The 54,657-nt window shown below is 42.0% G+C and carries 53 protein-coding genes (2 of these 53 only partly in view); 11 read left to right on the forward strand and 42 right to left on the reverse strand.

The annotated features are described in order from the left end of the window. The 16 genes from CI959_RS02810 to CI959_RS02885 form a co-directional block, all read right to left on the reverse strand. On the reverse strand, positions 1 to 717 hold the 5' portion of the coding sequence (locus tag CI959_RS02810) for a glycosyltransferase family 4 protein (protein WP_011965866.1). Its footprint begins 381 nt before the window's first position; the window shows 717 of its 1,098 coding nt (coding positions 1-717); the start codon lies at positions 715 to 717; the stop codon falls past the left edge of the window. After that, positions 693 to 1,529, reverse strand: coding sequence for a polysaccharide deacetylase family protein (locus CI959_RS02815; protein ID WP_005855159.1), 837 nt, complete (start codon positions 1,527 to 1,529; stop codon positions 693 to 695). Before CI959_RS02815 ends, CI959_RS02810 begins: the two co-directional genes overlap by 25 nt. Before the next feature lie 11 nt (positions 1,530 to 1,540). Next, positions 1,541 to 2,509 (reverse strand): GNAT family N-acetyltransferase, encoded by a 969-nt coding sequence (locus CI959_RS02820; RefSeq protein ID WP_005855157.1) that lies wholly within the window; start codon positions 2,507 to 2,509, stop codon positions 1,541 to 1,543. 5 nt (positions 2,510 to 2,514) lie between these two features. Continuing rightward, entirely contained in the window at positions 2,515 to 3,147 is a 633-nt protein-coding gene (locus CI959_RS02825) for a hypothetical protein (protein WP_057316669.1), read from the reverse strand. 10 nt (positions 3,148 to 3,157) lie between these two features. Continuing rightward, complete coding sequence (locus CI959_RS02830) at positions 3,158 to 4,102, reverse strand: hypothetical protein (protein ID WP_227742525.1); 945 nt, start codon at positions 4,100 to 4,102, stop codon at positions 3,158 to 3,160. A 329-nt stretch (positions 4,103 to 4,431) separates the two neighbouring features. After that, positions 4,432 to 5,592, reverse strand: a complete 1,161-nt coding sequence (locus tag CI959_RS02835; RefSeq protein WP_005855151.1) for a glycosyltransferase — start codon at positions 5,590 to 5,592, stop codon at positions 4,432 to 4,434. Then, positions 5,589 to 6,683 (reverse strand): glycosyltransferase family 4 protein, encoded by a 1,095-nt coding sequence (locus tag CI959_RS02840; protein ID WP_005855148.1) that lies wholly within the window; start codon positions 6,681 to 6,683, stop codon positions 5,589 to 5,591. Before CI959_RS02840 ends, CI959_RS02835 begins: the two co-directional genes overlap by 4 nt. After that, complete coding sequence (locus CI959_RS22010; protein ID WP_005855146.1) at positions 6,680 to 7,399, reverse strand: acyltransferase; 720 nt, start codon at positions 7,397 to 7,399, stop codon at positions 6,680 to 6,682. The genes CI959_RS02840 and CI959_RS22010 overlap by 4 nt, the downstream gene beginning before the upstream one ends. A gap of 1 nt (position 7,400) precedes the next feature. Further along, complete coding sequence (locus tag CI959_RS02850; protein WP_011965864.1) at positions 7,401 to 8,831, reverse strand: lipopolysaccharide biosynthesis protein; 1,431 nt, start codon at positions 8,829 to 8,831, stop codon at positions 7,401 to 7,403. After that, complete coding sequence (locus CI959_RS02855) at positions 8,824 to 9,423, reverse strand: acyltransferase (protein ID WP_005855142.1); 600 nt, start codon at positions 9,421 to 9,423, stop codon at positions 8,824 to 8,826. Before CI959_RS02855 ends, CI959_RS02850 begins: the two co-directional genes overlap by 8 nt. Positions 9,424 to 9,588: 165 nt before the next feature. Then, on the reverse strand, positions 9,589 to 10,707 hold the full coding sequence (locus tag CI959_RS02860; protein WP_005855140.1) for a hypothetical protein: 1,119 nt from the start codon (positions 10,705 to 10,707) through the stop codon (positions 9,589 to 9,591). A gap of 31 nt (positions 10,708 to 10,738) precedes the next feature. Beyond that, positions 10,739 to 11,653, reverse strand: coding sequence for a hypothetical protein (locus tag CI959_RS02865; RefSeq protein WP_005855138.1), 915 nt, complete (start codon positions 11,651 to 11,653; stop codon positions 10,739 to 10,741). Positions 11,654 to 11,671: 18 nt separating this feature from the next. After that, complete coding sequence (locus CI959_RS02870; RefSeq protein WP_008780975.1) at positions 11,672 to 12,940, reverse strand: nucleotide sugar dehydrogenase; 1,269 nt, start codon at positions 12,938 to 12,940, stop codon at positions 11,672 to 11,674. 2 nt (positions 12,941 to 12,942) lie between these two features. Further along, on the reverse strand, positions 12,943 to 13,917 hold the full coding sequence (locus tag CI959_RS02875) for an SDR family oxidoreductase (protein ID WP_005855134.1): 975 nt from the start codon (positions 13,915 to 13,917) through the stop codon (positions 12,943 to 12,945). Between the two features lie 16 nt (positions 13,918 to 13,933). Continuing rightward, complete coding sequence (wecC, locus tag CI959_RS02880; RefSeq protein ID WP_011965862.1) at positions 13,934 to 15,139, reverse strand: UDP-N-acetyl-D-mannosamine dehydrogenase; 1,206 nt, start codon at positions 15,137 to 15,139, stop codon at positions 13,934 to 13,936. A gap of 27 nt (positions 15,140 to 15,166) precedes the next feature. Beyond that, on the reverse strand, positions 15,167 to 15,721 hold the full coding sequence (locus tag CI959_RS02885; RefSeq protein ID WP_011965861.1) for a hypothetical protein: 555 nt from the start codon (positions 15,719 to 15,721) through the stop codon (positions 15,167 to 15,169). Positions 15,722 to 15,830: 109 nt separating this feature from the next. Between CI959_RS02885 and CI959_RS02890 the strand changes: the two genes are divergently transcribed. The 4 genes from CI959_RS02890 to CI959_RS02900 all read left to right on the forward strand — a co-directional run bounded on the left by CI959_RS02890 (position 15,831) and on the right by CI959_RS02900 (position 17,471). Continuing rightward, the gene (locus tag CI959_RS02890) at positions 15,831 to 16,103 is read left to right on the forward strand and encodes a DUF4248 domain-containing protein (RefSeq protein ID WP_008780974.1); all 273 of its coding nucleotides are present in this window, start codon (positions 15,831 to 15,833) and stop codon (positions 16,101 to 16,103) included. A gap of 212 nt (positions 16,104 to 16,315) precedes the next feature. Then, positions 16,316 to 16,789 carry an HU family DNA-binding protein gene (locus CI959_RS02895; protein ID WP_005855124.1) on the forward strand — a complete coding sequence of 158 codons (474 nt, stop codon included), beginning with the start codon at positions 16,316 to 16,318 and terminating at the stop codon, positions 16,787 to 16,789. Between the two features lie 43 nt (positions 16,790 to 16,832). Next, positions 16,833 to 16,943 carry a smalltalk protein gene (locus tag CI959_RS21445; protein ID WP_151896172.1) on the forward strand — a complete coding sequence of 37 codons (111 nt, stop codon included), beginning with the start codon at positions 16,833 to 16,835 and terminating at the stop codon, positions 16,941 to 16,943. 12 nt (positions 16,944 to 16,955) lie between these two features. Beyond that, a complete protein-coding gene (locus CI959_RS02900) occupies positions 16,956 to 17,471 on the forward strand; it encodes an N-acetylmuramoyl-L-alanine amidase (protein ID WP_011965859.1) in 516 nt (171 codons plus the stop codon). Here the strand turns inward: CI959_RS02900 and CI959_RS02905 are convergent, their stop codons facing one another. The 8 genes from CI959_RS02905 to CI959_RS02945 form a co-directional block, all read right to left on the reverse strand. After that, the gene (locus tag CI959_RS02905; RefSeq protein WP_011965858.1) at positions 17,472 to 18,197 is read right to left on the reverse strand and encodes a tyrosine-protein phosphatase; all 726 of its coding nucleotides are present in this window, start codon (positions 18,195 to 18,197) and stop codon (positions 17,472 to 17,474) included. A 5-nt stretch (positions 18,198 to 18,202) separates the two neighbouring features. Next, positions 18,203 to 20,587 (reverse strand): tyrosine-protein kinase, encoded by a 2,385-nt coding sequence (locus CI959_RS02910; protein ID WP_095231399.1) that lies wholly within the window; start codon positions 20,585 to 20,587, stop codon positions 18,203 to 18,205. 33 nt (positions 20,588 to 20,620) lie between these two features. Further along, positions 20,621 to 21,439 (reverse strand): polysaccharide biosynthesis/export family protein, encoded by an 819-nt coding sequence (locus CI959_RS02915; protein WP_005855116.1) that lies wholly within the window; start codon positions 21,437 to 21,439, stop codon positions 20,621 to 20,623. Between the two features lie 24 nt (positions 21,440 to 21,463). Beyond that, positions 21,464 to 22,591, reverse strand: a complete 1,128-nt coding sequence (locus CI959_RS02920; RefSeq protein ID WP_005855113.1) for an MraY family glycosyltransferase — start codon at positions 22,589 to 22,591, stop codon at positions 21,464 to 21,466. Next, the gene (locus tag CI959_RS02925) at positions 22,588 to 23,127 is read right to left on the reverse strand and encodes a UpxY family transcription antiterminator (RefSeq protein ID WP_005855111.1); all 540 of its coding nucleotides are present in this window, start codon (positions 23,125 to 23,127) and stop codon (positions 22,588 to 22,590) included. The genes CI959_RS02920 and CI959_RS02925 overlap by 4 nt, the downstream gene beginning before the upstream one ends. A gap of 495 nt (positions 23,128 to 23,622) precedes the next feature. Further along, entirely contained in the window at positions 23,623 to 24,846 is a 1,224-nt protein-coding gene (locus CI959_RS02935) for a site-specific integrase (RefSeq protein WP_005855107.1), read from the reverse strand. Between the two features lie 203 nt (positions 24,847 to 25,049). Next, on the reverse strand, positions 25,050 to 25,559 hold the full coding sequence (locus CI959_RS02940; RefSeq protein WP_005855105.1) for an AraC family transcriptional regulator: 510 nt from the start codon (positions 25,557 to 25,559) through the stop codon (positions 25,050 to 25,052). Between the two features lie 76 nt (positions 25,560 to 25,635). Then, positions 25,636 to 25,992 (reverse strand): two-component regulator propeller domain-containing protein, encoded by a 357-nt coding sequence (locus tag CI959_RS02945; protein ID WP_226766808.1) that lies wholly within the window; start codon positions 25,990 to 25,992, stop codon positions 25,636 to 25,638. A 328-nt stretch (positions 25,993 to 26,320) separates the two neighbouring features. Between CI959_RS02945 and CI959_RS02950 the strand changes: the two genes are divergently transcribed. Both CI959_RS02950 and CI959_RS02955 read left to right on the forward strand, forming a co-directional pair. Continuing rightward, a complete protein-coding gene (locus tag CI959_RS02950) occupies positions 26,321 to 26,731 on the forward strand; it encodes a glycoside hydrolase family 20 zincin-like fold domain-containing protein (RefSeq protein ID WP_011965854.1) in 411 nt (136 codons plus the stop codon). A gap of 104 nt (positions 26,732 to 26,835) precedes the next feature. Continuing rightward, positions 26,836 to 27,072, forward strand: a complete 237-nt coding sequence (locus CI959_RS02955; RefSeq protein ID WP_022192094.1) for a hypothetical protein — start codon at positions 26,836 to 26,838, stop codon at positions 27,070 to 27,072. Positions 27,073 to 27,107: 35 nt separating this feature from the next. Here CI959_RS02955 and CI959_RS02960 read toward each other — a convergent pair whose 3' ends face one another. The 4 genes from CI959_RS02960 to folB form a co-directional block, all read right to left on the reverse strand. Next, the gene (locus CI959_RS02960; protein ID WP_005855096.1) at positions 27,108 to 27,752 is read right to left on the reverse strand and encodes a MarC family protein; all 645 of its coding nucleotides are present in this window, start codon (positions 27,750 to 27,752) and stop codon (positions 27,108 to 27,110) included. Positions 27,753 to 27,846: 94 nt separating this feature from the next. Next, entirely contained in the window at positions 27,847 to 29,094 is a 1,248-nt protein-coding gene (locus tag CI959_RS02965; protein ID WP_005855094.1) for a PNGase F N-terminal domain-containing protein, read from the reverse strand. Positions 29,095 to 29,099: 5 nt separating this feature from the next. Further along, complete coding sequence (locus tag CI959_RS02970) at positions 29,100 to 30,536, reverse strand: monomeric [FeFe] hydrogenase (protein WP_011965852.1); 1,437 nt, start codon at positions 30,534 to 30,536, stop codon at positions 29,100 to 29,102. Positions 30,537 to 30,613: 77 nt separating this feature from the next. Further along, positions 30,614 to 30,982 (reverse strand): dihydroneopterin aldolase, encoded by a 369-nt coding sequence (gene folB, locus CI959_RS02975; RefSeq protein WP_005855090.1) that lies wholly within the window; start codon positions 30,980 to 30,982, stop codon positions 30,614 to 30,616. A 91-nt stretch (positions 30,983 to 31,073) separates the two neighbouring features. Between folB and CI959_RS02980 the strand changes: the two genes are divergently transcribed. Next, positions 31,074 to 31,445 carry a polymer-forming cytoskeletal protein gene (locus tag CI959_RS02980; RefSeq protein ID WP_005855088.1) on the forward strand — a complete coding sequence of 124 codons (372 nt, stop codon included), beginning with the start codon at positions 31,074 to 31,076 and terminating at the stop codon, positions 31,443 to 31,445. A gap of 39 nt (positions 31,446 to 31,484) precedes the next feature. Here the strand turns inward: CI959_RS02980 and CI959_RS02985 are convergent, their stop codons facing one another. From CI959_RS02985 to CI959_RS03050, 14 genes are all read right to left on the reverse strand, one after another. Beyond that, positions 31,485 to 34,172 carry a 4-alpha-glucanotransferase gene (locus tag CI959_RS02985; protein WP_009276785.1) on the reverse strand — a complete coding sequence of 896 codons (2,688 nt, stop codon included), beginning with the start codon at positions 34,170 to 34,172 and terminating at the stop codon, positions 31,485 to 31,487. Positions 34,173 to 34,195: 23 nt separating this feature from the next. Continuing rightward, positions 34,196 to 36,736, reverse strand: a complete 2,541-nt coding sequence (locus tag CI959_RS02990; protein WP_005855085.1) for an adenosylcobalamin-dependent ribonucleoside-diphosphate reductase — start codon at positions 36,734 to 36,736, stop codon at positions 34,196 to 34,198. 257 nt (positions 36,737 to 36,993) lie between these two features. Next, the gene (gene dnaA / locus CI959_RS02995) at positions 36,994 to 38,391 is read right to left on the reverse strand and encodes a chromosomal replication initiator protein DnaA (protein WP_008774487.1); all 1,398 of its coding nucleotides are present in this window, start codon (positions 38,389 to 38,391) and stop codon (positions 36,994 to 36,996) included. A gap of 366 nt (positions 38,392 to 38,757) precedes the next feature. Then, the gene (locus tag CI959_RS03000) at positions 38,758 to 39,642 is read right to left on the reverse strand and encodes an MlaD family protein (RefSeq protein ID WP_005855082.1); all 885 of its coding nucleotides are present in this window, start codon (positions 39,640 to 39,642) and stop codon (positions 38,758 to 38,760) included. 37 nt (positions 39,643 to 39,679) lie between these two features. Then, entirely contained in the window at positions 39,680 to 40,843 is a 1,164-nt protein-coding gene (locus tag CI959_RS03005) for an N-acetylmuramoyl-L-alanine amidase (RefSeq protein ID WP_005855080.1), read from the reverse strand. Between the two features lie 135 nt (positions 40,844 to 40,978). Then, complete coding sequence (gene rplI / locus CI959_RS03010) at positions 40,979 to 41,425, reverse strand: 50S ribosomal protein L9 (RefSeq protein ID WP_005855078.1); 447 nt, start codon at positions 41,423 to 41,425, stop codon at positions 40,979 to 40,981. Positions 41,426 to 41,446: 21 nt separating this feature from the next. Next, on the reverse strand, positions 41,447 to 41,716 hold the full coding sequence (gene rpsR / locus CI959_RS03015) for a 30S ribosomal protein S18 (RefSeq protein WP_005637107.1): 270 nt from the start codon (positions 41,714 to 41,716) through the stop codon (positions 41,447 to 41,449). 2 nt (positions 41,717 to 41,718) lie between these two features. Then, complete coding sequence (gene rpsF, locus CI959_RS03020) at positions 41,719 to 42,075, reverse strand: 30S ribosomal protein S6 (RefSeq protein ID WP_005865478.1); 357 nt, start codon at positions 42,073 to 42,075, stop codon at positions 41,719 to 41,721. A gap of 101 nt (positions 42,076 to 42,176) precedes the next feature. Further along, the gene (locus CI959_RS03025; RefSeq protein ID WP_012056244.1) at positions 42,177 to 43,946 is read right to left on the reverse strand and encodes an arylsulfatase; all 1,770 of its coding nucleotides are present in this window, start codon (positions 43,944 to 43,946) and stop codon (positions 42,177 to 42,179) included. 33 nt (positions 43,947 to 43,979) lie between these two features. Beyond that, a complete protein-coding gene (locus tag CI959_RS03030; protein ID WP_012056243.1) occupies positions 43,980 to 45,524 on the reverse strand; it encodes an arylsulfatase in 1,545 nt (514 codons plus the stop codon). 17 nt (positions 45,525 to 45,541) lie between these two features. Next, positions 45,542 to 47,062 carry a RagB/SusD family nutrient uptake outer membrane protein gene (locus CI959_RS03035; protein ID WP_057316675.1) on the reverse strand — a complete coding sequence of 507 codons (1,521 nt, stop codon included), beginning with the start codon at positions 47,060 to 47,062 and terminating at the stop codon, positions 45,542 to 45,544. 12 nt (positions 47,063 to 47,074) lie between these two features. Further along, positions 47,075 to 50,392, reverse strand: a complete 3,318-nt coding sequence (locus tag CI959_RS03040) for a TonB-dependent receptor (RefSeq protein ID WP_057316677.1) — start codon at positions 50,390 to 50,392, stop codon at positions 47,075 to 47,077. Between the two features lie 132 nt (positions 50,393 to 50,524). Further along, a complete protein-coding gene (locus CI959_RS03045; protein ID WP_057316679.1) occupies positions 50,525 to 51,505 on the reverse strand; it encodes a FecR family protein in 981 nt (326 codons plus the stop codon). Positions 51,506 to 51,566: 61 nt separating this feature from the next. Further along, a complete protein-coding gene (locus CI959_RS03050; RefSeq protein ID WP_005865466.1) occupies positions 51,567 to 52,121 on the reverse strand; it encodes an RNA polymerase sigma-70 factor in 555 nt (184 codons plus the stop codon). Between the two features lie 381 nt (positions 52,122 to 52,502). Here CI959_RS03050 and cbiB point away from each other — a divergent pair, with 381 nt between their 5' ends. The 4 genes in view from cbiB to cobT are tightly spaced (at most 30 nt apart) and all read left to right on the forward strand, a layout consistent with a single transcriptional unit that may run on beyond the window. Then, entirely contained in the window at positions 52,503 to 53,462 is a 960-nt protein-coding gene (cbiB, locus tag CI959_RS03060; RefSeq protein WP_057316693.1) for an adenosylcobinamide-phosphate synthase CbiB, read from the forward strand. A gap of 10 nt (positions 53,463 to 53,472) precedes the next feature. Beyond that, on the forward strand, positions 53,473 to 54,042 hold the full coding sequence (locus CI959_RS03065; RefSeq protein WP_008780964.1) for a S4 domain-containing protein: 570 nt from the start codon (positions 53,473 to 53,475) through the stop codon (positions 54,040 to 54,042). Then, positions 54,035 to 54,550 (forward strand): bifunctional adenosylcobinamide kinase/adenosylcobinamide-phosphate guanylyltransferase, encoded by a 516-nt coding sequence (locus CI959_RS03070; protein ID WP_022192099.1) that lies wholly within the window; start codon positions 54,035 to 54,037, stop codon positions 54,548 to 54,550. Before CI959_RS03065 ends, CI959_RS03070 begins: the two co-directional genes overlap by 8 nt. 30 nt (positions 54,551 to 54,580) lie before the next feature. Continuing rightward, a protein-coding gene (gene cobT, locus CI959_RS03075; RefSeq protein ID WP_005865457.1) for a nicotinate-nucleotide--dimethylbenzimidazole phosphoribosyltransferase crosses the window boundary here: on the forward strand, positions 54,581 to 54,657 show its start. It continues 964 nt past the right edge of the window; the window shows 77 of its 1,041 coding nt (coding positions 1-77); its start codon is at positions 54,581 to 54,583; its stop codon lies off the right edge, out of view.

A 54,657-nucleotide genomic window follows, 5' to 3' on the forward strand; every position in this document is an offset into this window, starting at 1 on the left:
AAAGCGGACATCCTTTATTTTCTTATTCTCAACATATTGTTTCAACTTGGGAAGTTCTGAGCCATCACCAACAAAAGTCAATGTTAGATCTTTGTATTGTGACTTCAGTATTGAAAATGTATCGACTGTTTCATATACACCCTTGGCCTTTTCTATTCGCCCACTATACATAATATTTTTAGCCTTCCCTTGTCTCATCGAAAGATCAAAACCTGAAATAAAATAATCTGGTACTTTTGTTGAAGTTAGATGTATATCAGATTTTACCCCTCTTCGTATTAATTCATTCTTAAATTCTTGGGATAACACAAAAATACACAAGGCTTTATTCAAATTGGTACTTATCCATTTCCAGTCTGCATTTTTAGCATATTCGAAATTGAAACCATGAATAAATACAGATGTTTTCTTCCTAAAAAATCGACAAATATTTAAATATATAAAATCTCGCTTTAAGGCTTTATCTCCAAGCGATGGGTTAAGGAGTATAATATTCGGGCGAAAGGTTAGCAGACGAAATATAAATTTAAAAATATCCCAAGGCAACCAATACTTACCGCTTCCGCTTTTTCCTCCACGCCGACCGACAACATTGTATTTAACATTTTCGGTCCAAAATGTACGTAATCCGATATAATGATTAGCAACACCACCTCCCAAAAACTTGAGACTCGGAGTGTTTATCAATAGCTTCATTTTTTTAGAATATCTTGCCATATTCCCAATATTTTAGATAAATTTTCATAATACCCTCCATATGTATTCATTGCCATGCGAGGTATTCTGTAAAGGTTGGTATGATTTATTTGTATGGGGATATATTCTGTTGTAAAAGCCATTTTATACCCCGCTTTTTTTACCGCTTCGATTTCTCGATTGGAAAAGTTTCCATTCGGATAACTGAATGCTTCGATTTTATGATGGAGTAGATTTTCTAAATAAGCTTTGGAGCTGTTCAACTCATACGATAGTATCTCATCATCACAGTTAGTTAATATGGGATGTGACATTGTGTGAGACTGTATGGATACTAACGGATGAGATGCAATTTTAACCAATTCTTGCTCAGTTAGAACGGAACGCTCAAGTGAGTATTTCTTTTTTAAGGATTCCAATGATGAAACGAATTTTTTATAACTCATCAATTTCATTTTATTCCTTAACTCAATTCCATCTGCAAGCGCATATTCCCACCAAAAATTACCGGAAAGCAGAGGATCGATAGAAACGAATATCGTGATTGGTGCTTGATATTTGTCGATAATCGGAATAAGATTCAAATTCGATTGCCACCCATCGTCAAACGAAAGGTAAGCAACTTTCCCCTCTTGCCTAATTTTACCCGACAAAATAGCATAACACTCTTGGAGAGTTATAAAACGGTAACTTTTCTTTTTACACCACTCCAAGATGGATGTGAACGTTTTTGGAGCTGGGTCGTGAAAATATATCGATAAAAAATCGGGTTCTTTCCTGCCGAATTTACCTATTTGATAAAGCGCATATCCGACTATTTCTCGTTTGTTCATTTTTCTCTCTGTTAGTATTGATGAGCTTTTCGTATGAAGAAATTGTAAACACAAAATGCTAGGGAATAGATTCTTTTTTTACTCCAAATCCACTCTCCATTATATTGTACTGGGTATCCTCCTGCACTATTTTTAAAGACGTATACAGAATCTGTCTCATTGTTACTTGGCGGAATCCTTGAAAAATCAAAGACCTTGATTCCTTGTTCTTTTAGATGATCAAAAATCCGCTCCATCATAAAATGGGTTGCTGAATATTTTCTTGATTCGAAGGAATTGGCAGCAAACACATCGGCAGCCATTCCGTTTTTTATGTACACAATTCTGGCGCAAAGAGGAATATCATCTTTTAAAGTATAGAATAATTTGAAATTGTCGTCTTTTAGAATCTGCATCAGTTGATTGGGAACAAGATCATATCCCAGTCCTTTCATCTCTTTGAGTTCTCCAAACATGCGACTTATTTCCTGTGCATTTTCTAATGTCGGTTGGTCAATAGCCTTAAACACGAGATTTTCTGATAAACTTTTCTTCAAATTTCTGCGCCAGTTTCGATCTGTATCACGGTCTTCCTGAGTCTGAATGAATATAGTCAAAGGACATACACGATTTCCTAATGGGCGTATAAAACCCGCCCTGCGCATTGATATTTCATAATTACACGAATATTCGCTTACACTATTGTAAGTAATCATATTGCATGATGCTTCCTCTATCACATTTTTCCAAAAATGTTGAATCTGCTTATTCGTAATCGCTGTTTGCTTTATTTCACCTTGAATATCCAATATTTTTCCAACCAATGGTTTCTTTATAATTCTCCCCCAGCAACATATATTTGGAGCTGATTTATCATCCACAAAATGAATGAAGTGAGAGCCACTTTCATCTTTATAATTCTCCCATGCCAAAGTTTGTTCAAAAGGAATATATTCAAACTTCTCAACGATTTGAAAAAAAGTATCTTTGTCTATTATCATTGTTATTATTTATTGGAATATTTACTGAGATATATTTTGGAGCCTATTTTAAACACATAAAATATTTGATCTATATCAAAACGGCATTTTCTTTGATTAACCATAGAGGGCTTATTGTAAGAAAAGACTATTGTATAAGCTTTTTCTATCTTGTTGTGTTTTAATTCATTTAGACGCCATTTGATCATATAATTATGATAACCGTTCCCTCTAAAATACGAATGTGTGTAAGCATCAAATAATAATGCGGCCTTGTCGTTTTTAAACAATATGGTATCTTCATTATATGCAATAATTCCGAATGAAATCCATGCACTACAGGCTAAAACCCCATTAACAAACACCCCGTATCCTTTCGTGTTTTTTGTCTTGAATCTTTTTTGTAACGTATCTTTTTTTTCTTCTGTTAGATAAGTGATCCATAGCTCGCTATCATAATCTTCCATTTTAAGTTCACGAACCTCTATACCTTTCTCTGAAAGTGAATAGTCAATCTTTTCAACTGTTCGAGACATCAAGTAACATTTTTCCCATTTGATCTTAAAAACGGCATATATGATGCTTTTAAAGACACGCTGCATCATACCCCAAAACCCATATAACCGTATTTTCTCTTTTATAGAAGATGTTATATTCATAAGTATATTGCTATTTTAGGTATGCCCAAAGATGTTCTTTTATATGCTCGTATTCTTTTGTATTGATGATGGGTAATATGACTATCAATAATGATGTCAATTTTAGATGAGTAACATAATCAGCAGAATAGGCGAAATGGGTAAATAAGAACGAAAATAGAATCATATATCTTAAAGTGATGGAAAATGGGTCTTGTTCTGTTTTGTCATGATACAGAATGACTTTTATAAGCCATAAAGACATAAGCACAGCAAATATCATCCCCCCAGAGAAAACATCACGTGTAAAACCGACGATACCATATATTACATTTCTTTCTTTTGTAGCCTCCTCGTCTTTATAGGAACCAAATCCGGAACCAACAAAAAAATATTTGGCATCGTTTAATGCTGATTTTACTATATTTTTAGTCGTCCCTGACCGACCGGTAGAACTTCCATTGTGTTCACTATTCTCGTAAAACATAGCATACTCTATCATACCTGACAGAATTTCCATTCTATCACCACTTGTTTTTATCCGATCATTTAATTTAAACTGTGTTGAAGTTGCCCCTATTATGTATATAGGAAATAATATGACAGTTCCAATGACTATATATCTTACCTTTTTTCGAAGTTCCATCAAGCGATCGCGACGAATATAGATACGCGTAAAAAAAACAGACAGTACAAGTGTAACAGGAGCAATGAAATAGATTGTGCGCTTACCGCTTGAATATCCCACCAATATTGCAGAGGCTATACACAGCAATATCTCATAAATATATTTTCTTGAAAGTTTATTGTTTGAATACAGCAGAATCACCATACATATTGACAGTACAAGCACCAAGAATGTTGTGGCTGTTGATCCACCTAAACTGGACATATAACCGACGTATCCCTCAATTCGTTCTCCTATGATAAATATCTGAATAATAGAAGCAACTCCTTGCAAGATAACAAGTCCCATTAGAAATTTCAATAAGCGGAGGTACTGATAAATTTCAAAATGAGTACTTCTGTAAATATCATACAAGAAGAAAAAATACAAGACAAACCTGATGCTCTTAAAATAAGCAATTGATGAAGCGGTATATATTGAACATATAAACCCTACTGACAACACAAATAGCAATTTATAACAAAGAGGGTTTAAGATATTTTTATAAGACAATAGTGTTATTCCTATAATGAGTATCTCCAATATAGGTTGAGCAGGAATTGGGGTATATCGTTCCCAAAATCCTTGCGTAAAAACAAGAAAGAGTATTGCATACAAAAAATAAAGCTTTACTCGATTTACTGGCATAGTTTATTGCAAAATTTATAAAGATGGTGTACTTGTGCTTTCCATGTAAATTTTTCTTTTACATAATCGATACACACTTGATTTTTGATGAAAGCATTTGTATTGTCGCGTTGCTCTATGATATGGATAATAGCATTAGCAATCTCCTCAACAACGTGCTCATTATTCATATCATAATAGTATACCATATCGCTGTTTTTATCCAGAATATCTGTAAAACATTCCATGTCAGGTGCAAGCACCGGTTTCCCCATTGCCAGATACTCCATAAGTTTTATAGGACTTGACACCCTCCATGCCATAAAATTGGGAAAGGGAAGAACTGGTAAATCACAACGTGCCACCATTGCTGGCATATCAGATAAAGGTTTGGCATCACATAACTTACACCAATGTCCGATTCCTTTTTTCGAAATATAGGTTTTCAAATCTTTGTCCACTATTTTCCCTATTTGGACCAACTCAATTGAATAGCCCTTTTGAGCTATGATTTCGCACGCTTTGATCAAATCCATATTCCCTCGGGAGTGAGATATGCCGCCATGATAAAAGATTCTGAAAGCTTTGGTATCTCTTGTATAATCATATCTATCAGCATCAAATAAATCTATATTGACACCCGAACTCCAATTAACTGTAGGAATCTCACCATTATTACCCGATAAAGACACTTTTTCAAGGAATGGAGTTATAAAACTTAATCCGTCAAAGGATTTACATGCGTGTTTTATCTGACGTTGATATTGAACCATATCCTTTTCAAAAGTTTCAGGTACAGTGGGTAGTGTCCGTACATCCAATACAAACTTATTATTTTTCCCTAATAACTTATTTAGAAAAATTGCTGGTTTCAGGTATTTTACCAAGTCCTGATTACACATCAAGACATTTGAGTCTGAACCCACAACAAGTTGAAGGGTCTTGAATATTATCAATAGACGAAATTCGAGAAATTTGAGGAATTTATTTTTTATTCGGCCTAAGTAAACAATATTCTTGTCAAAGCTATAATACTCTTTTTTCTCCGAAAAAGAACAATAGTAATATAATTCGCCATCAAAATCTAATACATTTTTTATACATTCTGTTCTTGAAGAATAATTAGTAACTCTGTCAAGTTGCTTTGCTTCAAACCAATGGATTGCATTCATAACACTTCAATTATTTTTTTCATGTTTTTGTTTAAATCATGATTTTCCAACGCATATTGGTAAGATTTTTCACCCAATTCCGATATTATTTCAGGGTGTTCAATCAACTTATGAATGGTTGCTACCAAATTTGTCATGTTGGGAGTTAGGAAACCAATTCCTTGACTAGTGAGAATATCGCTGGGATTAGAATTCATACTGACAACGACAACTTTACGCATCCATGCTTGAACAAATGTATTTGAGAAGCCCTCATATTCACTTGTGTTCACTAAAATATGTGCTTCATTCATCAAATCAAAAACCTGTTCTTGATCAAGACTTCCCAGATAATTTAAATAATCTATATGATTCAGATCCTGTAAAAGATTATTGTATTTAGAAGTGGATCTTCCACACATATACATTTCGATTCTATCCGAATGACCTTTTAAATCCTTTGCTAATTGAACAAACAATTCCGGATGTTTCAACTCTTTAAAATTTGCAACCCAGATAATCTTTATCTTATTGTATTTTTTTTGCAAACATGATTCATCAACAGATGGTGTCATTTGGTTTACTAAAATTGATTCTTTCCCATAACGCTTACTTAACATTTGTTGTTGAAAAACGTTCTGAGCGATAATCACATCTGCACCTACCAAACCTTTATTTATGTAATAGGTTTCGATTTGACTGAATAATGGATATAATGGCTTTCCCAATAATTTTCGTGTTACCGAGCTATCAGATGCTAAAGCGTGAGCATGCTTAACTTTATGGTTTTTTGCATACGAGGTAGCTATACCTATCCATGAGGAACCGATTCTCGTATATATCGTATCCGGTTTGATCGCATTTAATTCTCTTAGTATCTGTTTTTCATATAGGAACCACCCTTTTCCACAGAATTTATAATTCTTCATCTTGCATAAGGGATGCAGCACGATGTTCTCCTTATTTTTTATATCTGTTCCCTTATCTTCAAAGATATAATGAATCTCCCAGTTCTGCTGCTTGCAAGCATTAATCAAATAGAGTATCTGTATTTCTGCCCCTCCGCTTGATTGCTCATAATGAGCAGGATATAATATAGCTATTTTTTTCATTCTATCCCGGCAGCCTTTAAGAATTCTTCAAAACCATCATAAATTCTCTTATGATGTTCAACCCAATAATCAAAGCTATCTCTTAACTGACGTTTATAAGGTAAATGGGGGTACAAATGCATATTCTCTTTATCTACGAACAATGGAAATTCTTCCCAAAATTCATCCAATCGCGGTTTCCGATGAAATCTTTCCTCTATACTTTTTGCATAAGCCAATGCTTCACTTATACATTTCGTACTTCTTTTTTTGTAATAATCCTCCACAGTTCCAACTACACGTGCTGGTACACCAACAGCAACACTATTAGCCGGAATATCATGAGTCACAACAGAGCCAAAACCAATAATACAGTTATCACCGATTGTTACCCCTTTGAAAACAGTACAATTTCTCGCAAAATATACATTATTTCCAATCTTTACTTTTCCTGATTGGGGAATGAATTCATGCCATTTGTTGAGTAAAACATAAAATCCCGCATCATGAGTAAGCAAGGTAAAATTCCTATCAATACGGACATAATCTCCGATTTCAACAAGAGATGGTCTTGTAATGTCTATATTTACAGTTTTAATACAAGGGGTCATCCAAATGTTTTCTCCAATCTTAACACCCTGTTTCCTTAGATAATTTATATATCTTTTCTTAGAAGTTTTTGACAGGTGCAATTCCCAATTCCTTATTCGAGATCGTATAACTCTTTTTATATTCATCTTATTTGCACAGCTTTTTCAAATATGTTATATAAATTGTTTTCAGGTTGATATATGTATGGTCTTTTGTTAGTTCGCATAGCGAACATAAAACCACTAAGAAAAACACAGCACTGAACATATCGCCCCAGTAACCCATTTTGAAGAATGACAAAATCACCTTGCTAACAAAAAATGCCGCTAATGGCTTCCACACAATCGAATACCATATTCGATACTGTTTCTTTGTAGAAAAACCTATCCTCTTTCCACAACACGCAGTGTAAGTGTAGGCTGAAATGAAAGCAGCTACCACTTGCCCAACTACAATCATTTCCAAAGAGTAGGTCATGGTTACAAGCAGTGCTATTATTCTTAATACCGTGTCAAGCAAGGACAAATTCCTATATAACGCCGAATCTCCTTGAATTTTAATGATATTCGCATTAACTACTTTTTGAGGGAACGTTAGTGTGATTAGTATAAAAATTGAGAACAGAGGTGCTGCAGGTATCCATTTTTCTCCCAATAATGCATAAAAGGCAAAATCAGATACAGCCATTAGTAAAAACACCATTGCCGATACGATAAAGGTAAACTTACTGAATACCGATAAGTATAAATCATATCTTTTATTCGGATTCTTTTCGTTTGCGATTATCGGATAACTTGCAGTCATTATTATACTTCGAATAGCTTCGCTTGGAACTGTTTGCATTTTATGTGCCTGATTATAAAACCCCAACGAAGACGAGGAAAATGATTTACCAATAATGACGCTATAAATATTTTCTCCTATTCGATTTATAATATACGACAAAAGAAGATTGGAACTATAAGCAAACATTTCTTTGAATCGTTTTTTGTAAAAACAGAAATAAGGTTTCCATTTTCCAATGATAAGCAACAATATAATATTGAATATTGCAATAACAACAGGTTGCAATGCCAAAGCCCAATATCCAAATCCTATAATCGCTAACGTATAAACCACTACGAATGACAATAGCGAACAAATGATATTGATTTGCGACAATTGTTTGAATTTTAATTGCTTTACAAGTTGAACAAATCCAGTTAATGTAATGGCTTTTAATATAAATCCTATGGCAAGAACCCTAGCTATGTTTGTCAATTCATTGCGTCCGAAAAAAATAGCAATATATGGTGCGGCAATGTTCATTACTGCAAACATAAATAAGGCAACTGCAAGATTATACGATGCAATTGTTCCAAAATCTTTTTTATCGCAATCTGATTTGCGAATAAGTCCGTCATTGAATCCTGCATCACTAAGGCTCATGACGATTGTTGTGAATATGGCAAGCATAGCCACCAAACCATAGTCATCGGGAGACAATATCCTTGCAATAAGGATATTGCTGACAAAACTTATAATTTGCGTACCGAATTTATCAACCGCAGACCAAATGTAATGCTTTGTATTACCCATTCCTTTGCTTGACAACTTTTGCCGGTACACCCGCCATTACTGAATAAGGTGGAACATCTTTATTTACAACTGCACCTGCTGCAATAACAGAACCTTTCCCAATTGTAATACCATCAAGAATGGAAACATTTGTTGCTATCCACACATCATCTTCAATGATAATCCCTTTGGATGTGCTACCTTGAGATTTAATTGTATCATCAAGATTCGAAAATACATGATTCATTCCTACTATTACAACATTCGGAGCTATGGACACATTTGAACCTATTGTTACTTGTGCCAATATGTTAGTATTTCGATTTACAGTCGTATTATTTCCGATTGATATAGAACACTCCATGGATCTAATTAATACATTTTCATGAATAAAAACATTGTTCCCGATATTTACATTTCCTCGTATATCAGAATTATCCATTATATGGCAAGCTTTCCCTATTGACAGTGTTTTAAACCCATAAATGTGAACGTTTTTTCCTTTGTAAATATATTTGCTTGAGCCAAAAACAAAAAGAGAATATAATTGGCTTCTCCAATTCCTACAAAGTTGATTTACTTTATTGAAAACTCTTAGTGAATTGTAATTCATTGTATTAATTTTTGCAAACTATATTATAATCAAATAAGAATTAAAGCCATCGGAAATTTCCCCTGGCATCTGAATCAGTCTTTGACAATATAAATCTATCTTAAATTAACGTGTTATTTTTATTATAATGCGATGGTTGACATCAGATAGTGCTTAGCTACCTATTTAATGAAAAAATTGCTTGAAAACAACCATCCAAAATGGTTTTTGGTCGTGCTTGCTAAACACCATAAACCGATCTGTTTTCTTAACATCTTTAAGCCAATTACTCAGGCTGATCTGTCTATGTTTGACATTTTTAAAATCTTGAAATTCCGGCATCACAAGTACCTCTCTCATTGAATCATAACATAATTCACTTTCTATGTTTTCACCGCAATTATAAAGATACCATATATATGGAAGATTCATACCGGAAGCTGTAACACATATCGAGTTCCCATCATTGCGGAAATTTATTTCCATAAAGTAATCAGTACCATTCTTATCCCGAATAAATTCAACACTAAAAAGTCCTGAATAACCTGTGCTTCGTATAAACTCAAAACAAGAAGATTTATCGTAGGTAAACTCTTTAATTGGGAAATATCGCAAAAATCCCGTGTTGCCGTTCATAGGTTGACGAAGTATTATTGATACTCCCGGAATAATTATTTTATCCCCTTCCTTAATAGAACAGCCAATAAGCTGAAATTCAATATCTTTTGAGATATACTCCTGAATTATTATTTTATCGCATCTGCAATGATTTAAATATTTTCTTAACGCACTTTCGTCCTCACAAATAACAATATCCGATTTTGAGCCGTTTTTGCTTACAAGAGGTTTACTGATACATGGGTAAGTAATCGATTCAAATTCAGGATTTGCCGTCGAAATGATAATTGATTTTGGAATATTTAGTCCGCTTTTTACAGCAAGTTGTGCCATTGCACCTTTGTCCATGAAGTGAGTTATCATTCCTTCATCCTTTGAGCCCGGGAGTACAAAATCTTTGGAAAGATTATTGTGGTTCATATCGAGATAACTGGAAATGCAATCATTACAGGCTATAACAATAGCTTTTTCTGCTGTCGTGTGAAGAGAATACATAGCCGATGAAATTTCATTTATATTTGTCACTACTATCTTCTTCTGAATATATTTACTATAACCTACAAATGGTTTAGGATCGTATGGAGATAAAACAATTAACAACGACTTTATACCTTTTTCACCTAAGCTTCTAAGTATTGATAAAGTATTGTGATGATTGCCACCTATAACTACTACTTCTCTATTCATATTATATCGTTTAAATCTGTAGTTGTTTGAACTATTTATGAGATGTAATCTTCATCAGTCTACAAATTAAAGCATAAAGCGAAGAAAACAGTGGAGTTATCGCATATTCTCTTGATTTTTTATCAAAAGCTATTATATTTTGACCTTTATATTCGATATGCGAAAAGTGATGTCCTCCGTGTTTGAATTTATATTTAGGAAAGAAATTAGTCGCAACAAGCGTTTCTTCATATTTATCAATAGATAAATGTGTTACATTAAATATCGACAAATTATTCCCGTAGGATACCGAGCAATCTTGAGCAGGACGGAACAGATTGTTATTATGCGAAAAAACGGAGCCTCCGTTACGAGCAAATTTAGGATTATTCGAGATTGGAGATTGCGGATGTTTTATCCACTTATCGCTTAATAAATCATTGCAGTAATATAATTCATGATAAAAAGAGTTTTCAGTTTTATGTGTAGTAAACAAATAGTAGATGTCGCCCTTGCAAATAATAGATGAGTCTACATATTTTCCATTATCAAAGATAATTTTGTTTAATTTCCATTTATATGGGAAGTCAACACACTCATATAACCTCAACTCATTTGATTCATTACTTTCCGGAAGCATATAAATTTTATCATTTATCTTAAATACATAAGGGAATGACAAATGAAATGGTTCCTTCAATACTACAACCGGTTGAGACCAGTTTTTTAAATCCGATGTCCAAGTACAGACAATATAACCTTTCCCGTTTTTATACTTTTCTTCGTAGAAGAGATATATAGCGTTGTTATACTCAAATAAAAAAGGGTCTGCTTTTATCTGAGTACTTGATCTATAGGAAAAAGCCGGACATTTAAAACTGCCTATAATTTTTGTTTTGTTCCAATCAACAAACTCTTTACTTTCAGTTATTGCAACATAGCTATTCCACAAAGTAAATCTCTTCATTAATGCATTTAATTTAAATTACAATCGACCATTCACTATTTGTTTGTCAAGGAATCCTTTGACATCATAAATTATATGATTGTCGTTAAGCATTGACAATATATCTAACTCCGTAAATTCCTTGTGAGCAACGGCAAGAATTGCAGTGTCATACTTTTTCATTGGAAGTTGATTCGTTACTTTTATTCCATATTCGTGTTCTACGATTGCCGGATTTGCCCATGGATCATAAATTGTTATATTAACATTATACTCTCGTAGAGCATTATAAATATCAATAACCTTTGTGTTGCGCACATCAGGACAGTTTTCCTTGAATGTAAAACCTAATATCAAGATGTTTGCCCCCAACACCTGAATACCTTTTTTCAACATAAGTTTCACTACTTCGTTGGCTACATATTCTCCCATGCCATCATTCATACGTCGACCGGCAAGAATGATTTCAGGGTTGTATCCGTGACGCTGCGCACACTGAGCGAGATAATAAGGATCGACACCTATGCAATGTCCGCCTACAAGTCCCGGCTTGAATGGAAGAAAATTCCACTTTGTGGAAGCTGCCTCAAGCACATCCTGCGTGTCAATTCCCATCTTAGTGAAAATTTTGGAAAGTTCGTTGACAAAAGCGATGTTTATATCACGCTGCGAGTTTTCGATAACTTTAGCGGCTTCTGCCACCTTGATAGTTGAAGCAAGGTGGGTACCAGCTGTAATGACGGACGCATAAACTTCATTCACTTTCTTACCGATTTCAACTGTGGAACCAGAAGTAACTTTCTTGATTTTTTCAACTGTATGAAGTTTATCTCCCGGATTTATACGTTCAGGGCTATAGCCTGCAAAGAAATCTTCATTATACTTCAATCCGGACACTTTTTCCACAACTGGAATACACTCATCTTCTGTAACACCGGGATAAACAGTAGACTCATAGACTACAATATCTCCTTTGGAAATCACCTTTCCAACAGTGGTACTTGCACCATAAAGTGGAGTTAAATCCGGATTGTTGTTCTCATCCACAGGAGTTGGAACTGCTACGATGTAGAAATTACAGTCGCGAATTTGTTCAATATCTGTTGTACATTTAAACCCATGATTGTTAATGGCATCCTGAAGTAGGTCATCAGCAACTTCAAGTGTTGCATCATGCCCCTTCATCAAAGCATTCACACGAGCTTGATTCATATCAAATCCCACAGTAGGATATTTAGTTGAAAAAAGTCGGGCAAGCGGTAAGCCTACATATCCTAATCCGACTACACAAATCTTAATACTTTTCATTTTTATATCAAATTATTCCAATACCATTTCACAGCTTCTTTCAACCCCTCGCGCATACTGTATTGCGGATTATAGCCCAATAACGATTTGGCTTTGTCAATACAAGCCAGAGAATGGGGTATATCTCCTAAACGGTTAGGACCATGAATCACTTCCACTTGAATAATCTCAGAATCAAACTCGCTCAAAAATTCTTTCAGATAGCCTACAAGTTGGTTCAATGTGGTGCGTTCACCGTAGGCTGTGTTATATATCTGATTTACAGCATTCTTATTATTGGTGGTCATAGCCAGCATATTCATCTGAACCACATTGTCTATATAAGTGAAATCGCGGCTGTATTCACCATCACCATTAATAACCGGACTTTCATGAGCCATCAGTTTCTTCACAAACAATGGAATCACAGCGGCGTATGCGCCAAACGGATCCTGACGACGCCCGAACACATTGAAATAGCGCAGTCCGATGCATTCCATACCGTATGTTTTGGCAAACACATCGGCATAGAGTTCGTTCACATACTTGGTAATGGCATAAGGAGATAGTGGCTTTCCTATCACATCCTCGACCTTCGGTAGTGACTTGCTGTCGCCATAAGTAGACGAACTTGCAGCATATATAAATCGTTTCACACCTGCATCTCGGGCGGTTACCAGCATATTCAAGAATCCGGATATATTGGTGTCGTTCGTAGTAATCGGATCTTTGATAGAACGAGGTACGCTTCCCAATGCGGCTTCGTGCATAACGTAATCCACACCCTCCACTGCTTTGCGACAATCTGCCAAAACCCGGATATCACCGACTATCAATTTAAACTTTTCAGAATAGCGTTCTAAAAGCGGGAACACATTCTCTGGCTTACCGGTGGCAAAATTGTCTAAACATACCACTTCATAGTTGTGAGCCAACAAATGCTCACAAAGATTAGAACCAATAAACCCGGCTCCTCCAGTAACCAAAATCTTATTCATATTTTAATTCTCCATCTTATTTCTTAAACACTCCACAAAAATCCAATGTCACCTTATCGCCCCTCCATTCCAGTTCTCTAAATGGAATGTGTGCCGTCAAAAACACCACGATATCTGCTTTGTCATAAGCCTCTTTATAATCAGTCAATTTAAAGACATTGTGTTTTTTTATATTCGGTTCCACAACCAAAATATCGGCATTATTGCAACTCTGCATCACTTTCGTAGTGATGTATTTTGCCGGGCTTTCACGCAAATCGTCGATATTGGGTTTGAAAGCAAGTCCCATCATAGCGACACAAGGTTTGCGATGATGTTTCAATTCAAACTCCAACATGGCATTCTTCACTTTCTCGGCACACCAGAAACTCTTGTAGTTGTTAATTTCACGGGCATCACTAATCAACTTACTTTCCGCAGGGAAATCAGCAGTGATAAAGTATGGATCCACCGCAATGCAATGTCCCCCAACACCGCAACCGGGTTGCAGGATATTCACACGCGGATGCTTGTTGGCAAGATTGACAAGCTCCCAAACATTGATGCCCGCCTTGTCGCAGATAAGCGAAAGCTCATTGGCAAAAGCAATTTGTACATCGCGACTAGAGTTCTCCGTCAGTTTGCACATTTCTGCCGTGCGACAGTTCGTTTTGTGAAGCGTACCTTGTACAAATTGGGAATAGAACTCAAAGGCCTTATCGGTAGATTCAGGATTTAAACCGCCTATGACACGGTCATTATGTACCAATTCATAAATCACATTACCGGGTAATACGCGCTCCGGACAATAGGCAATATAAATCTTACCTTCCAGTTCCGGACGTTCATTAAAGATGATGCGTGCCATGGCCTCTGTGGTTCCTACGGGTGAAGTGGATTCTATTACATAAAGATCCCCTTCTTTCAGCAACGGCAATACCGCATGAGTAGCAGCTTCCACGTAACTCACATCAGGTTCATGGTTTCCCTTGAAAGGGGTAGGAACTACCATAAAATAAGCATCACTTACTTCTGGTGTAACCGAAGCCTTCAACATGCCAGTTTTCACTACTTCCTGTAACATTTTCTCCATACCAGGTTCAATGATGTGTAGATGTCCCGCATTAGTCATTTCCACTACATGGGGATTGATATCAACTCCCGTTATCTGAATGCCGTGCTTGGCAGCGATAATGGCTGTGGGCAAACCAATATAACCCAAGCCCATAAAACATGCTTTCATTCCCTATTGTTAAAAATTGTAATTATATTATATACGATCCTGTAAAGATCGGCCAGATACATTCACGCCGATTTCCCTACCGATGCTCTGGTTGACTTTCTTTCTATACTCTACTCCTACAAGGATAGGGCTCACGCTTATCACATTACCATTCTCGGGAGAGGAGCTTATGATCAGTTCGATGATGCAGGAGGCTTCCTCGCCAAGCTTTGGGGGCTCTATCTTGATTTGTTGAAGGATGCCGGCGAATGTTTGTCCGCACCGTTTCTCCCTTTTCAGTATCTCGTTCAATCGAGTGATACGCTCAAACAGCGTCGTGCCGGACGAGCCGCGTAAGTGCTTGATGAATGGGCGTAATCGGGTGTAGAAGTCTCTCTTCTCTGAATTTTCCTTGGTGACTTCCAGCTCATGCAGCAACATGGGGAGCACGACGTGATCCATCACATGATCCATATTCATGCAGTTTCTCATACGTCCGACATAATACTTTAATCTCTCCACATTGGGGATATATCGGTATAGAGACCATTCTTCATCGCTCAATTGTATATTGGTAAATGTCTTTTTTTCCTCAACTCTCATTTCTTTATTTATTTCCCGGATTTCCGAATAGGCACGGAATCATAACCGAATGCTTTTATTTATTCATGGTTTAATGTCTTCGCTCCGGTAGCTTCGCAATATCATTCGAATGAGAAAGCAATCTAAAGTATTCATTAAAAAAACTTTTTATTATATGAACGAACCGAATTTCCGCATCCGCCCCTACTCCAAAAGGGAGTTGGCGAAGCTCTATTTTCCTGATACAAATAACGAGGAATCTGCCATCGCAAACCTCCGTAACCTGATGAAGCATAACCCCGACCTGATCACCGAGTTGAAAAAAGCGTACTATAAGCCTCACAACAAAACGTTTACGCCTAAACAGACAGGCATCATCGTACAGTATCTCGGTGAACCGTAAGCGGGAACTGAAGCCGTTAGTTATTCACTAGGTATAGCCGCTAGTTATTCACTTGACAAGCCATTAGTTATTCACTTCGGAAACGCCTTAAACGAAACAACCGGAATGAAACCGAAAGCATCGGAAAGTGAGGTTTTCGACTTCCTTACTTTTGTATCAGTCAATGACATTGATAAAAATAACAGAGTATTCACTATTAAAATTTTAACATTATGGCACAGCCTTTTTATGCTAGAAAAATCGATTTGAACATTGGCCCTCGTAAGGGAGAAACTGTTTACAGTGCTCAAGCTTATTATTATGGTACAATCACTACCAAGCAGGTGGCTACCCAGATCGCACAAGAGTCGGCCTTGACACCGGCCGACGTGATCGGGGTCATCGAACGTCTCGCTTATTTCTGCCAAACCCACATGGCGCTTGGTTACAAGATCAAGCTGGACGGATTGGGCATCTTCTACAACGAGTTGCTCACCGAGAAAAGCGTAAGCACACCCAAGGAGGTGACAGCCAAGCTGGTGAAAAGTATCCGACCAGCGTTTAACGCCGAGTATACGATCCTTAACGGGACGTTCCGTTATGCGCTCCTGCCCGAGAAAACCAATTTGGTGAGAATCGACTTTAAGGGTGGGGTACCTATCGTAACTCCCGAGGAAGGGGACTCCGAAAGTCCCGACGAGATCTGATCTCCAAGAACTATACATTATTCACCCTCAAATTTGAACAGACATGAGCAATTCAAGTAAAATCGATTGGAAGAAAATAGTCCAAGCTATCGTACAGGCTATTATCGCAGCCTTAACGGCATTAGGTGTATCTTCCTGTGTTTCTCACTTCTAAATTCTAGTGACAATGACGCAAGAAACATTTCCCATGATTGTCGGCGGAGAAGAGACGCTCAACGAGCGTACCCTGCTGACGCAAGTGGAAAGCGGATTGATGATGAATGGGGCGGACTCTGTCCGCTTCATCGTCATACATTGCTCCGCTACCCAAAGTGACCGTGACTATACGGTGGAACAGCTTCACCGTGACCATAAGGTACGGGGATTCCGTACCATCGGCTATCATTTCTATATCCGCAGGAGTGGAATCGTGACACAGCATCGCCGACTGCTGGAAGTAGGTGCCCATGTCCGTGGACTCAATCGTTGCAGCATAGGTATTTGTTATGAAGGCGGATTGGATGAAAGCGGCAAAACCGCCGATACCCGTACCCCGGAACAGAAGGAGCGATTGAGGGAACTCCTGTGGAAACTCCACACGCTCTTTCCTCATGCGTTTATCGTGGGGCATCGTGACTTGCCCGGCGTAAAGAAAGCTTGTCCCTGCTTCTCGTGCGATGAATATCGTTACTTGTTCCATTAACTATCCCGGGAAATGTGTCGCTATGATGCCTTGCAACATTCGAGAGACATTTCCCGATATTCTTTTCTTCATAACACTTTCTTTCCAAAGCGTAAGGCTATGAATATCAGTTCCACAGAGTTGATAATAGCCGTTTTTCAGTAGCCACTCCGCCTTACCTCGAACCTCCGGACCATATGCACCGATCAAGGAAAGGAGATTCAATTGGAACCTCACGTTCATACCTTTCAATCGCCAATAATCTTTCTCATTCATATAGGTATATCGTTCGGGATGCGCCAGTACAGGTATATAGCCTTTTGCCTTGATCCGAAGCAGAATATTATTTAATCCCATCGGAGGATTAAAATAGGAAGTCTCCACTAGCAAATGTTTTTGAGCCTTGCCAATCGGCAACAAGTCTTCCGAGGCCAGTCGCTCCTCAAATAAGTTATCCAACATGTATTCCGCGGCTAAATGGAGAGCTATACCTCCGGAATAATATTGAAGAAGAAGCTGGAAACGTTCTCTCAATTTCTCGCTCGTGTTGGGAATGTCTTCCATGACATGGGGAGTAAGCCAAATAGATTTAACTCCTAGTTTCTCCAAACAATCCAACGTATCCAAAGATTCACCCAACGTCCGTATACCATCATCCACCCCGGGTAATATATGTGAATGGTAATCAGTAAATCCCTCCAAAATACCGCTTCCCACAAGACTGGTCTGCTTTTTGAAAAACCACATCCTATTTATTCCTCTTTCGTATATCCGGCGTAGCCGTAATGGTAGCCATATTTGTAGCCATAACGGTTACCTCCTCCGTCTGTTCCATTTAAGATCAAAGACATGTTGCCGTATTTACGTTCCGTATGGAACTTCTCGACATCCACTAACAGGTTTCGGTCAAGTAATCCCGCACGGATGATAAACAAGGTCAAGTCTGAGTACTTATTGATAATGGAAGCATCGGCCACGATCTCGACCGGCGGACAATCGATAAAGATATAATCATACTCCATACGGAGCTGTTCCAGCAATGTGGCAAAACGTTCCGAGAATAAAAGTTCCGTAGGGTTTGGGGGGATCGTACCTACGGGAATCACATCCAAACCGGCGATAGTTTCTCCCTTTACGATAATAGAGCTATAATCCGGAACCTGTCCGCTTAGGTAATCGGATATGCCACACTTTGGAGAATGGATATAATCGCTAAGGGATGCTCGACGAAGGTCCATATCTATCGCCAGAACTTTTTTACTTTTTACGGCGAGACTCGTGGAGAGATTCATCGTTATAAAGGTCTTACCGCTACCGGGATTCAAGGAAGATACCATGATAACCTTTGAGTGAGCGTCTTTTCCCATCATGAACTCTAAATTGGTACGTACTACCCGGAATGCCTCATTGATTACGTTACGGCTTTTTTCCTTGACTACGATTATGGCCTTTTCCTCTTTCTTACGCCGGAAAAAGCCTTTTTTCGCCCGATATGACAAAGGTATCTCTCCAACGAATGGAATGGTCAATCGCTCTATATCTTTTCGCCCGCGAATAGTCGTATTCATATTCTCCAACATAAACAGGATCACGACCGGTATTAACAAGCCGAGCGCAAAAGCTACCAATAAGATATTCTTCTTAACCGGGGCTATAGGAAGCATATTTCCCGTCGGCGGGGTGATCAACCGTGTATTATATGCCGTAAAAGCTTGGGACAACTCATTCTCCTCACGTTTCTGCAACAGGAATAAATACAATGACTCTTTTACCTTTTGCTGACGTTCCACTGATAACAGGTATTTCGCTTGCGAGGGATTAGCGGCGATACGGGCCGTGGTTTGCTTCTCGCTTTGTCGCAAAGTACTAATTTGCGTATTAAGCGTGACTACCAGATTATCAATGGACGAGATGATAGCCGTACGCATGGCCTGCAAGGAATGATCCAGATCCATCACCAACGGATTTCGCTCGCTACTGTTCGCCACTAAATTGTTACGTTGCAACTGCGTCGTATTGTATTCTGATATCTGATGTTCTATATTGGTGCTTTCCAAACCGGAGTTAGCCGGTAGCAACTGGTTCTTGCTGGAAGCGTTCGTCAAGTAGTTCCGGATATAACGGGCCATGGATAACTGAGTGTTCAAAGTAAGGATGCGGGAATTGGTCTCGCTGGATTGCGCCAGATACAAACTGGAGGCCGCTTGCACATCCGGCAGCAGATTCTCGCTTTTATAAGTAGAGATATTCTCATCCACGCTCCCCAACTCCCCCTCAATCACACCCAAACGATCATTGATAAACATGGAGGTACTGATGGCGATCTGGTTCTTGTCTATTACCCAATTCTCATTATAGACGGATATCAAGGTATTCAATATGTCTTCCGCACGCCGCACACTGACATCCTTAATCGAGAGGTTGATCACCGTTGATTTCTCGTCGCTTAACGCTACGCTCAAATTACCGGAATAGGCGGATAACGTGCCATACAGACCGGATCGCGAGACATAAATCGGCTGAGCGAACGCTCCTTGAAAATAAGGGGTCGGATCTATCGTCAGTTTACCCACCGGAGTCGTAACCAACTCCCGTAACTTACAGGTCATGACCGAGGTCTCTTCAAGCTCCTCACCCTCCCGAATGAAATCGGATAGTTCCACGTTCTCCTCATCCAGCAAACGTAAGGTAAAAGACACGGATTCATTATCTTGCAAATCCGCAAATGAAACAGAGACCGGAAGATCCTGTCCATAAAGGACTTTGCGATAAAAAGCCCCATCCGTATGATAGGCAACATCCAAACGCAATCGATTCACGACATCCAGCATAATCGCAGGAGATTGCAAGGATATCAACTCATTGTTCACATTGGTGTTCGCCTGAAAAAGCCCCAGATCGGAAAAAGAGCCTCCCACCTCGCCGGAAAGAGATTGCCCCTTCGACTCGTCCTTGATCAACAAAGCCGCCGACCGCATATAAACCGGAGGAGTAACCAATACATAAAGAATAGCGACACTTAGCGTTATCCCCAAAGAGATGACAAACCAATACCACTTGGAGAGACAGAGGTAAAACAAGTCCTGAATCCGCATGAAGTCCTCCGGTTGACCCGTTCTAACGTTATTTTGAGCCATAATTTTTTAATGAATGAATTGAATGATCAATTATTATTTGAATACAAGTACGCTAATCGTTGTCAACAAGGAAGCCAGCGATATCCAAAAGGAGGTGGAACGAACATTGTTTCCGTTGACAGTGGACTGACGTGCCCGCACGGTATTCGGCTCCACATAAATCACGTCATTCTGCTGGAGGTTATAGGCGGGAGACGCATACATCTGGCTGGCGGAGCAAAGGTCTATGCCGTAAACTCGTTGCGCTCCATTTTCCTCACGTAGTACCATTACCTTATCCCGTTTGCCATAAATCGTCAAATCGCCCGCCATACTGATAGCGTCTAACAAGGTCATTTGATCCCGGTCGATATTGAAACGCCCCGGGTTGTTCACCTCACCCAGAACCGATATTGTAAGGTTCATAAATTCAACGGTCACCACCGGATCTTTTACGTAATTCCCTGTAATCAACGCATCCTTGATAAAGGCCGCTATCTCAGACCGGCTTTTCCCCGCCACATGGATTTTTCCCAATACAGGAAAATCAATCTCACCCCGATCGTCTACCGTATAGCCGGACAAGCCACGACTTGATCCACTACCTTGCGATACCTGTCCGACCTGCTGCGACAGGATCGGCAAATTAAATAGGTTGGTCAGTTGGGGATCTCGGCTATTCACCAGAATAGAGATCTGATCGCCCGGTCGTATCTTGACCGTCAATGGAGACACGACCTTCTGCTCACTCTCTCCGGGGTGAAGATCTTGAAAATAATTCGTTTGGTGCGTAGTGGAACAGGCGCTTAAAAGAAATAACAACCCTACCAATTGTATGAAAAACACATGTGAATAACGAGAACTCTTATTCATGATATAAAATTAATTGATTTGATTTCATTGATGCCACTCTTTTTCCTGATAAAGGATGATGCACCGGTTGATGATAAGATGTATCAATGCCCACAACAACATATTTAGTACCAATAACCAAGTAAGATTTAAAACCGGGGACAGCAGGATATTCATCCCTATGAAAAAGAAGGAGATTAACAGGACCGTCACCAATACCGTACGGACACGCATACCAGTCCGCAACAACTTATGATGGATGTGATTCTTATCCGGTAAGAAGGGATTCCTGCCTTTACGTAATCGATGCAACACCACACGGAAGACATCAAGAAGAGGAACCAGGAGCGTCGAGAATGCTATAACCATATAAGGGTTTGTCCGGACCTCCCCATCTGAATGTACGACACTTAGTTGTATTACCAAGAAGCTGAGGATATAACCGATCGTCAAGCTTCCTGTATCCCCCATGAAAAGTTTGTGCCCACGCTGAGCGTTGCCAAAAACGTTATAGAACCAGAAAGGTATCAATATACCTAATGTAGCTAACGCCAACAATGCATAAAAATAAGATCCGTTAGATATACAGATAGCCGCCAATACGGTAAGCGCGATACAACTCAAGCCGGAAGCCAAGCCGTCTATACCGTCAATCAGGTTAATAGCGTTGGTTATATAAACGACTATCAAAACCGTCAAAGGAATACCCACCCACGAAGGAAGCATATAAATTCCGAACAAACCGCCTAACGAGTTAATCCATGCCCCCGGCAACACCAATAGGATCGCCGTAAAAACCTGAACAACAAATTTGTAACGATAACCGACACCCACCAGATCATCTGCCACACCAATGAGATAAAGTAGCATACAACCACTGACCCAAAACAGTAACTCCAACAAACTTCGATCGGTTAGCAAACGAGCTATCGGAATCCCAACGCAATGGAACAGACCGATTATCAAACAGAGCGACACGAGTATCGCCGGGAAGAAAGAGATACCTCCCAAGCGGGGAACAGGTATGGAATGCACCTTACGCTCGTCGGGCTGATCGAACAATCGTTTCTTATAGGAGATCAACAAGATATTGGGGATAAGTATCAATCCCTGTAAAATGGATATCAAAAAACCACCCGATAAAAAAAGACCGGTCTCTATTATCGTTCTCATATTTTTTGAATAAAGCTTTGTGGGATATAGGAGGTCGCTACGGCACAGACCCCCTGAATGGCGACAACCAAACGGCTGTTTTTCTTGATCCGGCAGATATATCCTTCCGCCCCCTTGAATTTCCCGTCAATCACTCTCACACGTTCTCCCCGACAAAACTTGGTACTGTCAGCCCCCAAATATTCCATTCCTTTCTCGCCGGATGACGTGACCAACATGAAAATATTCATCTCCCGGTCCGGAATGATAAGTGGCACCTTTTTCAATTCCTTATCTCTTGTATACAGTATCACCTTGTCCGTGAATTGTCGCTGTATCTCCATCGCACGCAACGTCGTAGAATGAAAGAACAGGATTGAACTGATAATTGGTTTACGTATGATCTTTCTTACTCCATTCCGCATGACCACCGCATCCTCACAAGGGAAATAGCAATCGATATCATCCTTCTTGAGGGATTCCTCGATCTCAAAAACTTTGTTATAAAATACTTTTAGCGCAAACCAATGGTTGCCGTCAAGTGTTATTGTTTTCAATGAATTATACCGTTTTTATTCATGTACAAAGAGGATATACCTTCCATTCCTGTATTTCCTTATTTTTTGATTAAAGGATATACAGCAATCAAGGTTAATCCGGCTATTTTTATATAAAATTCCGAAATGAGGACCATTCCTGACTACAGTGAATGGGAAACCCTAACCCTATATTTCTACCGTTTCTTGGTAAGAAACAGTACAAATAGTTATTTATCTTATTATCAAATACATAAAATATATAAAAACTACTTTTTTACTCGGTTTACTCAATTTGATACTCGAAAAAAGATAAGGTTGTTGTCGAAAAAAGTATACACTCTCATTTTCCAGACCAGACAAAGAATAATAGAGAAGAAAACAATTAACGTATTTATATATGCTATTTGTTAACGAGTTACATCAACAGAGGATACAATTTATATCCAAAAATCCCCCCTTTATTTTTTTGTTTTGCAGATTATAATTACATTTGCGACGTATTTCTAAGATTTCTTACCAAGAGACAGTAGAATTTAGGTCTTTTAAAATTCCATTATTCGCATTGTCTATCAACGAGTTATCCAAAGAGTCCAAATAAATAAGAGTTGTCTTCTCGGAGGTATGTCCCATTCCTGCGCTGATAACCGCAACAGGGATATTATGATTGCGTGCAGCGGTAGCCCAACTATGGCGGGGAGTGTATGAAGATAGAGGCAATGTCTCACCGATTAACTTCCCCAATCGCTTTAATTTCTGATTATGGTAATTCAATCCCGTTTGGTATTGCAAGTAAGCCCGATCCGGATTTTCATCGGTAATGATTGGAAATACATAGGGAGTTTTCGAAGAGTCCGATAGATATCGTCTCAAGATCGCCTCTATACAAGGTTCAATTCGCAACGTCAGGTTTTGACCGGTCTTATGGCGACAGTAAGTAATTACCCCTTTACCTATATTTTCTTTTTTCAAATAAGCCATATCCACAAACGCCATCCCTCGAGTACTATAGCTGAATACAAACAAATCCCGAGAGAGAGCCAAAGCCGATGAATAAGACAGGTCAAGTCTCTGCAACTTCAAAATGGTCTTTTCACTAACGGCACGTTTCGATGTCTTGGCGATCCCGGTATATACCTCATGAAAAGGAAAAGCTTGCTCCACAAGTTGCTCTTGTACAGCTTTATTATAAGCGGCACGCAAGATTCTCATATAAAATGAGCTACTATTCTTACTCACTCTCCTTCCCCATAGCCATTTCTCATATTTGCAAGCCGTATCGGAGTCTAATGCGGTGAGAGGTATATCACAATTCTCTAAAAAAGAGGAGAAGCTGTTCAATGTTCGTAAATAATTACGGGAAGTACTGAATTGACCGCTATCATGAAGGAGTCCAATCTCTTTTCTCAAATAGTCCAACATTCCGGTTTCAGTTTTTGGAGATCGAAATCTCCTGATCACATCGGATAAGGTGTATTCATCCCCTACAGCATCTAATTCCCGAATGATTTTCCGGATCGCAACTAAGTCCGCATTTATTCGTTTCTGATAAGAAAAAATAGTTTTTTCATTGTCAGGCGTAACAACCAACTCTCGTTTCTCCCCATTCCACCAATGAGGAAATATCCGCATATCGGTAGTTATTTGCCTATTCTCCTGTCTGTGACAAAGTTGGTAGCAGACAACACCCGCTTTGCCTCTCACCGTCGATGGACGAAACTTTACTTTTATTGTAGCCATACTTTTTTAAGCCAATTTTACACTAGCCAACCCGAAATGTCAATAGGTAGACAATAATAATTATCATAGAAAATCTATCATAATGTCCTCATTCAGGAGCTATTTAAAACATATGACTCACCCAAAAAGTTGTTTATAGGAGATATCTATCAGATTCTGCTAAAAAGATTGAATTTATGAAAAGAATAGTCTGCAACTAACACTTAATTATTTCGACGATATTCGGTTGGAGTGACCCCATAGCTTTGTTTAAAAGCCGTACTAAAATAACGAGCGCTGGAAAAACCGACACGGTCCGCTACTTCCTGAATACTCATATCCTTATGAGATGAAAGCAACCGAGAAGCCTCGACCATACGAAACCGAATCACATAATCACCAACCGAGACATCCGACAAATGACTGAACTTGCTATAAAGCGTCGTTCTACTCATCGCCATCGCAGAGGCGATAAAAGGCACATTCAAATCCGGATTACTCAAGTTCTCCCGAAGCAACGTATTCAATTTACACATGAATTGTTCGTCCGCATTGCTTGTCGCATCCTCTTTTGGAGAGAATAGACAACCGGACTCACGATAACGCACACGAAGTAGGTCTCGTTGTCTTAATATATTCCGCAGAATCACCAACAAGGAATCTATATCAAACGGCTTCGCCAAATAGATATCCGCCCCTGATTTATACCCCTCCCAAGGGAAACATAATCCCACGGAATGGAAATAGCCTGTTCCCCGGATATACCATCAGGATGAATCGGTAACCCATCTAAAGCCAAATTAATCATGCTCACAGAAAAATCCTCTTCCTCATGAATGTCATAGCCGGGCCGTATCCTAACCAGCCCTTCCACTCCAGAAATATAAATATTACCGGAAGAAGACTCAAAAGCAGGTTCCGGAAAGTACCACGATCGAAATATGCCAATCCGCAACAGGTTCCTACCCAAATATTTCCCTCCGCATCTTCCTCCAAAAAAACTATATCATTATAAGGAAGAGAATGCGGATTCTCCCTCTCCTCCTGATAAACGGTAATCTTTTCCCTATCGAAACGATTCAACCCAAATCGGGTACCAATCCACATAACCCCTCTTTCATCTACCAGCACACATTTTACGGAAGACTGCGATAATCCGTTTTCCAAAGAGATTTGTTTAAAATAATACCTAGGAGCTGCATAAAGAGACTCTGTTAAACACACTAAAAACAGCAATAGATATAATTGTAAAAACTTCCAAAATACTCGCATAGTTGTATATCACCCATTGTTCGGCAAAAACACTAAATCGTCCGAAATATAAGGCTTGCAGAGTATAAAAAAACGTTTTTTGAATTTTCACGGACGATTTTGGACTCAAGAAAATATCCTTAAAGCATAGATTTGCAGCAAGTGAAAAATTAAACAAAAAAGCATATCATTAAAAATTATTCTTATGTTACGTACAACGGGTATATATTTTATTATTTTGGTTATGATACTTGTAAAATGTTTCCTTCCGGACGAAAAACCGGAGATCATTCCTTTCCCCTTGCAAAGTGTATCAGACAAAGGTGATTTCACATTCAACAAGGCAACCCTCATCAGTGTAGAAAATGAAAAACAGGCTATGATCGCTCGGGAGTTGACCGATCTGTTCACGCTTTCCGCCGGATTCACCCCGGAAATAAAAATACAAGACAAACGAGCCAATATCATATTCCGCACAGACAAAGAACTAGCGGCCGAACATTATAAACTGAATATAGCCCCCTCTTGTATTCTAATAAAAGCATCCGGACAAAAAGGTTTCTTTTACGCAACGCAAACCTTACGTTTTCTGCTTCCTCCAGCAATAAACAGCCCAACTCAGGTAGAGATATTCAATGGAACGTACCGGGAATGACCATACTAGATGGCCCCCGATACAGCAATCGGACCGTGGCAATACACACACCTTTCACTCTCATCTCGAAGGATAATCTCAAAGAATTAATCGATCACCTAGCCATGTTAAAAATAAACAGACTTCATTTCACACAAGAAGTTCATGATACGACACCTGAAGGACAGCAAAAAATGAAGGATATGAACCTGTATGCTAAATCCAAGAAGATCACGATCTCAAACGGAACAACACACACCCATGATATCATATCGTATCTCCCGTTCCAAGCAGAGCTACTTATCTGGAAAGCAAATATCTCCGATTGCGATGAGGATAAAAAAGGTTATTCCAATATTTAGCGCCCATCGCAGAAAGAAGCTGGTCTGGTAATTTGTTAGCCCATCGCCTCACGCAAGATATCGATCAAGATAGGCTTCAATCCGCTTACGAAACATTCCACGGCGATCACCATCAGTATCAATCCCATCAAACGCATCATCACGTTATTTCCAGTCTCTCCCAATATCCGTACCAAACGGGTAGAAGCTTGTAAGATCAAGAACGTGATAAAATAAACCAATGCGATAATACCAATCAACGTACCCTTTAAGCTGAGTGTCGAGGCGTCATCCATAAGCATGATTGCGTTGGCGATCGCTCCCGGACCGCACAACATCGGGATTGCCAGAGGAGTAATGGATATATCATCCGCATAGGTTTTCACCTCTTCCTCTTTCAACTTCGCGTTCGAGTAGCGTGCTTGAAGCATATCAAACCCAATCTTGAAGATAATAAAGCCGCCAGCTATGCGAAAGCCGTTCGAGGAGATACCAAAGAACTTAAACAGGAACTGACCGGAGAAAGTAAAAACCATCAAGGTGATGAACGACACGATCGTGGCCCTTCGGACAATCGCTTTCCGCTCATGGTCATTCATACCATTGGTCATGGTCAAGAAAACCGGCATCGTACCGAGTGGATTGGTCAACGTAAAAAACGAAGTGAAACATAATAGGGCGAAAGGTAACAAGTCTTCCATATCAATAATTTTTTAATTGGCTAATGTGCCAATATGCCAATTAGTTGAAGAGAGCATGATTGGCACATTGGTACATAACATATTATCACATTATTTACTCATCCCAGACCAAATAGGCTGAGACCAACCAATGATTCAGCTTATTCCCATCCACTTCTGCCGCTTCCGGAATACTCACCGTCAGCGTATGATGGCCGGGTTGGATATCCTTCAGCTCCACCTCTTCCGGTATCACGTCCGATCCGGGACACCAATTAGAGCGGGAAAGATCCGAAGACGCCAAGGGTTCCTCTACTTCTTTCTCCGAATAACCCTTCTCGGTGATATAGGCAGCCAGACGCTTTCTCAACCAAACCCCGGTAGCCGGATTAAAACGACGGAAAGAAGCGCAGTCCGTACGCCAAGGAACAAAATCCAAGACAGGAACTCCATCAACAGATACAATATTCTGTTTCTCCACGAACTCATCACCACCGGAATGACCGCCATGTCCCGTAACGATATATTTCAGACGGACATCACGTGCGCCTTGAGGAATATCAAAATCCAATGACACGTCCTTCCGGGCGAATATATCCGGATATTCCTGCCCGATATAATAAACCGTATTCATCAACGGCTCTACATGTTTCTTCGGCAAAGCGTCGCAAGTCAGATCGGACTCGTCCACATCGATCGTCATGCTAGCGACGTATCCTTCCGGTGTCCATGTATCGATAAAGATCCCAACATAAGCGCCACCTTCCAGAAGAGGATACAAATCGGTTATGTCTTGCTCCCAGCTTACGCTATCCTCCCAATGGTCGACATACACAGGTTTACGATGTTTCGTCAAGCTATCCTCGGGACTACTGTAATGCCCTACTCCGAACGGAGTCATGAAACGCATCAATTCCACGGTAGGTTGATAATCCGTCCCGGGGATGATACCGATCATCTTCTCCAGTTTCACGCTATCCACCGCAGGAAACTCCTTCTCCCCTTTAGCGATATTCAACAAATTAATGCCCGAGGCATTTGGCAATACAAAACAAGAGCCGGATTTATCCCAGCGATCTCCATTCGAAGCTACCGTAACCCGGAGTTTGACGGAAACGTTTCGCTTATATTCCGGCAATGTTACCTTCTTCAAGATAATACGGCCATTCACCAAATGATAGATACTGTCCGGTCCCGGAGCGTTAAAAGCGGCGGGATATACATCCGGAGCGAAACGTACGTGGGTATCATTAAATACCTGTACGGAATAATCTCCCATTGACGGTAATTCTTTATGTCCGCAAGAAGCGGTACATAGAAAAACTCCCGTCAAGGAGACAAATAAAACCAATTTTTTAATCATTTTGTCTAGAATTTAGTAAGCTCCTTAATAAGCTGCTTTTGTCCGGCAGTCTTATCGGCGTGCGTACAAGGACCGGTCACACAACCGCCCTCGCAAGCCATCACTTCTATAAACTGCGCGGGAGCCTTTCCGGTTTTAGCATAAGCACGTAATAATGCCACATTTTTCTTTGTCAGGTTGGCTACCTGCACGGCATTTACGTTCTCGTCCTTCAAATAAACCTTAACGGCGTTGATCACACCACCACTTTGGGCGAAGCCATGCGCCTCACGGACAGCGTTAAATAATACAGAGAAAGGCTGGGCCTCCTCGATCTTGATACCCAATCCCTCCAATACGGAACCTACTTCCTCAAACGTAAGTGTAAAATCCACGCACGGATCTAGTTTCACCTCTTTTCGTTTCGCCACGCACGGGCCAACAAACACGATCTTCGCATCCGGATATTTTTCCTTCACGATACGGGCCGTATAATACATCGGAGATCCAGTAGAAGAGATGTATTTCTTTAAATCCGGGATATGTTTCTCGGCCAATTGCACGTAAGACGGACAGCAACTAGTGGTCATGAACGGTTGTCCTTCTTTCAATTTCTCGATCAATTCTTCCGCCTCATGACGGGTGGTTTCCATAGCGCCTTGCGCCACCTCAACCACTTCCTCGAATCCCAAGGACTTGATAGCGCCATACACTTTTTCCTTCGGAGCGCTAAACTGAGCTAAGATAGACGGAGCGACAATCGCTACCATCTGTTCCTTATTCCGCAAGCGTTGCAAGATATCGAATACTTGCGAGATCTCGAAGATAGCACCGAACGGACAAGCATTCACACATTTACCGCAATATATACATTTAGACTCGTCGATATGCTCCACCCCATACTTGTCCTTGCTGATCGCCTTAACCGGACAAACTTCCTCGCAAGGGATCGGGATATAAACGATGGCATGGTACGGACAGCTTTGGTGGCATTTACCACAGCTGATACAAGTTTCATGATCAATCTCGGCCTGACCGTTTTTCTTGAATCGGATAGCGTCCTTCGGGCAGTTCATATAACAACTACGAGCCACGCAACCCCGGCAAAGATTCGTGATCTCATAATTCACGGAGACACAAGAGGAACACGCCTCATCCACTACACACATGATATTTTCCTTCTTATTCTCCGAGCGGAACAAGGCACGCTTCGCATACTCTGAAAGCGGTGTCAACTCATCTTCCTCGTCCTGCATATCAAAACCAAGCAAAGGCAAGGTCTTGTATTTCCAGACGGCACGTTCCTTATGTACACAGCAACGGCCCCTCACTTTCGATTTTCGGGGACTCAACTCGATCGGTAAGCGATCTATTTCTTCTAGAAGACGGTTTTCTTTCCAGAGCTTTACTAACTTCGCCAGCAATCCGTGACGAACAATCATTACGTTGTTGGTAAATGCCATAATGTTATCGTATTTGTGCTTTTAGTATATCGTATATCGCATCACTTCTTTACAAACGCGAAGGTAAATAAAAGTTTCTAAACAGAAAGAAAGCTTTCTTTAAGAATTATCGAAGCACTATGAATATCTCCGCCAAACGGAGGATTTAATTTAGACAAGACAAGTTCCACCTCCGTGATCTGTGGAAATCTCTCTTTCAAAGCCTTCAAGATACGCCCCGCCGCGTGCTCAAGAAGTCTCGAGGGGATAGCCATTTCTGCTTTCACGGTTTCATATACTGTGGCGTAATTGATCGTATCGCTTAAATCGTCGCTCCATACCGCATTCTCCAACGGCGCTGTCAGTATCAAATCTACGATAAAAGTATTCCCAACCCGGGTCTCTTGGGGTGCCACGCCATGATAGGCATAGAATGTCATCCTTCGTAATTCAATCTTTGTTGTCATAATCTTTTAATTTATCTGTAAATGTATAGAAAGTAAACCTTCCTGCAAAAAAATAGTCTTATATTTGTCAACCAAGTAACAACACATTATGATGGGAATAAAACAAAAAGATGAAAATTCCGCAGGCGGATTACACAACGCCTTGGCTGCGGGGACAACGATAAAGGGTAATATTATCACAGAGACAGACTTTCGCTTGGATGGAAAAGTAGAAGGGGACATCAGTTGCAACGGCAAGATCGTTATCGGCCCCAAAGGTAGCGTAACAGGCAATATCGTATCCGAGAATGCTGAGATTCTCGGTGAGGTAGATGGCTCCGTAAAAGTAAGCGCAAAGCTTATTCTAAAATCAACAGCAATTATCAAGGGAGATATATATACCCAATCCCTAGAGATCGAACCAAACGCACGGTTCAACGGAGCCTGCTCGATGTGTTCCGAGAAAAAGAAAGCGGACAAATAGACTGAGGGCCGCACTTTTCGATACGGCCCTTAGTCTTTCTTATTTTCGTCCAGCCTCTTTTATCAACGAGACGATCTTATTATTCAGGTTATCAGCCTGCAAAAGCTGTTCCAACGTAATATGCATCCGGTAGCGCCAATAATGCGTTGAATTCGCAGGAACGTTAATACGCTCGGATTCTATATCCTTCCGCTTGATAGAATCATCCATAGCAAACCAATCCTGCAACGGAATAATCGTCAGCATGGAACGAGTCTTCAAATGATTAGAAATAATCTGGGCAACGATTTCAGCCGTACATTCATCCGGGGCCTCACCGATCCGTTGCAATACATGGTTGTAATAACGCTGTGTCTTCTCCGGATCTTCTTTCCACCAATTACGAAGAGGAGTCATATCATGTGTAGAAGTCGTACAAACCGAATGATAAGGCAGATTGAACATATCGGAAAATTCCCGCTGTGGGCTCTTCGGCATACGCTCAATCTCCAAGCTTAGTATTTGCAACTTATTCATAACCTCGGGAACAGAGGCGGGGATCATACCGAGATCCTCTCCACAAACCAACATCTCCGTGGACGCAACCAACGGTGTCAAACGCTTAAACGCTTGCGCCTTCCAAAAATCATTATGGCGATGATAGAAGAAATGCCAGTATAACTGATCGAACGCATAACGGTCGGAACCACTCAATTCCCGATAGATATAGGATTGATTCGCCGAGATCCGGGGATGAAACTTATCGGTCTCTCTTGGATCACGAAGAAATAATACCTCATTCGCAATCGTAAACAGGCCATTCTTGATCCGTAGGGAAACTGGATCCGCCTTATCCGCAAACAACGCCTCAATCTTCCTTTGCGTATCACAGAACGGTTTTAACACATAATGCCGGGAGGAGGATTGTGCCAAATAAGCACCTATCACCTCTTCTGTATTTTCCTCAAACAATTCCGATAAAAATTGTCGATTGATATGTGGGGTCGTGAAACGAGATTCGTTAAAATTCAATCCATACTGCTCGATCTCTTCTCTCGAGAACGGCAACGCTGGATTGAAATGACCACAAAGCCCTTGCACATATTCACAAGGAACCTCCCATATTCGGAAAAATCCCAAGATGTGATCTATACGGAAACAATCGAAATAATCACTTAACTTAGCGAAGCGTTTTTTCCACCAAGAGAAATTATCTTTCTCCATCGCATCCCAGTTATAAGTCGGGAACAGCCAGTTCTGACCGTTCATGGAAAAGTCATCGGGGGGAGCACCCGCTTGACCATTCATATTAAAATATTTCGGTTCCGTCCAAGCCTCTACACTAGTGCGGCTCACGCCAATGGGTAAATCACCTTTCAATACAACTCCATTCTTACGGGCATAATCCGATACCGACTTGAACTGGTTGTGCAATACATATTGCAAGAAATAAGAGAACGAGATCTCCGGCCATGCGTCACTATCTTCCCGGCATAGGGCGCGAACACGTGTCTTATTGTAAGTAGAATTACCTTGCCATTGAGAGAAATCCGATGTCCCATAACTTTCCCGCAAGAAACAATAAGTAGCGTAAGGCATCAACCATGACTCATTTTGCGCCAAGAACTCTTTAAACTCCGGCGTATCTAATACGGCCTTACCCTCCCCTGCGAAATATTCTTGACAATAACCCAATTTATATTTCAGTACTTCCTCGTAATCAACCGTATCTTTTGCGTTTAATTCTTTTTGCTTCCCTGCATAAAAAGCAGCTCTCTCCGGATCTTTCAAGGTCCCCAAAGCCGATAAATCCACATACATGGGATGAAGGGCATAAATAGAAATAGCGCTATACGGATAGGAATCCACCCAAGTATGGGTCATTGTCGTATCATTCATAGGTAATACTTGAATGATACGTTGGTGCGTCTTTCTAGCCCAATCCACCAACATGTGTAAATCTCCCAAATCACCTACTCCAAAGCTCTTTTCCGAGCGCAAGGAAAAGACGGGGATAACCGAGCCGGCACAACGCCATAACGGTAAGCTATCCCGGAAGTAAAGACCAGATATAACAACGGTCTCACCCTGTTTCTGCGGAACAAGACTTAGAATACGATTCTCATCACTCTCCCAATACAAAGGTTGACGGGAATCATTATCCCAAACCAAAAATTTATATTCTAAAGGATACCGTATCTCCGCAGCGTCTAAATCAATATGCCATTCCGGGAAAGTATCGCAACTCAGCAATAAAGCCTTGTCCGGATGCCAGTTACCTAAGCATTCTTGATTTCCAGTAATGGCTACACACTGATTCTTTTCCACCCGGGGAGCGGATATCTTTATCACCAATTTTCTTCCACTTCTAACGACCCTCTCATGTGTATTGCAGGGATGAGCGAATAAACTTTTGGTGAAAGCCGAAGAATAAAAGGCTAGATTATCCGGACGGATTTGCCAATAATCATAAAGGATGTAAGAATCAGATTGTCCATCCAATACAATCCGGTGATTCTTCTCCCACTCCTCAAAGATCTGCTTATCATTAACACTTAAGAAATATCTATATTCTATATCTTTTATATCGGGTGGAAGATCCAGTTCCAGTTTCCAGTTTCCATCCCCAGAGTAATTCATCTCCTTAGCCAAAGCAGGTTCCCAAGAGCCTAATTCCGGTATGGAGCCCACTACACATAACTTCTGTCCCCAAACGGTATGGAAGTTTATATTAAAAGTGACTTTCATGGTATATAGATTTAGTCAATTATTTAACCGCATTTAGAGGCTCCGCAATTCGTGCAGATCAAACAACCTTCTTGATAAATCAAGGTCTCCAACCCACAGTTCGGACATTTCTGCCCTTTCGCTTCCATGCCGTTCGGTAAATATTTCTTCAAGGCCCGTTCCACGCCATTCTTCCAAGTATTGATAGACTCGCTATTCAACTCCATACCCTGTACCAGTTTTATAACCTGATCGATAGGCATTCCGTAACGGAGCACACCGGAAATCAATTTAGCATAGTTCCAATATTCCGGATTAAACTTGCCATCCAAGCCTTCGATTGTCATTTTATAACCGCGTTTATTCTTGAACTGGAAGTCGTAATGCTTATTACCATCCTCATCATAGCTCTTGATGATCGTACCTTTAGAAACGTTTTTAGGTAACATGATACCCTCGTCATCATCGGCCAAACCGGTAAAGATCTCATACGGACGGCCATTCAACAAGCCGACGAAAGCGATCCATTTCTCACGGTTATTCTGGAATTTTACCACATCCGCATCCAATTCACGAGGACGGGTAGATACGATAACCGGTGGTTGCATGCAGTTGCAATCCTCTTTTTTCTTCTTTTTATCTGTCGCAATCAAGACACCGGAACGAGAACCATCTCGATAAACAGTACATCCTTTACATCCGCATCTCCATGCCTCAACATACAAAGAATCTACCAACTCCTCACTTACATCGTTCGGCAAATTGATCGTTACGCTGATAGAATGGTCCACCCATTTCTGAATGCGTCCTTGCATACGGACTTTTTGTAACCAATCGACATCATTGGAAGTCGCTTTATAATAAGGAGACTTAGCAACTAGCTCCTCCACTTCTTCTTGTGTATATTTCTTACTTGCCGAATAACCATTCGCTTGCATCCACGTTACAAACTTATGATGGAATACGATATACTCCTCGAAAGCGTCGCCTGTCTCATCCACGAAATCCACACGAGCCTCGGAATCGTTCGGGTTTACTTTGCGGCGGCGCTTATATACCGGCAAGAATACCGGCTCTATACCGGAAGTGGTTTGTGTCATCAAGCTAGTCGTTCCCGTCGGAGCGATTGTTAAGCAAGCGATATTACGACGGCCGTATTTCAACATATCCTCATATAAAGCAGGATCAGCCTCACGCAAACGGTTGATGAACGGATTTTTTTCCTCACGCTTCGCATCGAATATCTCAAAGGCACCACGTTCTTTCGCCAACATTACGGATGAACGATAAGCGGCCAAAGCTAATGTCTTTTGTATAAGTTCCGCACAATCGGTTGCTTCTTCTGTTCCATAACGCAAACCTAAAGCGGCAATCATATCGCCTTCCGCCGTAATGCCCACACCTGTACGGCGTCCTTGCAAAGTCTTTCGTTGGATCTTTTCCCACAAATGACGCTCTGTTTGTCTTACCTCCATGGATTCCGGATCCGAGTCGATCTTAGCCAAGATCATCTCGATCTTCTCCGACTCCAAATCAATAATATCATCCATAATCCGCTGGGCCAAACCTACATGCTTCTTGAACAAATCATAATCGAAATAAGCGTCCGGAGTGAACGGATTTACCACATATGAATATAAATTGATCGCTAACAAACGGCAACTATCATACGGACAAAGAGGTATCTCGCCACAAGGATTCGTGGAAACCGTACGGAACCCCAGATCCGCATAGCAGTCTGGTACAGACTCACGTAAGATCGTGTCCCAGAATAGCACACCCGGTTCAGCGGATTTCCAAGCGTTATGAATAATTTTTTTCCATAAGCCAGAAGCATCGATATCCTTCACATAAACGGGAGAATCCGAATCAATTGGATATTGTTGCTTATAGGTACCGCCATTAACCGCGGCATTCATGAAATCATCATCAATCTTCACAGATACATTTGCACCTGTAACCTTACCTTCCGTCATCTTAGCGTCGATAAACGCCTCCGAGTCCGGATGTTTAATAGAAACGCTCAGCATCAAAGCTCCACGACGGCCATCTTGGGCCACCTCACGGGTGGAATTCGAATAACGTTCCATAAACGGAACCAACCCGGTAGAAGTCAACGCAGAATTCTTAACCGGAGAACCTTTCGGGCGAATATGCGAAAGATCATGGCCTACACCACCACGGCGCTTCATTAATTGTACCTGTTCTTCGTCAATACGAATAATCGCACCATACGAATCCGCTTGCCCGTCCAATCCGATAACAAAACAATTAGAGAGTGAGGCAATTTGATAATCATTGCCAATTCCCGTCATCGGACTTCCTTGCGGAACGATGTAGCGGAAATGATCAAACAGGTCGAAAAGTTCTTGTTCCGACAACGGATTCGGATACTTTTTTTCCACACGGGCAATCTCACTTGCCAAGCGATGATGCATATCATTCGGAGATTCCTCATAGATATTTCCAAACGCATCCTTCAAGGCATATTTATTTACCCATACTTTAGCGGCGAGCTCGTCACCGGTAAAGTAATCCAATGAAGCCTTAAACGCTTCGTCAAAAGTGTAAGTTTTACGATCCACAATTATTATATTTATTTTGCGACTGCAAGTTTACGCATACTTTACCAGTTATCCAAATTACCCTACGTTAAAAAGAATACTTATTGAAAAGTTTTCCAAAACAAAACTTGCAACTCCACATTTTCAACTACTTAAACAAAACTAAGCATCAAATAGTTTTCCAAAAAGAAAACTTAACACTTATACGGATCTTCCAAAACAAAGAAGGACGCCTCTTTAGAGAGACGTCCTTATCCTACTATATAGGGATTCTTAATTTAGTTCTTGAGCAAGACCTCGATTTCCTCTACGGAAGACCGGAAAGACTTACTAGTCTCAATCTGGTCTTTGATCGTCTTACAAGCATGCAAGACCGTCGCATGGTCTTTCTTTCCTACGATCTTTCCAATATGGGAAAAAGAGGAGTCCGTATATTTCTTCGCCAAATACATCGTGATCTGACGGGCTTGCACGATCTCACGTTTACGGGAATTAGTCTGGATAACCGATTGCTCCAAGTTGAAATACTTGCAAACGATCTCCTGAATCATCTGTACGGAGATCTGTTTCTTCTCCAACCGAACCGCTTGGCTAACCACACGTTTCGTCAACGGCAGATCGATCTCACGATTATTGATAACCGCATTAGCCATTAAAGAGACGAGAATACCTTCCAAGTCACGGACATTCTCCGTCACATTATTAGCGATAAAGTTAAAGACCTCATCCGGAATCATGATTCCGTCATGGTTGATCTTATTCTTCAGTATCTTTTTACGTAGATCCAGATCCGGACGGCTCAACTCAGCCGTCAATCCCCATTTTAAACGGGTGATCAAGCGCTCTTCCATCCCTTGCAAATCCACAGGAGGTTTATCAGAAGTCAAGATAAGCTGCTTACCTAACTGGTGCAAGTGGTTGAAAATATGGAAGAATGTATTTTGAGTCTTATCCATACCGATCAACTCCTGTATATCATCCAACAGCAGCACATCGATATTTTGATAGAAATTCAAGAAGTCATTAGTCGTATTCTTACGGATAGCATCTGTAAACTGTACCCGGAACAAATGCGAAGATACATATAACACTTTTTTTTCCGGATGCAACTCCCGGATACGGGTTCCGATCGCATGGCATAAGTGAGTTTTACCCACTCCTGACGGACCAAAAATAAACAACGGGTTAAACGTAGTCTTTCCCGGATTCTGGGCAACAGCCTCACCCGCCGTACGAACCAGCTTATTGCTCGTACCCTCGAAATAATTATCAAAATTATACTTCGGGTTCAACTGAGGGTCCAAATCCTGCGGAGCAGTCGTCATAAAAGGATTCGGAGCCTTGTTAGCGTCCTTGGGAGTGACTTTCTTTACAGCGGTGGAAGCATTCTCCGCCGGATAATCAACCGTACCACCAGTTGTCTTATCCACCATGATACGGTAGTTAAGAATGGTTCCTTGACCGATTACACGATACAATGTAACTTTCAAAACATTAACATACTTCTCTTCCAGATACTCATAGAAGAATTGACTAGGCACCTGTATGGTAAACTTCTTGTCTTCGTATGATAACGGAACGATAGGTACGAACCATGTGTCAAAAGCTGCCTTAGGCACAATATCCTTTATGACCGCAAGGCACTTATTCCACAATGTTTGATAATCAGTCTGCATGTTTTCTTTCTCTCCCACTAATACTTTTTACATTCGGACTACAAAGTTTAGAAATTAATTCCGAAAAAAAAAGTGCTATTTTGTTTGGTAAATATGAATTTTCAATATCCCTTTTAGATTCAGACAGTTACTAATACCTATCTGATTTACTGTTATTTAGATCGACCAATGTTCAAAAACCCTTTATTTTAGAGACCTCTACAAAAGCGTAAACGCTGACGTCCGGTGACGGAATAAGGCCTCAGGAAGTATCTATCTCACTTTACCTAAAGGCCTTATGTATATAATCAGCAGGAGTCCCCTAACTTTTTGTCTAATTAGAATGATTCTAAATAACGTCTTTTATGCTATGATTTTTTAACATAATCAAAAAACAGAGAAATGCACGTATCTCTTCGGATTCTCCCGCAAATCAAGCAATAGCTTAGAGGCGTTGTCCATCGTGCTGTTCAGATTATCATACAATCCTTTGTCGTTTAACAACAAGCCGATGCTATTATCCGTCGAATTCAATTTATCCGTAGTCAACTTCAAGTTCGCCAAGGTCGCATTGATGGAATTGACCGTTGTAGCCAAATCCAATTCTTTCAAGTTGGCGCTCACCTCCGAGAAATTATCCGTCATCGTCTTCAAGTTATTCACGATACCCGGTACATCCTTACTCAACATCTGATTCAACTGACGGGTAGACACCTCTAGGTTGCTAGTCGTTTTTTCGATATGATTCAAGGATTGAGCCAAGGCCGGATGAGCGATCAAGGTTTGCAAGCTACCCAAGATCGTGTCGATCTTCGGCAAAAGGTTCTCAACGCTTGGCAAGATCTTCTCCTGTACGGATTGCATCATATCCTCTTCCATTCGTCCCTCAAGCGTAGAACCCGGCTTCAAAAAGTCATCCACGTAAGTGTTCAAATGGATATGCAACTCAGCTCCGCTTAAGAAAGTATTGACAACCGCTATATAACTTCCCTTATTCAGCCTCATCTTATCTTCCAAACTAACCTCAACGATGATCTTACCGGTCGTATCATAGTCATAAATAATATCACGAACCAATCCCACCTTAAAACCATCCACAAATACAGGGCTGGAAATCGTCACCCCCTTTACGTTGCTGAATGATACGTAGTAATGGTTCACCGGTTGAAACAGGTTAATACCCTTCAGATAATTAATGCCTAAATACAATAACGCCAGACTTACGATCGTCACAAGTCCGATCTTCGCCTCTTTAGTGAATACACTTTTCATTTCCTTTATTTATAATGTATAATTTATTCCTAAATCATTAATATTTCACCTTCTTCCCATCCTTAAAAGCGATGATGAAAGCATCTTTAAAATCTTTTGCGATCGTTCGGCGCATCTTCCGGATCGAGTTAAAATCCGAAGTCTCGCCATACGTGTATTTATAGATACCTTTCTCCACATAGAAATCCACGTTCTTGTACCCCTTAAATAACCGGGAGTTCGCAGGAAGCTTCTTATTGGAAGTCAAGAATTGTATCTTATATATAACCTTTCCTTTCGTGTTCCTGTTCACGGAAGTGGTAGAAGAAACTGAGGTTTTCTGTCTTGTGGCTTGCTGTTTTTTATTTAAGATATCAGCCTCGCTCCCCGGAGGCGGAGTTTTCTCATTCGCTACGGGAGCAACGACAGCTCCGGAAATATTTCCTTTACGACGATCGTAATTCTTCTTATATTTGCAAAAAGCATCGTACAACGCTTCCGCCAATTTATTTTGTCCGGCGGCGGTTCTCATGAACTGCTCTTCTTGACGATTCGAGATATACCCCAACTCGACCAGAACACTGGGCATGCTCGTTTTACGAAGCACCAAAAAACCAGCCTGTCTTACGCCACGGTCCACCCGCTTACAAGCCCCGAACGATTTCTGTATCTCGGAAGCCAGACTAATACTTTGCTCCATATGCTTATTCTGCATAAACTCGAAAATGATATAGGACTCCGAAGAGTTCGGGTCAAATCCCTCATACCGTTGTTGATAATTATCCTCCAACAAGATCGCTGAGTTCTCACTCATAGCCACCTCTAAGTTCTCTTCGCTACGGGCCAAACCCAGCGTATACGTCTCCGTACCTTGCACGGTACTTCCACGCTTTACGGCATTCGTATGGATAGACACGAAAAGATCCGCCTTATTGCGGTTCGCTATATTCGCACGTTCGTCCAACTCGATAAAACGATCCGTCTTACGAGTATAGATCACACGCACATCCTCCGCGTTATTCTCTATCAATCGACCCAATTTTAAGGCGACAGCGAGATTTATCTCCTTCTCATTAACATTCGCCCCTCTAGCTCCCGGGTCCTTACCGCCATGCCCAGCATCGATCACGACCGTAAAAGTCTTCTCTCTCGCCTGAAGTCCGGGCAAGAAAAAAAACAACGCAAATAGCAAGTTAATATATAGAAAAGACTTTTTGCTCACTTTCTAAAATTATTGCAAATTTGGAGACAAATGTAGCGCTTTTTTGCTGATTGACAGATATCTTTTTTTATAATTAAAACAAAAAAAGAGGGCAGTTTCGAAACTACCCTCTTTCATGATATATTAAAGTATCTATTATTCAGAAACAACCTCGAAAGGAACCTCAACGGAAACCTCTTTGTGAAGTTTCAAAACAGCCTTATAGCTACCTACTTCCTTAACAGACTCCTTGATATAGATAATCTTACGATCGATATTCTCGAAACCAGCCTTAGCCAAAGCCTCAGCAACTTGGATATTCGTTACAGAACCGAAGATCGTACCTGTAGAGCTAGTCTTAGCACCAATCGTCAAAGCTACACCCTCTAACTTAGCGGCCAAAGTCTGAGCGTCTTCCTTGATCTTAGCCAATTTATGGGCACGTTGCTTCAAGTTCTCAGCCAATACTTTCTTAGCAGACTCTGAAGCGATCACTGCCTTACCCGTGGGGATTAGAAAGTTACGTCCGTAACCGTCTTTTACTGTTACGATATCGTCTTTGTAGCCTAAATTCACTACATCTTCTTTCAAAATAACTTGCATATTCTGTCTCCTCTTAATTAATTATTTCATCAAATCGGTCACGTAAGGAAGCAAAGCCAAGTGACGAGCACGCTTTACAGCCTGAGCCACACGACGTTGGAACTTCAAGGAAGTACCAGTGATACGACGCGGAAGGATCTTACCTTGCTCGTTCAAGAATTTCTTCAAGAATTCAGGATCCTTATAATCGATATACTTGATACCGTTCTTTTTGAAACGGCAATATTTTTTCTTCTTAACGTCTACTGAAGGCGGAGTTAAATATCTGATTTCTGATTGAGTTGCTGCCATAATTAATTATTCTCCTTTACTGTTTCTTTAGATGATTTCAGATTTCTTCTCTTAGCTGCATATTCTGCGGCATACTTGTCTTGACGGAAAGTCAAGAAGCGGATCACACGCTCGTCACGACGGAAGTTCAACTCCAACGTAGCGATAACACTAGGATCTGCCTTGAATTCAACCAACTGGTAGAAGCCTGTTGTCTTCTTGTCGATAGGATAAGCTAACTTGCGCAAGCCCCAGTTCTCTTCATTCACGATCTCAGCTCCTTGAGCTTTCAGAAGGTTCGTGAATTTCTCTACCGCTTCCTTCATCTGAGCGTCAGACAAAACGGGAGTCAAAATGAAAACGGTTTCGTAATTGTTCATAAAACGCTGTTTAATATTGATTAATAAAAAATTTTGCGGTGCAAAGGTAGTGATTATTTGATAACTGGCAAATAGTTATACAACTTTTTTCAATCTTAGACTCATTTCACTCGTTTTAGCACCAACATCCAAAAATTCATGGCCTCCTCATTCCGGATCGTTTTCGCTTGCAAGGATAAAGTAGCCGCACCTTTCGATAAGGAAATCATACCGACAGAGCAAGGAGCAAATCCTTTCACATAAGACTCCTCCCGGAGAACCCTATCCAAATCCGCACCGAGCATGGGTTGGTCATTTACTTGATCCAATGTAAATACAAGATTCTCGGCATCCCGGTCCGTACGAAGTTCAAAAGTAGAGCCTATATTTCGTTTATCGCAAGTATAATAGATAAAAGCCTCGAACAAACCGGATTCCTCAACCTCCACATTCCAGCTTATCTCCGCTTCCGGGCTTTTCCAATTCGTAAAATAAGAACAATTCGGATAACGGTTGGAGCGTTCGATCGGGCCAGATATCCTCGCATCCCGGGCCGGTAGCTTTGAATAGGTTTCCCGCGGATGACCGATTATAAACGGACGGGTATCCTTCTTCGGGAAATCCGCCAGTAACTCATCCTTAAACCAATTCGAATAACGCTTCATCCGCTCATATATCTCGGGTTCTTTATCCGATACATCCTTCCGTTGCTCACGATCTATATCCGTTTTATATAAATGATCTTCCGCATCCAATAGATAATATGAGATACGCACACTCGTCTTACCTCCCCAATAACTATATAAAACCCGATCTATAGCAGGAGCTTTCTCATCCAGCAATCGCTGTCCCCAATCGATTCCGTCCAGTTTCCTTAACGGGGTATATTCTATTCCCGCCAAACCTAATAAAGTAGGGATTAAGTCTATAGCCCCGGACAACTGGGTTTCCACGGCCCCTTTCCTTATGTGTCCCGGCCAACGGATACAAAACGGCGAACGAACACCCCCTTCATCCGTAGAGCCTTTTCGCCCTTTCATCCCACCATTCCACCGGAAACTATTCGGGCCGTTATCCGAGAAATAAATAACAATCGTCTCTTGTTCCAAATCCAATGAATGTAACAAAGACAATACACGTCCGATATTCCAATCTAAATTCTCGGCCAAGGCCAAAGCCGCTTTCGTAAACGTAGTATCTTCTTGCTCCGGGAAAGTAGCTCGCTGCGACAAGGTACGATCTTTTACACGGTTCCACCAACTATCCGGGACTTGCATCGGACTATGAGGTGTGTTATAAGACAAGAACATAAAGAATGGATGTTCTTTATGATCACGTATATAATCCAAGGCTTTATCGGTCAGATCATCTATGATAAAGCCCTCGCCCGAAATAATCTCTCCGTTATGTTCCAACACCGGGTTCCAATAATTCCCCCAATGCCCGGAACAAAAACCATAGAACTCCTCGAAGCCCCTTGCGTTCGGATGGTAGGGATATTGCGTACCACTATGCCATTTTCCAAATAGAGAGGTAGCGTATCCGGCCTCCCGGAAATATTCCGCGATCGTTTTCTCTCCTAGATTAAAGCGCTCGCCTCCCCCGGTCGTAGAATTAACGCCACTCCGTACATGATAGCGTCCGGTCAAGAACTCCGCCCTCGTCGGGGATGACACCGGACAGACATAAAAATTCTCCAAAATCGTTCCCTCATGAGCGATACGATCTATATTAGGAGTTTGCACGAAGGTATTCCCCGTGAAGCCCAAATCGCCCCAACCTTGGTCATCCGATAACATTACGATGATATTGGGGAGTTGTTTTTGAGCGAAAGCCGGAATACAACCGGCCCCCACTCCCAAAACACTAAACAATACGCCTAACTTTGTCATTCGATTCAACTTTTTGCCTAATCAAGATTACCTTTATTGCGGACGGCTATATCCTTGATCCAACAATTTCTTCAACAACGCGGAAAGCTCATTCGCAATGCCTTTCTCACGCAAGAAGAGATTATTACTCTCCAAAGAATCGGTCCGCATATTATAAAGTTGGCCTTTCGGTCCATTCTTCACCGGGGATAAACGGGCGGGAGCCGTAAAACCACCGGAGCCCAGACAATCGATATATTTCCAATCTCCCTTCTTGATCGCTAATTTGCCGGAGCCGGACAAGTACATGATCTGGTCTCTCGTCGAGGCATTCATATCACCATCCAATACTTTCTTAAAGCTAAAGCTATCCTCTGCCTGTCCTTTAGGAAGGGATTGCCCGGTTAAATCCGCCAATGTAGCCAATATATCTACCAAGCCAACCGTTTGGGAACAAACCCCGGGGCACTTGATATGATCCGGCCAATGAACAATCAGCGGAACATGATGACCGCCGTCCCACGCATCACCTTTCTGCCCACGGCGGCTCCAGTTACTTTGATGCCCGTATTGCTGGATATCCTCCTCTTCCCATGCGCCTCCGTTATCACTGGCGAAAATGACAATCGTATTCTTCTCCAGACCTAATTCCTTTAGTTTGGCATTCACCCGAGCCACGACATTATCGATATCGCCCATAAAATCGCCATAGGTACCTAACTCAGTAGATCCCTTAAACTGAACGGTGGGCAGCCATGGGGTGTGCGGACCGGTTAACGGCATATATAAAAAGAATGGCTTGTCCTTTCGTCCTTCCCGATCGATAAAAGCGATACCCTCATCTACGATTGTCGGGAAACATTCCTCAAACTTAAAGGAGCGCGACATCTCTCCGTTACGCCACCAAACGCCCCGTTCCCAATAAATATCATTCTCGTTCGTATGTTTACGATCCCAAGCGTAAACCGTCTCATCCTGTTTCTTCGGATAAGCGTCCGCCGTCAAGATGACATCCGGGTCCACGACACGGTCATTACGCACGAACGCATAAGGCGGCATATCCAAGGAAGCCGGAAGGATGAAAGAATAGTCAAACCCTAATTCCGTAGGGCCTCTTTTTACAGGGGCGGAGAAATCCGTATTCGTATAACCAAATTTCTTAGGGGTAAGAATCTGTGGTTTCGAGTCATCTTTCAACTGCCAGTCGAGCCCTAGATGCCATTTCCCGACACAAGCGGTCGTATAGCCGGCATTACGCATCAAGGAACCGATCGTCAAACGCTCCGGTTCGATATATGGAGACAAGTACCCCCAATACTCGGACTTCTTCGGCGTACGGAAAAAATAACGTCCTGTCACTAAACCGTAGCGTGAAGGCCCACTCAACGCACCCGCAGAATGGGCATCCGTAAAACGGATACCGTTCCGGGCCAATTGATCGATGGCCGGTGTACGTACCCTAGCATATGGATTATTGCATCCAACATCCCCGTAACCCATATCATCCGCCAGAATGATCACGACATTGGGTTGCTTTTGGGCGAACACCACCGGCACATATAGTAAACCGGTGGCTAATAAAGACAACTTGATCTTCATATATTATTTTCTATTCGTTAATAACCTTGATTCTGAGTCAGGTTCGGATTCGCCTGCCGTTCGCTTAATGGAATCGGGAACAATAGCTGGGTTTCCGTATACACCTTACCCCAATTCGTCTTATAGCCGATAAAGTCCACATATTCCCCGGATTTATCATCCCGGATCTTACGGGTGCGTAGCATATCAAACCACATCTTATTCTCATAACATAGGTCAAAGTAACGTTGGTCCCAGACTTCCTCCAAGAATGCGCTTGCGTTGGTCTGCTTAAACGGTACTAATCCGGCCCTTCCTCGTATTTGGTTCACGATATCGATGGATTGCTGGTTCGGAGTACCATCCGCGTTCACTTGCGCTTCCGCATACATTAATAATACATCCGTGTAACGATATACACTCCAGTTCAAGTCTGACTTCGCCGTATTATCAATAGCCACTTGATCAAAAAACTTATAGATATAATAGCCATTCAAATCCATAAACTCCAACTCTGCCGCTCCCGGAGAGAACTTACTCGGATGCCCCTTGTAGTTCGTAAAGAAATATTGCTTCTCTTCCGTACGCTTATCCCCTTTCTCAAAGCTTTCCACGAACTCCTTGGTAGGGATCAGGCTACCATATTCCAAATCGTAGGCGGAAATGCCGGAACGAGAAGGTAAAAAGATACGTACCGACTCGTTATGCCGCTTGTTCAAGGAGAACTGAACTTGATAAATAAACTCTCCCTTATTATTCTGCGACGGAAGCCGTAGGCTCTCATAATCCGTGAAGAGCGTATACTCATTCGATTTTATAACCTCCAATGAACGTTTAGCCGATTCCGCGTAATAAGATTTACCTCCTTGCAAAGGATAACCGGCATACGTAAGATAGACATCCGCAAGAAGCGCTTTCACCGCTCCCATCGAGACACGCCCTGTATGATCGCTAAAAGCCAGATCCGATTGCTCGGCCTCCAACAAATCAGGAATAATGATCTCATCATAGATTTCCTTTACCGGGGCACGAGATACTTGCAGCTCTCCCAACTCCGACTGTACGGTCGTAATCTTAGGGACATCACCAAAGATACGTACCAAATAGAAATAATACAAAGCCCTCATAAACTTCACCTCGGCCATGTAGCCATTAATCAAGGAAGCATCCAGATTCTCGAACTCCCCGAGTTTTTGAAGCGCGAGGTTACAGTTCGCTATACCTGCATAACAATCTTGCCACCAGTCCTCGATATACAAAGAACGATCACTCACCAGTAGATCCTGAAAGTCCTTATAATTCGATTGGGAATTCTCGGAAGTAGCTTTGCCAGTCATATATTCGAGCAATAAGATCGTATTACATCCCCAGCCCGGGGTCATCTTATTAAAGACCGTATTCTTCAAATAAGCCGAATTCGTCAAGGCCAAAGCGGACTCCTTACTTGTCAACTTTGAATCGGTAGTCATTGTACCGGTAGGTTGCTCATCCAAGAAATTATTACAAGAAGACAAGAATAACGCACATAATGAGACGATATAGATTTTATTTATTTTCATAACTCAATCGTATTAGAATTTAACATTTAAACCAAAAGTAAAAGTACGTGCCTTAGGCTCGCTGAAGTCGTCGATACCTTGTCCGAAAGCAGCATCCTCATAGGTCGTAACCTCCGGATCATAGCCTTTGTACTTCGTGATACAGAACAAGTTCTGAGCACTCGCGTAGATTCTCAAATCCTGTAACTTTATCTTTTGGAGCAAGCTCTTGCTGAAAGTATATCCCAAGACGAAGTTCTGCCCCCGAACGAAAGAACCGTTCTGCATCCAATGTGAATCCGGATAAGAATCATAGTACGATTTCATCGGACGACGCTGGGCAACCATCGTATGCTGGTTTTGCGGAGTCCAAGCGTTCAAATTCGACTTGAAGCCATTCGCTACGCCCGAGCGATCCTCGGCGTTATGAGTAGCGCAATTCACGACATCATTCCCGAACACGAAGCGGAGATCGAACGAGAAATCGAAGTTCTTATAAAGGAACGTATTAGAGATCGTCATGGTCCAGTCCGGGGAGGTACAGCCGATAATCGTATTATCCTCGCTATTGATCTTCCCGTCGCCATTCAAGTCCTCATACTTCACGTCTCCCGGAAGGCGGTTGTATTTAGCCGCTTCAGCGGCCTCGTCCTCACCCCAAGTTCCCAGACGACGCAATCCCCATAGCGAACCAACAGGTTCACCGACACGCAATATCAGCATATCCCCTTGCGGATGACGCGGAGCAGGATAGATATCCTCATCATTTTCGCCCAAGCTCAGGATTTTATTGCGATTCACGCTAAACAATACCGTAGACATCCAATTAAAATTGTCAGTCTGTATATTATGTGTATTTAATGTCAATTCAAAGCCTTGGTTCTGCACAGAGCCGATATTTCGCATGATCGTATTCAATCCGGAAGTTCCCGGGATCGGGGCATTCAATAACAGATCACTCGTCTTTTTATAATAATAATCCAAAGACAAATCGATACGCTGATTCAATACGCTTACATCGACACCGGCATCCCATTGCAAGGTCTTCTCCCATTTCAAGTCTGGATTACCAAATGTACTACGATATAAAGCCGTATAATAATTATCTCCAAAAATCGCATTCTCCGATCCTAAATTCTGGAAGAAAGCATAATTGCCGATCTCTTGGTTTCCGGTCTCGCCGATACTGGTACGTACCTTTAGATTATTCAGCCAATGAACACTTTTCAAAAAGCTTTCCTCCGAGGCTCTCCACGCAAAGGCGAAAGAGGGGAAGAACGCATATTTATTATTCTTTCCGAATTTGGACGATCCGTCGTAACGGCCTGTAGCCGTAAATAGATAGCGGTCTTTCAAGGTATAATTGATACGTGCGAAATAAGAGTTGATAGACCAAGCATAATCATCCGATTTCGACGGTATCGTCACTGTTCCCGCTCCCAGATTATGCCATTGGTAAAAATCATCGCTGAAATTCTGCGAGGTAGCTTCCACGCTCTCGGCAGCCCGTTGCTGCCAGCTTGCTCCAAGCATCACATTCATACGATTGTTCTTATTGAACTCCTTATTATAATTAAAATAATTCTCACTCTGCCAATACAATTCCTTCAAGGTCGCTATTGTAGCGATACCTCCCGCCGTCTTACTGAACTGGATCAGATCCTTACCCGAATAATAATTACGTTTCCTATTACTGGCATCTACGGCGAAAGTAGACTTAAAGTTCAAGTCGTCCGTGATCTTGAAATCCAGATATAGGTCGGCGATCGTCTGGATATTGGAAGTCTCGTTCACCATCTCTTCCAGATACCGGGAAGGTGTATCCTGTACCGCACCGGGGAAATCACGGTTGCTTCCCCAAGAGCCATCGGGATATTTTACGGGAATCAACGGAATAGCCTCCTGTACCAAACGCTTTACTCCATAACTCTTGTAATTATCGTTTCCCTTATTATAATTGAACGACATATTGGCACCCATTTTCAACCAATCCCGAAGCTGGGAATCCAAGTTGATCCTACCGCTATACCGGTCTAGGAAACCGTTACGCATCAAGGCATCTTTATGCATATATCCCAAATGCACGCTATACAAGGTCTTATCGGCTCCGCCCCGGATGCTGACTTGGTGATTATGGTTGATAGCCGTTTGATAAGCCTCATCCTGCCAATCGGTATCATACAATGGGTTACCATTAGCATCGAATAAATTCGGCAGATCCGCCGGCGTCACTTTCTTGTACTTGCCTTGCGCATACCCTTCCGGATCATATTTCTGCCCGTTATCCATCGTGGTATTGTAATTCTGCCACCACTCGGAAGCGTTCATCAAGTCCAGTTTCTTCGCCATTTTACCGATAGAGACATAACCGTCGTACGAGATCTGCGCTTTCTCGTTCTTGATACCTCGTTTCGTCGTAATCATGATCACACCATTCGCTCCACGAGCACCATAGATAGCCGTGGCGGAGGCATCCTTCAATACCTCCAAGGATTCGATCTCACTAGGATTCAACAGATTGATATTGCTTACGCCAATCACGCCATCTACCACATACAGAGGCTCATTCGATGAGTTGATAGAGTTATTACCACGTATACGCACCCGTACTTTCCCGTCCGGCGTACCGCCATTCTCAAAGATCTCCACACCGGAAGCCTTTCCCGCCAAGGCCTGCCCAACATTCACCACCGGCTTGCTCAACAGCTTCTCCGCCTTTACGTTGGTAACCGATCCGGTCAAGTCGCTCTTCTTCATCGTTCCGTAACCTACGACTACCACCTCATCCAATGTCTGTGTATTCTCGCCCAGCTTGATAGAGAAACTCGTCTTTCCGTTCGCCGAGACCTCTTGCGTATTATAGCCGATATAGGAAACTTGAAGGACAGAGTTGTCATTTACCTCTAGCGTAAACTTTCCATCGAGATCGGTAATCGTACCGTTGGTAGTTCCTTTCTCCACCACGTTCGCCCCGATCACAGGATCGCCGTTCGTATCGACAATCACACCCGATACTTGCTTTTTCCCCTTGACAGTCTTGACCTCTTCCGGCACGATGATCACATAATTCCCGTTTATTTTATACGTGTATCCCGTATTCTTTAACAGCTGTGATAAGACCTGCAATACTTCCATATCTTTCTGATCCATCGAGACCTTTCTCGACACGTCCAATTGGCTATCATTATAAGCTATCTTATAAGCAGAGCTTGACTCTAGTTTCTCAAATGCCTGTTTCAATGAGATCGAACCTTCATGGAAGGTCACTTTCTGCGCATCGATAGGCAAGCTCCCAGCCATAGCGAGGCTCAGGCAAAGAATAGCGACACGTATAGATTTATTCCTGTTCATGCGATATTAGATTTTTTAGTTAAACATTTATATCTCCTTTGTAGTACGTACTCGCTATTAGGACAAGGGAAACGAGGAGCGCACCCAACGGAAAAACGTTAACGAATTATAAAAACCTAATATCTCCTTAACTCAATCAATATAGATCCCATCCTCTTTGATCTGATACTCCAAGCCGGGTATCATCTCCTTGACCAACATCATGATGTTCTCCAACGACTCATGCTTATTGAAATGGATCGTAAGCCGGTTGGAATGATAAGCGGAAGTACGCAAATGCACCTTCACGTTGTAGACACGTTCCAAGGTTTTCAAGATTTCCTCGAAAGAGTCGTTGTTAAACAACAAGCCTCCCTCTTTCCAATCCGAGTAATCCGAGGCCACCACCTGCCGCACGTCCATCTTTCCCCGGGAAGGGATGTAGACAAGCTGCTCGTTAGGCCTCAATATACATGGAGCCACCGAGGGATCATCGGGAAGAATCTTCAAGGAACCTTCCTCCAAGGTCGTTGTTATTTTCTCTTGGTCCGGGTAGGCGGATAAATTGAACTCGGTGCCCAGCACTTGTACCCGCATCGCTTTCGTCCGCACGATGAAAGGTTGCTCGGGGCGTTTTCGCACCTTGAAATATCCCTCTCCCACCAGATAGATCTCCCGGCTCTGACCGATAAAGGCGGATGGATAAAGCAGCAAGGTACCGGAATTCAACCAAACCTCGCTACCATCGGGCAAGGTGATCCGCTCCCGCTTGCCGGAAGGTACGAACTGTTCCATAAAAGCCAGTTTCTTGACATCCCGCGCATCCCTGTATAGATAATAAGAAACACCCAACGACAACAAAGGAATCAGCCAGATAGCGGCGATACGTACCCACGCCGGGATACGCAGACGGCGGCGGGGCCTCACGCCCAATGTATTCTCCAACCGGGCGAAAGCCATCTCGCTCCGCTTATCCGCCTCCGGGAAACCGATCTCATTCCAGATATCCCGTAAAGCCTCTTCCTTTTCCCGCTCGTCTCCCGGCTCCGCCAATCGCTGATGTACCCGATCCACCATCTCCCCGGAGAACGAATGATGGAAAAAGTATTTTAATATCTTTTTTATAGGACTCATTCCTGCTTTTCTATTTTATCTTGTTTATAGGACCTCCTTTTCCCGCTTTACCCCCAAGCTATTAACACATCATAACAAGAAGGAAAGTCAATACCGCGTTCCGCAATTCCTTTAGCGCTAGGTTCAAGTGGTTTTCCACGGTCTTTTTCGAGAGTTGTAGATTCTCGGCGATCTCTGTGTTCGACAAACCCTCGTCGCGGCTCATCCGGTAGATCATCTTCCGCTGTGGCGGCATGGTCTCCACGATCATATCCACTAGCAACCGTAAATCCTTGGCAACTAAATCCTCGTAAGGCGTATCACTTCGTTCCCCGTCTTCCTCCCCGGCTCTCTCCAAGCTCACGAGATTCACCCGGCGGGATTCGATATAATTGAACGCCGTATGCTTCGCCAGCACATAGAGGTAGGAACCGAACGTCCTCACTTCCGTGAAACGACTCCGATGCGTCCAAAGCTTTAGGAAAATCTCTTGGGTCAAGTCCTCGGCATCGCTCTCGGACTTCACGAGTCCCAGCACGAAATAATAGACTTTCAGATGGTAACGCATGAACAATTCCCGGAAAGCGGTATGATTTCCAGCGGCAAATTGTTCTAAAATGGATTTTTCATCTGTCATCTCGATTAACTCCTTTCACGATACGGTGGGAGCAAATAAAGTAATAATAACCGGCCGTAAGAACGCTCTTCTTGTTAATAAATACAAAATTGAAAGGAATCCCCCGTATATCAAGCCCTCCCTTCCCGAAGATTTAAGGCTTCTAAAGGCATCCTTTAACCGTTTTCTCCGTACCTATTCATCTTCTACCATCCGTTGTATGATCATCCACCAACTGTTAGAAGATCATGCAACGGATGGTGGATGATCATACAACAGCTGATAGAATATGAAAGTCTACGCTCGAAATCCTTTAAATGTAGGTTTCTTTCGCCTAATGTGTGATGAAGAATCGCTTACCACTTCCTTATGTTCTTTTTTTTGTCTAAGTTTGTTCCTTCAATGACATTCAATATGTATTGGTTACATCATTCTATCAATTTACTCAAGATCGTGCCCTTTTTGGGCGGTTGGTTATCCGACCGGTTGCTGGGAGACCCGGAAGGTTGGCCCCATCCTATCGTATGGTTTGGCAAAGCGATCAGCGCCGGAGAGAAAGAGTTGAATAAAGGCTCCGAGCGGGTCCTAAAAGGCGGTATACTGGCAGTCGTGCTTATCCTTGGCGTGTATTTAATCTGCGAGAGGATATTGTCGTGGGCTTGGATCATACATCCGCAGTTCAGTGGGTTGCTGACGGCTGTCGGCGTATTTTATTGCCTATCCGGGAAGACGCTTATTAAGGAAGTGAAGGCGGTGTTCGAGGCCGTGGACCGTAGCACGGAAGAAGGACGGCGGCAAGTGGCGCGGATCGTTGGGAGGGATACCTCGAACCTGTCGCCGCAAGAGATACGGGCGGCGGCGTTGGAGACCTTGTCCGAGAACCTGAGCGACGGCGTGATCGCCCCGATGTTTTGGTTCGCCCTGCTGGGGTTGCCGGGGATGATGGCTTACAAGATGGTGAATACACTGGACTCGATGATCGGTTATAAGAATGAGCGTTACCTAGAGTTCGGACGGATAGCGGCGCTAATCGACGATATCGCCAATTACATCCCGGCCCGCCTCACGGCCTATTTGATGTTGCTTGTCTCCAATAATTGGGGGAAAAGGGATTTCGTACGGCGTTTCGGCCCTGAACACGCAAGCCCTAATTCCGGTTATCCAGAAGCGGCCTTGGCGGCGGTCTTGGACTGCCAGTTCGGGGGGACGCACGATTATTTCGGCAAACCGGTGGAGAAGCCTTATATCGGGACGAACGCGAGGCCTTTCACGACCGAGGATATGCGTATCGCCATTCAAGTGAATAGCAATACGGAACTGTTGATGGGTGTGATCGTCACCCTTATTTTACTAATAATATAATATTAATAATATGGAAATTAGATTAAACAAACTGATAAGCGAAGCCGGTGTTTGCTCACGCCGGGAAGCGGACAATTTCATCGAGATGGAACGGGTAACCGTAAACGGCAAGCAACCGCACGTAGGCCAGAAGGTCACGGCGGAGGATGTCGTATTGGTGGACGGTGAACGCTTGAACGTAGAGAAATATATCCGCCTGCAAGAGGAGGAGAAAAAGGAGATGCAGCAAGAAAAAGAATTACTCGGCACGCTCCGGAAAGCGAAACCCGAGAACAAGGGAGGCCGTGAAGGCGCTAAAATGGAGAAGTTCGGAAAGTTCAATAAATACGCTGCCGCCCGTAAGGCGCAGAAAGAGGGAGGCTGGAAATCCAAGACCGCCAAGCTTACCGACGAGGAGAAGTTATTGCGAGATGCCTTACGCCCCAAGTTCGGAAAGGCACTGAGCAAATCGGCGGTGGCGCAACGGATCGCCGCCAACCCGAAATCGGCCGCCCTTCGGAAGACGAGCAAGAACAACCCGATCAACAAGGCGAAACGTGCCGCCCACCGGAAAAACAGGAATCACGGAGGCGATGAGTAAGAAAGTGATCTTAGTGACTGGAGGACAGCGGTCCGGCAAGAGCGGGTACGCACAGAGGCTCGCCTTATCGCTGTCGCCCAACCCGGTTTACCTAGCTACCTCCCGCATCTGGGACGAAGAGTTCCGGAAGCGGGTAGAACGCCACCAGCGAGACCGTGGCCCCGAGTGGACCAATATAGAGGAAGAGAAATACTTGAGCCGCCACGATCTTACCGGTCGTGTCGTGGTGATCGATTGCGTAACCCTTTGGGGGACAAATTTCTTCTTCGACAATCAAAGCGACGTGGAATTATCTCTCTCCCTCCTCAAAGCGGAGTTCGATAAACTCTCCCGGCAAGATGCCTACCTGATCTTCGTGACGAACGAGCTGGGTATGGGAGGCGTGCCGATAGACGAGGTGCAACGTAAATTTACCGATATGCAAGGCTGGCTCAACCAATATATTGCCTCTAAAGCGGACGAGGTTGTCTTGATGGTCAGCGGAATCCCCGTCAAGATCAAGGAATAAGAACAACGACTTATATAAAATACTACTATCATGATACAATTTCACATCGAGGCCCCGGACAAAGGGCTGGAGGCCGCTTTACAAGACAAGATCGATAATCTGACAAA

Source organism: Parabacteroides sp. AT13 (assembly GCF_002272965.1).
Classification (GTDB): domain Bacteria; phylum Bacteroidota; class Bacteroidia; order Bacteroidales; family Tannerellaceae; genus Parabacteroides; species Parabacteroides distasonis.

Bases quoted from the DNA above. Each gene is read 5' to 3' on its own strand.
- CI959_RS02815 (WP_005855159.1), bottom strand. From the start codon at position 1,529: ATGAACAAACGAGAAATAGTCGGATATGCGCTTTATCAAATAGGTAAA.
- CI959_RS02820 (WP_005855157.1), bottom strand. From the start codon at position 2,509: ATGATAATAGACAAAGATACTTTTTTTCAAATCGTTGAGAAGTTTGAA.
- CI959_RS02825 (WP_057316669.1), bottom strand. From the start codon at position 3,147: ATGAATATAACATCTTCTATAAAAGAGAAAATACGGTTATATGGGTTT.
- CI959_RS02830 (WP_227742525.1), bottom strand. From the start codon at position 4,102: ATGGGACTTGTTATCTTGCAAGGAGTTGCTTCTATTATTCAGATATTT.
- CI959_RS02835 (WP_005855151.1), bottom strand. From the start codon at position 5,592: ATGAATGCAATCCATTGGTTTGAAGCAAAGCAACTTGACAGAGTTACT.
- CI959_RS02840 (WP_005855148.1), bottom strand. From the start codon at position 6,683: ATGAAAAAAATAGCTATATTATATCCTGCTCATTATGAGCAATCAAGC.
- CI959_RS22010 (WP_005855146.1), bottom strand. From the start codon at position 7,399: ATGAATATAAAAAGAGTTATACGATCTCGAATAAGGAATTGGGAATTG.
- CI959_RS02850 (WP_011965864.1), bottom strand. From the start codon at position 8,831: ATGGGTAATACAAAGCATTACATTTGGTCTGCGGTTGATAAATTCGGT.
- CI959_RS02855 (WP_005855142.1), bottom strand. From the start codon at position 9,423: ATGAATTACAATTCACTAAGAGTTTTCAATAAAGTAAATCAACTTTGT.
- CI959_RS02860 (WP_005855140.1), bottom strand. From the start codon at position 10,707: ATGAATAGAGAAGTAGTAGTTATAGGTGGCAATCATCACAATACTTTA.
- CI959_RS02865 (WP_005855138.1), bottom strand. From the start codon at position 11,653: ATGAAGAGATTTACTTTGTGGAATAGCTATGTTGCAATAACTGAAAGT.
- CI959_RS02870 (WP_008780975.1), bottom strand. From the start codon at position 12,940: ATGAAAAGTATTAAGATTTGTGTAGTCGGATTAGGATATGTAGGCTTA.
- CI959_RS02875 (WP_005855134.1), bottom strand. From the start codon at position 13,917: ATGAATAAGATTTTGGTTACTGGAGGAGCCGGGTTTATTGGTTCTAAT.
- wecC (WP_011965862.1), bottom strand. From the start codon at position 15,139: ATGAAAGCATGTTTTATGGGCTTGGGTTATATTGGTTTGCCCACAGCC.
- CI959_RS02885 (WP_011965861.1), bottom strand. From the start codon at position 15,721: ATGAGAGTTGAGGAAAAAAAGACATTTACCAATATACAATTGAGCGAT.
- CI959_RS02890 (WP_008780974.1), top strand. From the start codon at position 15,831: ATGAGAAAGCAATCTAAAGTATTCATTAAAAAAACTTTTTATTATATG.
- CI959_RS02895 (WP_005855124.1), top strand. From the start codon at position 16,316: ATGGCACAGCCTTTTTATGCTAGAAAAATCGATTTGAACATTGGCCCT.
- CI959_RS21445 (WP_151896172.1), top strand. From the start codon at position 16,833: ATGAGCAATTCAAGTAAAATCGATTGGAAGAAAATAGTCCAAGCTATC.
- CI959_RS02900 (WP_011965859.1), top strand. From the start codon at position 16,956: ATGACGCAAGAAACATTTCCCATGATTGTCGGCGGAGAAGAGACGCTC.
- CI959_RS02905 (WP_011965858.1), bottom strand. From the start codon at position 18,197: ATGTGGTTTTTCAAAAAGCAGACCAGTCTTGTGGGAAGCGGTATTTTG.
- CI959_RS02910 (WP_095231399.1), bottom strand. From the start codon at position 20,587: ATGGCTCAAAATAACGTTAGAACGGGTCAACCGGAGGACTTCATGCGG.
- CI959_RS02915 (WP_005855116.1), bottom strand. From the start codon at position 21,439: ATGAATAAGAGTTCTCGTTATTCACATGTGTTTTTCATACAATTGGTA.
- CI959_RS02920 (WP_005855113.1), bottom strand. From the start codon at position 22,591: ATGAGAACGATAATAGAGACCGGTCTTTTTTTATCGGGTGGTTTTTTG.
- CI959_RS02935 (WP_005855107.1), bottom strand. From the start codon at position 24,846: ATGGCTACAATAAAAGTAAAGTTTCGTCCATCGACGGTGAGAGGCAAA.
- CI959_RS02950 (WP_011965854.1), top strand. From the start codon at position 26,321: ATGATACTTGTAAAATGTTTCCTTCCGGACGAAAAACCGGAGATCATT.
- CI959_RS02955 (WP_022192094.1), top strand. From the start codon at position 26,836: ATGTTAAAAATAAACAGACTTCATTTCACACAAGAAGTTCATGATACG.
- CI959_RS02960 (WP_005855096.1), bottom strand. From the start codon at position 27,752: ATGGAAGACTTGTTACCTTTCGCCCTATTATGTTTCACTTCGTTTTTT.
- CI959_RS02965 (WP_005855094.1), bottom strand. From the start codon at position 29,094: ATGATTAAAAAATTGGTTTTATTTGTCTCCTTGACGGGAGTTTTTCTA.
- CI959_RS02970 (WP_011965852.1), bottom strand. From the start codon at position 30,536: ATGGCATTTACCAACAACGTAATGATTGTTCGTCACGGATTGCTGGCG.
- folB (WP_005855090.1), bottom strand. From the start codon at position 30,982: ATGACAACAAAGATTGAATTACGAAGGATGACATTCTATGCCTATCAT.
- CI959_RS02980 (WP_005855088.1), top strand. From the start codon at position 31,074: ATGGGAATAAAACAAAAAGATGAAAATTCCGCAGGCGGATTACACAAC.
- CI959_RS02985 (WP_009276785.1), bottom strand. From the start codon at position 34,172: ATGAAAGTCACTTTTAATATAAACTTCCATACCGTTTGGGGACAGAAG.
- dnaA (WP_008774487.1), bottom strand. From the start codon at position 38,391: ATGCAGACTGATTATCAAACATTGTGGAATAAGTGCCTTGCGGTCATA.
- CI959_RS03000 (WP_005855082.1), bottom strand. From the start codon at position 39,642: ATGAAAAGTGTATTCACTAAAGAGGCGAAGATCGGACTTGTGACGATC.
- rplI (WP_005855078.1), bottom strand. From the start codon at position 41,425: ATGCAAGTTATTTTGAAAGAAGATGTAGTGAATTTAGGCTACAAAGAC.
- rpsR (WP_005637107.1), bottom strand. From the start codon at position 41,716: ATGGCAGCAACTCAATCAGAAATCAGATATTTAACTCCGCCTTCAGTA.
- rpsF (WP_005865478.1), bottom strand. From the start codon at position 42,075: ATGAACAATTACGAAACCGTTTTCATTTTGACTCCCGTTTTGTCTGAC.
- CI959_RS03025 (WP_012056244.1), bottom strand. From the start codon at position 43,946: ATGACAAAGTTAGGCGTATTGTTTAGTGTTTTGGGAGTGGGGGCCGGT.
- CI959_RS03030 (WP_012056243.1), bottom strand. From the start codon at position 45,524: ATGAAGATCAAGTTGTCTTTATTAGCCACCGGTTTACTATATGTGCCG.
- CI959_RS03035 (WP_057316675.1), bottom strand. From the start codon at position 47,062: ATGAAAATAAATAAAATCTATATCGTCTCATTATGTGCGTTATTCTTG.
- CI959_RS03040 (WP_057316677.1), bottom strand. From the start codon at position 50,392: ATGAACAGGAATAAATCTATACGTGTCGCTATTCTTTGCCTGAGCCTC.
- CI959_RS03045 (WP_057316679.1), bottom strand. From the start codon at position 51,505: ATGAGTCCTATAAAAAAGATATTAAAATACTTTTTCCATCATTCGTTC.
- CI959_RS03050 (WP_005865466.1), bottom strand. From the start codon at position 52,121: ATGACAGATGAAAAATCCATTTTAGAACAATTTGCCGCTGGAAATCAT.
- cbiB (WP_057316693.1), top strand. From the start codon at position 52,503: ATGACATTCAATATGTATTGGTTACATCATTCTATCAATTTACTCAAG.
- CI959_RS03065 (WP_008780964.1), top strand. From the start codon at position 53,473: ATGGAAATTAGATTAAACAAACTGATAAGCGAAGCCGGTGTTTGCTCA.
- CI959_RS03070 (WP_022192099.1), top strand. From the start codon at position 54,035: ATGAGTAAGAAAGTGATCTTAGTGACTGGAGGACAGCGGTCCGGCAAG.